Consider the following 55,308-nt stretch of genomic DNA (forward strand, 5'->3'; position numbering starts at 1 on the left):
TTCGTCGGACTGGCAGGTCGGCATGCAGGGTGCGATCCTGATCGTGGTTTTGTCGTTGCGCGTGCTGCTGCAACGCGGAGAGCGCCGATGAACACCATCGCAGACAATAACGGGAGCGCGTGGTCGCGCATCAAGGCCATTCAGGCGCCGTGGGCGTGGTCCTTCGTCGGCGCAGTGCTCGTGTGGTTCGCCATCGTCGCGATTTTCGGCTTCGGAATCGCGAGCAATGTCGCGCAAACGGCGCTGACATACGGCGTATTCATGGTGCTGGTCGGGCTCGGGCAGATGCTCGTCATCACCTCGGGCGTGGGCAACATCGACTTGTCGGTGCCCTCGACGATTGCGCTCGCCGGCGTCGTCGGCATGCACGTGATGGGCGGCGTGAACGGGAACATCGTGCTCGGCGTGGCTGCGGCGCTCGGCGTGGGCATCGCGATCGGGCTCGCGAATTACGCGCTGATTCGCATGCTGCGCATTCCGCCGATCATCGCGACGCTGTCATCGAGCTTCATCATTCAGTCGATCGCTATTACGCAAGGCAGGCAGCTTCCGCCGCCGCCGCCCGGGCTCGGCGCGTTCGCCACCGGGCGCTTCCTCGACGTGCCGTATATCGCGCTGGTGGCGCTGGCGTTGTCGATTGCGCTGGCTGTGCTGCTGCATCGCGCGGTGTATGGGCGCAGGCTTTCGGCGATCGGACAGAACGCGCGGGCCGCGTGGCTCGCGGGCGTGGACGTGCATCGCACGCGCTGCCTCGCCTATGTGATGTCCTCGATGATCGCGTCGCTGACGGCGCTGCTGATCGCGGCGACATCGGGCGGGGCGTCGCTCGATATGGGCGTCGAGTACATGCTGATTTCGATTGCCGTGGTCGTGATCGGCGGCACGCTGGTTGCCGGCGGCAAGGCGACGATTGCGGGCGTGTGGGGCGCATCAATGTTCCTGTTTCTGACCAACGCCGTCCTCAATGCAGTCGGTGCGGATGCGGGCGTGCGTTCGATCGTCTATGGCGTGCTCATCATCGCGGTGACGGTGGCGGCGGGCGGCAAGGCGGCGCGCTGAAGATGCGTGAAAGAGCCGTTGAATCAACCCATAAGAAGGACAAGGAGACATGAAATCCCAAGACTACGAAGTGCATGATCCGCGCTTTCGGCTGCTGCTTCAGCCCAACGCATTCCTCGAGAAGCTGACCGGCGATTGCCTGTGGGCCGAAGGCCCCGTTTATTTTCCGGCGACGGACTTGCTCATCTGGAGCGACATTCCGAACAACCGCATGCTGCGCTGGGCGCCGGGGATGGGCGTCGGCGTGTATCGCGCGCCATCGAATTTCAGCAACGGCAACACGCGCGATCGCGAGGGACGTCTCGTGAGTTGCGAGCACGGCGCGCGGCGCGTGACGCGCACGGAGCACGACGGCAGCGTGACCGTGATCGCATCGCACTTCGACGGCAAGAAGCTCAATTCGCCGAACGATGTGATCGTCGATTCCCAAGGTGCGATCTGGTTTACTGATCCGGACTACGGAATAATCAGCGATTACGAGGGATATCGCGCGGAGAGCGAGATCGGCCGATGCAACGTGTATCGCGTCGCGCCCGGCGAAACGCAAGTGCGCCTCGTCTGCGATGACTTCGTGAAGCCCAACGGCCTCGCGTTCTCGCCGGATGAATCGAAGCTCTATATCGCGGATTCCGCTGCCTCGCACGATGACGATGCGCCGCGTCACATTCGTGTATTCGATGTCGAGAAGGATGGCGCGTTGCGCAATGGCCGCGTGTTCATCGCGATGCGAAGCGGCGTGCCCGACGGCTTACGCAGCGACGAGCAAGGCAACGTGTGGACGAGCGCGGAAGACGGCGTGCACTGTTATGCGCCGGATGGCGCGCTGCTCGGCAAGATACTCATTCCCGAAGTCGTCGCGAACCTGACGTTTGGCGGGCTGCGGCGCAACCGGCTGTTCATCACCGCGACTTCATCGGTGTATGCGGTTCATGTAGGCGTGCGCGGCGCGGCGCGCTGATCGATAACAAAAGGAGACAGAGAGTGCAGATGCTTAAGATGATGGCGGCCGCATGCGTCGCGCTGGCGAGCGTGCCGGCGATGGCGCAGGTGGCGAACGGCGATACGTCGTCGATGAAGATCGCGTTGTCGAACAACTACGCGGGCAATAGCTGGCGTCAGCAGATGCTCAAGAGTTGGTCCAATGTCGCCGATGCCGCGGTGAAGCAGAAGATCGTGGCGTCCGCGCCGAGCTTCACGACCGCGGAGAGCCAGGCGACGGAGCAGGTCCAGCAGATACAGAACCTCATTTTGCAGGGCTACAAGGCGATCGCCGTCGACGCCGTCTCGCCGACAGCGCTCAATGGCGTGATCAAGCAGGCGTGCGGTGCGGGCGTGACGGTCGTATCGTTCGATGGCATCGCGACCGAGCCGTGCGCGTATCGCATCGCCGTGGACTTCCAGGGCATGGGCCGAATGCAGGTGGATTATCTGGCGAAGCGTCTCAATGGCAAGGGCAACCTGCTGGAGATTCGCGGGCTCGCGGGCGTGTCGGTGGATGACGAGATTCATCAAGGTATCGTCGATCAGATCAAGAAGTATCCGGGGCTTAAGATCGTCGGGTCGGTGCATGGCGACTGGACGCAGACCGTGGCGCAGAAACAGGTCGCGGGCATTTTGCCGACGCTGCCGAAGATCGACGGCGTCGTTACGCAGGGCGGCGATGGGTTCGGCGCGGCGCAGGCGATCAAGGCGGCGGGGCGGCCGACGCCGATCATCATTCTCGGCAATCGTCAGGAAGAGCTTGCGTGGTGGGCGGAACAGCGCAAGAGCGGCTATGAAACGATGTCGGTGACGATTCCGCCGGGGGCTTCGTCGTTTGCGTTCTGGGTGACGCAGCAGGTGCTGGCGGGCAAGAAGGTGCCGCATGACATCCGGATGCCGGTGCTCGAAGTGAAGCCCGAGGAACTGGATGCGGTGCTGGCCAAGACGCCGACGGGCGCGCTCGCGAACAAGGAGTACTCGCGAGACGAGGTCGTGGCTGTGGTGGATGGGAAGAAGTAGGCTCTTTCCCTGTCGGGAAGTTTTTTGCGCGCCGTTCTGCTAGCTCGCCCCTCGCCGGGGCGAGTTTTTTAAGCCAGTTTCGAAACTGCAAGCCACGCGTAGGCAGCAAGTGACACCGGCACCGCCTCCCGACAGGAACAATCCACCGCTTCGATTAAAAACAGCAAGTAACCCCTCACGCATACAGAATCTTCGTCCCGTTGCCATCGAGCCATCGCACGAACTCTTCGCCGAGCCCGTCGTCGGTGACGAGGTAATCGATACGATCCATCGCGCCGAACGCCGCGAACTCGCGCTTGCCGAACTTCTTGGAATCCGCCAGCAAATAGACGGTCTTCGCCGCGTCGATCATCGCGCGCTTCACGTGCAGGTCGATAAAGTCCGGATACGAAATGCCCGATTCCATCGACACCCCGCCCGCCGCCAAAAAGAGCTTGTCGACGAACATGCCTTCGAAGAACGCCGACGCCTTCTCGCCCGACACCGCAATCGTCTCCGGCTTGAAGATGCCGCCGGTCAGCATCACGCGATTCGTCGGTTCCGCGCCGAGCAGAATCGCAATGTTCAGCGCGTTCGTCACGATACGCAGGTTCTGCCGATCCAGCAGGTTTTTCGCAAGCTCGGTCGCGGTCGCGCCGCAGTCCAGAATGATCGAATCCCCGTTCTCGATCAGACTCGCCGCCTTCGCCCCGATCAGCGCCTTCTCCTCGCTCGTCGGCAACACCGGCGTCTCATAGCTTCGCCTCGCCGGCTCTAGCCGCTCGGCTCGCAGCCGCACGTTGCCATGCACGCGCTCGACTCGCCCGAGCCGCTGCAGTTCGTCGATGTCCTTTCGAATCGTCGGCATCGACACGCCAAACTCACTCGACAATTCCGAGAGCTTCACGAGCTTGGCCGCACGCACACGTTCGAAAATCTTCTCTGTTCTGGTTCGTTGATCCATTCCGCCCTTCCTGCGCTTGCGCTGTACCGCGCCGCCCCAAGCCGTATTCTGCCTGATCAGAAACGCCGCCGCGTTCGTTTTAGGGGTTTTCCCTCTTTCGATTCATTTGCCTTTGACTTTCGAAAGAAAGTAAAAGAAACTCTGTCTCAAGCAAACGGGAAGTCTGGGAGCAGGGAATGGAAAACCCCTTCAAGCAGTCGGGCGACGCGCTGCATCGCCGGGCGCAAGAGATCCGCAAGAAAATCTGCGTGATGAACGCCACGGCCAAGAGCGGTCACACAGGCGGCGACATGTCGGAGGCGGACATCCTCGCGGCGCTCTATTTTCATGTGCTCCGCTATGAGACCGACGCCGCCAGCAGCGTGCGCTGGCACGACGAGTTCATCCTGAGCAAGGGTCACGGCGTCGGCGGCCTGTATGCCTGTTTCGCGGAACTCGGCTGGCTGGAGGACGACGAACTGCTCACCTATCTGAAGGACGATTCACGTCTACCGGGCCATCCTGTGCGTCAAAAGCTGCCGACCTGGGTCACGGTGAACACCGGCGGCCTCGGTCACGGCCTGCCGATCGCCGCCGGTCTCGCGATGGCCAAGCAGCGTCACGCCGCGCAACACGAAGGCCCGACCGGGCGCGTGTTCGTGCTGACCGGCGACGGCGAACTCGAAGAGGGTTCCAACTGGGAAGCCGCGATGGCTGCGGCGCATTTCGAGCTCTCGAACCTCGTCGTTATCGTGGACCGCAATCGCCTGCAACTCGCAGACTTCACGCACAACATCATGGATCTCGATCCGCTCGACGAGAAGTTCCGCGCTTTCGGTTTCGAAGTTCACGACGTGAACGGAAACCAGGCGGACTCCATTTGGAAACTATTGGAAAGTCTCGACTACTCAAACGGAAAGCCCAAGGTCGTGATCGCGCACACCATCAAGGGGCGCGGCGTGTCGTTCATGGAGAACGTGCCGGCCTGGCATCACAAGTTCCCGGATGAAGATCAACTCAAGCAGGCGCTGAAGGAGCTGGACCATGCGTGACTACGCTGACTTGCGGGACGGCGCGGTAAGCGCACTCGGCCGGCTGACCGCCTCGGGGCAAGACATCATCGTGATGGTGGCGGATTCCACGTCCACCTCAAAGATCGGCCCGTTCATGAAGGACTATCCCGAGCGCGTGATCAACGTCGGCATCGCGGAGCAGAACATGGTCGGCATGGCGGCGGGCCTCGCGCTCGGCGGACATATCGTGTTCACGGCGAATGCCGCGCCGTTTCTCGTCGGACGCGCGAACGAGCAGGTCAAGAACGACGTCTGTTATAGCGGCACCAACGTGAAGATGCTCGGCCTGAATGCGGGCGTCGCGTATGGGCCGCTTGCATCGACGCATCATGCAATCGACGACCTCTCGATCATGAGCGGCTTCGGCAACGTGCAGATTTTTGCGCCGTGCGACGAAGTCGAAGTCGTGCAGATGATCGACTATGCCGCTTCGTTCGATGGCCCCGTCTACATCCGTCTCGACAATGCGAAGTTTCCGGTCGTGCACGACGCGTCGTATCGCTTCGTGCCGGGCCGTCCCGATGTATTGATCGAAGGCTCGCGCGTCGCGGTCGTCGCGATGGGCTCGGTCGTCGGCGAGGCGCTCGATGCGTGCGAGACGATGCAGAAAGAGAGCGGCATGTCGCCGACGCTCGTGAACCTCTCGTCGCTGCGCCCGCTCGATCAGGACGCGCTCGCCGCGATCATCGAACGGCACGACGCGATCGTCACCGTCGAAGAGCATTCGCTGCATGGCGGCGTCGGCGCGACGGTGGCCGTGTTGATGGCCCGGCGTCAGATCAATCGGCCGCTCACGATGCTCGGCATCACCGAGGGCGAGTTCGCGAAGTACGGCACGCGTAAGGGCATCCGCCGCCATTACGGTATCGATGCAGCCGGCATCGCCGATGCGATCCGCGCGCAGCGCGCCAACTGAAACACGCGCCAAAGAACGAATCAGGAGACACAGATGGGCATTCAGTACGACATGTCGCTGCGCCACGGCGTCGATTTCGATTTCCGTCTGGACGGCAAGGTTGCCGTCGTGACCGGCGGTCTCGGCGGCATCGCGATGGCGACGAACGCCGCGTTGATCGCAAAGGGCGCTCGCGTCGCAATTCTTTATCCGAGCTTCGAAGAGCCGCGCGTGCAAGCCGCCATCGACGAACTGGGCGCGGACAACGCCCAAGCCTTTGCGTGCGATGTCGCCAACGAAGCCGATGTCGAGCGCGCCATCAAGGCCGCGCATGCGCACTTCGGCGATCTGCATCTGCTCGTGAACGCGGCAGGCTGCATCACGCTGACGCCCGCTGAAGAGATCGGCTACGACGAATGGCAGCGTCAGATCGGCGTCAATCTCACGGGGCCGTTTCTCTGCTCCAAGCATTTCGCGCGCATCGTGCTGGCAAGCGGGCATGGCGGCAAGATCGTCAACATCGCATCGCAGGCGGCGACCGTCGCGATCGACCAGCATTGCGCCTATACCTCCGCGAAGGCCGGCCTCATCGGCATGACGAAAGTGCTCGCGAAGGAATGGGCCGGGCGCGGCATCACCGTCAACACGGTATCGCCGACCGTCGTGCTCACGCCGATGGGCGCGGCCGCATGGGAAGGCGAGAAGGGCGAGAACATGAAGAAGCTGATTCCCGTCGGCCGCTTCGCCTATACCGATGAAATCGCCGCCGCGATTCTGTTCCTGCTGTCGAACGGCGCGGACATGATCACCGGCGCCGACATCATGATCGATGGCGGCTACACGATCGCCTGATGCGTCATTGCTCTACGAACACAAATCAACCGGAGACAACACCATGTGGAAGAAGCTAGCAGTCGCTGCGGCGGTGGCCGTTTCGTTCGGCGCCGCCGTGCCGGGCGTCGCCAATGCGGCGGGCAAGGGCACCATCGCGATTCTCGTGAACGCGCTCGACAATCCGTACTATGCCGCCGAAGCCAAGGGCGCGGAAAGCGAAGCGAAGAAGCTCGGCTACGACACCATCGTTCTTTCGCATGGCGAAGACGTCAACAAGCAGAACGAGCTCGTCAATCTGGTGATCGGCAAGGGCGTGAAGGGCATCATTCTCGATAACGCCGATTCGAACGCGAGCGTCGCCACGGTGCGCACCGCCGTCGACAAGAAAGTGCCCGTCGTGCTGATCAATCGCGAGATTCCGAAGGACGGTATCGCGATCGCGCAGTTGAGCCATAACAACCTGCAAGCGGGTACTGAAGTCGCGCAACGCTTCGTCGAAACCATCGGCGAAAAGGGCGAATACGTGGAGCTTACCTGCAATCTTGCGGACAAGAACTGCGTGACGCGTTCGCAAGCGTTCCATCAGGTACTGGATCAATACCCCGAACTGAAGATGGTCGCGCGGCAAGACGCAAAGGGCGCGCTCTTGCCCGGCAAGCAGGCGATGGATTCGATCCTGCAGGAGCATTCGAAGATCAAGGGCGTCATCAGCGGCAATGGTCCGGTTGCGCTCGGCGCGATCGCATCGCTCGAATCGGCGGGACGCAAGGATGTGGTCGTGATGGGCATCGACGGCAGCAACGACGAGCGCGATTCCATTCTCGCGGGCAAGCTGAAGGCCACGGTCATGCTGCAGGCGCAGGGCATTGCGATTCACGGCGTCGATCTGCTCGACAAGTACATCGCTACCGGCAAGACCGGCGAGCAGGAGCGTCAACTGTTTCGCGGCATCCTGATCACGAAGGACAACGCGTCGAAGGTCAAGGACTTCTACTACACGAAGTAACGCACTGCGATGTTGGACGGGCGCGGTCATCGCCGCGCCCGTGCAAGGCTTGTCATGTGAGGTCGTCATGGTTCATCCAATCTGCGCAGCCCGGCGCGCGCTCACCGTGTTCTTCGTGCTCGGTGCGGCAAGTCTCGGCGCGTGCCACGTCGTTACCGATACCGAACTCGCGGCGATCCGCAACCAGGGCCAGCACAAGGGCCCGGACGCCGGCAAGATGCTGAGCGAGCAACTCATCCCTTATGCCGACAAGAACGCGAAGCCGGCTTCGCAGGTGATCGCCGCGCTCAATTCGAACTTCGACGATGCGTGCAAGCAATACGGCTTTCGTCAGAGCACTGCGTTCCCGTGCAACTTCTGGTTGCGCGTGCAGGGCAAGGTAACGCGCATCGACGGATCGTCGCGGGTCGGCAAGGCTTATGTGGACGTGGCTCCCGCGTCGGGCGGCGAACCCGTTCATGTCGTGTTGCAGACCGGTCCGGTCGTGGTCGGCACCGGCGTGCGGGATGGATTTCCCGGCGTGAAATACAGCGACTTCGATGACCAGACGCGCTTCGCCGCGTTCGGTCAGGAACTCAACAAGCTCGTCGTGAACCGCGTGCAATCGATGAAGCTGAAGGTCGGCGAGACGGTAGACGTCGCCGCCGTCTACAGCACATGGAGCGAGCCGACAGGCGAGATTCGCGCGATACCGGTGGCCTGGAAATGAACGAAACCCCGAGCGAACCGCGCAATATGAACACGGCGAACGTGATCGAGACGCGCGCCCTGTCGAAGCAATATCCCGGCACTGCCGCGCTCGTCGACGTGAACTACAAGGTGCGTCGCGGCAAGGTGAACGTGCTGATCGGCGAGAACGGCGCGGGCAAGTCCACGTTGATGAAACTGCTCGCGGGCGCGGAGACGGCCACCTCCGGCGAGATTTGGGTCGATGGCCAGATCGCGCATATCACCGATGTGCGCAGTGCGGAGCATCAGGGCATCGGCATCATATTTCAGGAGCTGAATCTCTTTCCCGACATGACAGTCGCGGAGAACATCTTCGCGGGCAACGAGCTAACGAGTTCGGGCGTGATCCGCGCGAAGATGGAGAATCATCAGGCGAAGGTGCTGCTCGACCGCCTGCGCATTCCGATCAGTCCGCGCACGCGGCTCGGCGATCTTTACGTCGGCCAGCAGCAGCTCGTGGAGATTGCGAAGGCGCTGTCGAAGCACATCAAGGTGCTGATCATGGACGAGCCGACGTCCGCGCTCTCGAAGACCGAAGTGGAGATTCTCTTCAAGATCATCGGCCAGTTGAAGGAAGAGGGCGTGACGGTGATCTATATCTCGCACCGCCTGGAAGAGATCATGGCGATCGGCGATTGCATCACGGTGCTGCGCAACGGGCGTCTCGTTGCCGAAGACGATATCGCCAACATCGACATTCCGTGGATCATCGAAGCGATGGTCGGTTCGTCGAAGAAGCGCTTCGCGTTCGAGCAGCACGCCATCGGCGATGAAGTGCTGAACGTGAAGGACCTCGCGCTCAAGCGTTCGAACGGCATCTATGCGGTCGATCACGTGTCGTTCTCGGTGAAGGCGGGCGAAGTCATCGGCATCTACGGGCTGATGGGCGCGGGCCGCACGGAACTGCTCGAATCGCTGCTCGGCGCGCAGCCGCTCGCGCTCGGCGAAATCGAACTGGCGGGCAAGGCTATCGAAGATTTGCCGATACCGAAGCGCATCGAAGCGGGCATCGCGCTCGTGCCGGAAGACCGGCAGAAGCAGGGCATGGTGCAACTGATGACCATCCTCGAGAACATGACCTTGTCGAGCCTCGGGAAGTTCACGCGCCGCTTCGTCGGGTCGCTCGCACGCGACAAACAGGTGGAAGCCGCGAGCGATATCGTCAAGCGGCTCGCGATCAAGGCGTCGTCCGTCGATGCGCCCATCATGTCGCTATCGGGCGGCAACATGCAGAAGGTGGTGATCGGCAAGGCGCTGCTCACGAAGCCGAAAGTGCTGCTGATGGACGAGCCGACGCGCGGCATCGACGTCGGCGCGAAAGAGGACGTCTACAAGACGATCAGCCTGCTCGCGCAATCGGGCATCGCGGTGATCTACGCGACGTCCGAACTCGACGAAGCGATGGCCGTCTCCAATCGCGTGTTCGTGATGGCGAGCGGCAAGCTCACCGCCGACATCAGGCGCGAAGAATTCGACAGCGAACGAATCGTGCGCGCATCGACGCCCGCGACCGCCGTGGTCTGAGAGAAGCAAACCGAGATCGAAACCATGAACACTCCCAACAGCAGCAACCCGCCAGTGCATCCGGTGCATGCGAAGCACAGCCGGCATACCGCGTATGTCGCATCGCGGATCGCGGTGAACCTGCTCAAGCTGCGGATTTTCATCGCGCTCTTTGCGATCATCATCGTCTTCTCGCTGGCGACGGAGAACTTCCTCTCGACCAGCAACATGCTGATCATGGCGAAGCACGTGACCGTGGTCGCGATCCTTTCCATCGGCATGACGCTCGTGATCCTGACCGGCGGAATCGACTTGTCCGTGGGATCCATCGTCGGCATAAGCGGGATGGCCGCGGGCTATCTGCTGCTCGAAGGCGTGAAGATCGGGCATCACGTCGTGTTCTTCAGTCCGCTCGGCGTCACGATCATTGCGTGCGTGCTCGGAGCGCTGATCGGGGCGGTGAACGGCTATCTGATCACGATGCTGAATGTCGCACCGTTCATCGCGACGCTCGGCATGTTGTACGTGGTGCGCGGCGCCGCGCTGCTCGTCAACAACGGCAGCACGTATGCAGACCTCGAAGGCAATCCGGCGCTCGGCAACACGGGCTTCGAATTCATCGGCAACGGCACGATACTCGGCCTCTCGATGCCTGTCTGGATCATGCTCGTGCTCGCAGTCGTGACCATCTTCATCGCACGCAAGACGCCGCTCGGACGCCGCATCTATGCGATCGGCGGCAACGAACAGGCCGCGCGCTTCTCGGGCATCCGCACGAATCGCGTGAAGCTGTTCGTCTACATGTTCTCGGGCTTCTGCGCGGCGCTCGTCGGGCTCGTCATCACCGCGCAGTTGCAAACCGCTCACCCGCTCACCGGGCAAACCTACGAACTGAACGCGATCGCAGCGGTCGTGCTGGGCGGCACCGCATTGATGGGCGGACGCGGCACCGTGTTCGGGTCGGTGATCGGCGCGTGCGTGATCAGCATTCTGGGCGACGGCATGGTGATGTGCGGCATCAGCGACTTCTGGCAGATGGTGATCAAGGGACTCGTGATCATCTTCGCAGTAGTGGTCGATCAGTTGCAGCAGCGCCTGCAGTCGCGCATGGTGTCGCTCACCGCCTGATGCGCGCCACGAAAGAGAGACAAGGACCGTCCAATGAAATACGTTCTGGCGATCGATCAGGGCACGAGCGGCACCAAGGCGCTGATCTTCGATAGCGAAGGGCAGGTACATGCGCGCGGCTTCGCGGCAGTGGCCTGCACCCATCCGCGCACGGGTTTCGTCGAACAGGACGCCACTGCGCTGTATGAGTCGGTACTGCGTGCGGTGACCGAGTGTATCGGCAAGTTCGAAGGATCGCGTGACGACATCGCAGGCGTGGGCATTTCTAATCAGCGCGAGACTGTCGTGTTGTGGAATGCGCAAGGCGAGCCGATCGTGCCTGCGGTGTCGTGGCAGTGTCAGCGATCGCTCGGCGTCTGCGAGCGCTTGAAGGCCGATGGACTCGGGCCTGTCATCGCACAGAAGACGGGTTTGCTGATCGACCCGTATTTTTCAGGCTCCAAACTCATCTGGCTGAACGAGAACGACGAACGCGTGCGCGATGCCATCGCCAAGGGCGATGCTTACTTCGGCACCGTCGATAGCTGGCTGCTGTATCGGCTGACGAAGGGCGCGGCGTATCGCACCGACTATACGAACGCGTCGCGCACGATGCTCTTCAACCTTGCGACGCTGCAATGGGATCGCGAACTGGTGGAGACGTTCGGTCTTCGAGGTCTGCGTCTGCCCGAGCCGATGCCTTCCGCCTCTGACTTCGGCGCAACCGACTTCGACGGCCTGCTCGACCGTGCGATACCCGTGCTTTCGATGATCGGCGATTCGCACGCGGCGGCCGTCGGGGAAGGATGCCTGCATCCGGGCGTGGCGAAAGCGACGATGGGCACCGGCTCGTCGATCATGATGAACGTCGGCGCGCATCCGCAAGAACCGGCGCATGGCCTCGTGTCCACACTATGCTTCGCAAGCGATGAGCGCGTGGATTATGCGCTGGAGGGCATCGTCATCAGTGCGGGGTCCACGCCGGCGTTCCTCAAGGACAAGCTGCGTCTCTTCGACGATTTCGCGCAAGCGGAGCAGGCCTTCATCGACTACGACAACGGCGGCGTGTTCGTGCTTCCCGCGTTCTCTGGCATCGGCTGTCCGCACTGGAAGTATCCGGGCGGCGCGCAGATCGTCGGGCTCGATTTCTCGAAGTCCTGGCAGCACGTCGCGCGTGCGGCGTATGAATCCATCGTCTATCAGATCAAGGACGTCATCACGGTGATGGAGCAGGCAGCCAACGTGCGCCTGCGCGAACTGTATCTCGATGGCGGCCTCGTGCAGCGTCCGTTCTTGCTGCAGTACCTGTCCGATACGCTCGATCGCCCTGTCAGCACGCTCGCGTTGAGCGAGATATCGGCGGCGGGTGCGGCTGCGCTTGCGGCATGGAAGGGCGGGCTGATCGCATCGCTCGAAACGTATCAGAGCAAGCGCGTGATTGCGCGGCGTGTCGAGCCGGGCAGCGGCGTCGATGCGGCGGCGGCGAATCATGCGCAATGGTTGCGCTGGATCGAACGTCTATAACCTTGGCTTTCAGGAGAAGGCAACGTGGCTTACGAAGCAAAGCGGTTCGAGAACAAGGTCGCCGTCGTGACGGGCGGCAGTCGCGGCATCGGATTGGCGATCGCGGAGCGCTTCGCGCAGGAAGGCGCGAAGGTCTGCGTGACCGCGAACGAGAAGAGCGTTCACGATGCGGCCTCGGGTTTGCGCGATGCGGGCTTCGATGCGCTCGCCGTCGAGATGGACGTCACCGACAAGAGCCAGGTCGTCGCGTTGTATGAAGAAGTCGCGGCGAAGCTCGGGGAGGTGGATGTATCGGTGCAGAACGCGGGCGTCATCACCATCGCGAAGCTGCCGGATCTCACGGAAAGCGAATGGGACAAGGTGATGGCAGTGAACACCAAAGGCGTGTTCCTGTGCTGTCAGGAGGCTGCGACGCGCATGCTGCGCGCGGGCAAGGGCGGCCGCCTGATCAACACGGCGTCGGGTCAGGCGCGTCAGGGCTTCGTCTATACGCCGCACTATGCGGCGAGCAAGTTCGGTGTGCTCGGAATTACGCAGAGCCTCGCGAAAGAGCTTGCGCCGACGGGCATCACGGTCAATGCGTTCTGCCCGGGCATCATCACGACGGACATGTGGTCGTATAACGACGAGGCGTGGGGCAAGCTGCTGGGCGATTACAAACCCGGCGAGTTGATGGCGGAGTGGGCGGCCAACATTCCGATGAAGCGCGCGGGCAATGGCGGCGATGTGGCCGGCCTCGTGACGTTTCTCGCATCGGATGATGCGGCTTATATCACTGGACAAACCGTCAATGTGGATGGCGGGATGTTCATGTCGTAGCGGTTGGATGGACCTACGCGAGCACCATGCGTAAATGTCCGGCTCACGGGCGCAATGCCCGTGAGCTTCGTACTGCCGTTTAGGCGACCGGCAATGCGCTCAACTTGCTGACCGTATTGGCACACGCATGCGCAGCTTCGCGGCCCTTCACGAGGAAATGCTCGCGGAAGAAGCCCACGTGTTCCTCGCCGTGATGGAAATGATGCGGCGTGAGCACCGCCGAGAATACCGGCGTGCCGGTTTCGAGCTGAACCTGCATCAAGCCATTGATGACAGCCTGCGCGACGAACTCATGCCGATAAATACCGCCGTCGACGACCAGCCCCGCCGCAACGATCCCCGCATACCGTCCGCTCGATGCGAGGCGCTTCGCATGCAGCGGGATTTCGAATGCGCCGGCGACTTCGAAGAGATCGATATTGTCGTTACCGTAGCCGTATTGCTGCATGGCTTCGAGAAAGGACGTCTTGCACTGATCGACGATATCGCGATGCCAGCAAGCCTGGACGAACGCGATGCGAGGACGATTGGAACGTGTAGCGGATACCGCTTGTGATTCGATGATGTTGGGTGCGTTCATGGACTTCAGCCTGTTTTGTGTGAACAGGGCGAAGGACAGCCGCGCCTGCGCACGCGAAAAATGCGCGCACGTCGGGCGTAGAAATACCGGCTGTCCTGTTCTCTTTCATCCGGACTATACCGTCGGCCCCGGAATCCAACCGGGTCTGCTGACCTCGCTCGATGCAACCTTGCAGGATGCATCGATGAGCGCTCGCGGGCTACGTCGCATGAAGGTTCATATCGACGATTACCGCCGGTGGGGAATCGCACCCCGCCCCGAGAACGTGTTCTTCATGTGTCGAAGAACGGAGGTACGGTATCACGAAAGAGGCAGTGTCCGAATAAATACCGCGTTTTTTACGGGGATTTTGCGGTGATTCTAAGAGTTCAATACTCGTCCATCCGACGCTGCTCCGCTCTGGGGCTGATGACCTTTTCGAAGCACCGCGCATCGGGCTGGTGCACGTAGATGCCATACGGGTTCGTCGCGCGGAAGCCGTTGCGCTGATAGAACGCGATGGCGCGTCGATTAAACGCTCGGGTTTCGAGCAACAGCTTGTGATAGCCCACCGCCGCCGCTTCAGCTTCGAGTTGTGCGAGAAGCGCGCTTCCAACGCCGCAAGTATTCGGGCGGCTATAGAGCCGCTTGACTTCGGCGACGCCATAGTCGAAGCGGCGGAATGCACCGCATCCGAGCGAGAAGCCCTGTTCGTTCCGCGCGACGAGGAATGCACCTCGCGCCGAGCAAACGTCCTGCAAGCAGAACCGGGACTGACCGCTATCCCCGGAATAGACGGCCAGCATGGCGCTGAGTTCGTCGAGAAGCGCCTGCGCGTCCTTCGACCACGGGTCTTCGCGTTGGACAAGGATTGCTGTTCCTGATGGCGTCACGGCGATCACTCCTTATCTGCGGTGTTTTCTGACTCGACCGAACGCGAGCAAACCGCAGACCAGGACGGAGTTTAGCCAGTTGGCGGCGCACGAGTGCGATTGTCAGCGCCTACCGCGCAACTAACTGTCCATCCCGCGTCGCGACTGCAAACAGGAGACGTGAGGTCACTCACCAAGACAACCAGCTTGCAAGAAAGCACCGCTACAACGAGCCAATTGAACTCATCGCTGATTTGCTTACGCCAAAGCATTCGTTTGCGCAGCGCGTATCGGTCACTAGCATGATGCATTCGGGGCGATGACGCCCACATGCAAGGAAAGCCGACATGCAATACAAGGGATACGAGGTAGCACCGTCCGCACACGCGCTGCCGAGCGGCCTCTATGCGGCCAATCTGATCATCGACAACACGATGTCCGCGCCCAGCGCATCGTTCACGTTCGATGCGCTCGACTACTTCTTCGAAGCCGATCACGCGATCGCCTATGCGGTTCGCTGGGCCCGTCTATGGATCGATCAGCGCAGTCAGCGCATGCGCCGCGACTCGTGACGCGGCGCGCGCTGCACTAGGTTCAGGCGAGGCCGGGCGGCGCGGCCCTCGCCACGTCGACATGCTTCGGCAATAGGCCGAGATCGAGAAACGTATCGGCGATCTGCTGTTGCTCGCCGATGATCTCTCGCGTAATCGCCACCGTGCCGAACACCTGCCGGCTCACCGCAAGATCGACGACGGGCTTCGGCAAGCCCCATAGCCGTGCGAGTTCGCTCGCGAGCGCATCGGGATTTTGCTTGCCCCATTGATCGACCGCCTTGATCTCCTCGATGACGATGCGGATCACATCGGGATTCTTCGCCACATAGCTCTGCGACGAGAAGTAATAAGCGCGATTGCCGACGACGCCGCTCGCATCCGCGACGATGCGCGCATTCAGCGTCTGTTGCGCGGCGGCGAAGAACGGGTCCCATATGACCCATGCATCGATCGATCCGCGCTCGAACGCGGCGCGCGCATCGGCAGGCGGCAGGAAGGCAAGCTCGATGTCCTTGTATTGCAAGCCGTGCTGTTGCAGCAGCTTCACGAGAAAGTAGTGGACGTTGCTGCCCTTGTTCAACGCGACGCGCTTGCCTTTGAGATCCGCAACCGTCCTGATCGACGATTGGGCCGGAACGAGCACGGCTTCAGACCGGGGCCGCGTCGGCGTGGCCGCGACATAAGTGAGCGGTGCGCCGGCGGCCTGCGCGAAAATCGGCGGTGCTTCGCCTACATCGCCGAAGTCGATCGAGCCTACGTTGAGCGCTTCGAGCTGCACAGGCCCGGCGGAAAACTCGGTCCAGCTCACGGATACACCGAGCGGAGCAAGCCGCTTCTCGAGCGTTCCTCGTCCCTTCAACAGATTCAGATAACCCTTCTGGTTCCCGACTCGCAGCACGCGCGACTGTCCTTGCGCTGCTTGCTGCGCGAAGGAAGCAGGCACGGCGGCCAGCATTGCGGTGGCGAGCGCGGTGCGAGTGGAGAGAGACAAAAACGCGCGACGGTCGGTAGACTTCTTCGGTTCGGACATGAGGGAATCGGCGCTTTGGCATTTGAAAGATTCCAGATGCTAAAGCGCGCGGGCTTGCGGGCAAACGTAGGAATATGCATAACGCTATGGTCCAGGGCGTCATATGCATTTCGTTTGCGCGGGCTTGGCGCCCGGTCTTGCACGCCGACGCAGTCGCGAAACGGCGCGATGGAGATCAGGGGTACGTCCGCATCACGGCCTGCTCTGACTCCAGTTGCTCGGTGCTCGTCTCCCACACTTCGCCGCGCTTCATGCTCACGTCAAGCGCCTTCAGCGCATTGTCCCAGCTAAAGCGCGCTGCATCCCTGAGGGCTGCCGCATGAAGGCTTTCCCAGGCCTCGCGCGTGCTCGCGCGCTCGATCTGTTCGATGAAATTGTCGGCTGTGTAGTAGATCGAACTATCATCGAGCGCCGCATCCTGTCGCCAGGCGGGCGTAAGTACCGGCAGGCCATACGAGATGTATTCCAGATGCTTGGACGAGAAGCTATGCTGCCGCAACTCGTCGTCACTGATGGTGATAAGCCCGAACTGGTATTCGGCGATGACGTCGGTGGAGGGCGCGTATCCCTTGTAGTTGATGCCGAGCGACGCCGCGGGCTCGGGGCCGCCGTAGACATCCAAATTCGGGTAGAGCTTGCATAACCGCGACAGCAGTGGAAGATTGACCCAGTAGCCCCCAAGATAGCCCAGGAAAATGATTCTGGGCTGCGCGCTATAACGGGCCTGCATGGTCTTCTTGTGCGTGCCGTACGTGATGGGCAGAAAGTTGTTGCCGTTGTATTTCTTCTGGCGCACATAGTCCGCGTAGGTATGCCAGTGAAACGAAAGATAATCGGCGGCAGTGTAAGACGCGACCTCCACCTCGCGTAGCTTTTCGTACCCCGCTTGAGTGAGTTCACCGCCGAACATCATTTCTTCCGCGAAAGGCGAAGGCAGATCGAGGATTTGCACGTCGGCCACCCGCTTGCCGAGCGTCACGGTCTGATCCATATTGCTTTCGCAGATGAGCAGATCGAAATGGCCGCTTTCGCGCAAGGTCGTCTGCAGCACTCTGCCGCGCAACACCATGATGCGCCAAAGCAGATTCGACGTCGCGGAATGGCACGCGGCGCCGCCCATTTTCACCGCAACAGCGAGCACCGCCTCGTGCAGATAAAGGGCCATCTTCAACGGATGCAAAGCGGGCACAAGCCGGCGCACGCCGGTTTTCGCAAGCCGCGATAGCTTGCCGGAATCGAACCGGAGTACGGACGTGAATCCGTTGCGCTTGAGGTAGGTTTCGAGTTCTTTTGGCTTCACGCCGTTTGCGAAAGCATCTTGCGAACAGATGATGACCGCCCGTTTCTCTTGCGTCATGGAACTCTCCTTTATTCGCTAACGGCGTGGCGCATCCCGGCCCGGCATGGCCTACTCGAACTGTCGTGAACCCTTTCAGCCGGCCAGATCTTCGCGGATCATCAGGCAGTCCGTCTCCACCAGGCGGGGGAAGTGGCCTGCGTTGTTCGGTACGAACGCACTGAGAATAAAGCCGCATCGCTCGTATTCGGTCAGTGCATCGCGGAAATCCACCGAGTCGGCATAGAGCTTGTTAATGGCCAGCTCGCTCTGAAGTCCGACGAAGCTGCGCATTACATTCGGCGACGCCTTGACGATTTTGACGTCGAACCCTTGCGTGTCCATCTTGAGGAAGGGGCGCTGAAATCCGTACCCTTCCGTCAGCCGCCGATAGACGGTTTCGAGTCTTTCCGTTTTGACCGTGACGACAAGAGCCACCGCATTCATCTCGCGAAACAGGGAGACTTCGTCGTGCTTCGGGAGGCTCAGTGAACTGAATTCGCTCGACCGCATGACGTTGAATTCGGCATCGCCCTCGCTTTCGGAGATCGCCAGTTCGATCACTTTGCGCTTGTCATCGCCCTTGGCGTGCTCGCGAGCGACGGCGGCGTCTACAGGGTTCGGTTCGAAGGAGAAGATCCAACCGTCATAGCCGACTTTGCGACGTAGCATCGTCGCGTATTGGCCCTGGTTCGCGCCGATGTCGAACACGCAGTCCACTTTCAGATAGGCGAAGAGCTTTTCGAGGTGAGACGTCTCCCATTGCTGATAAAGCTTCCTCCTGTCGATCAACGTCAGGTTCTTGACGTAGGAGAGCGCTCGAATCGGGTCGGACAAGGCTCGCTGAACTGCATCGGCATGCATGAAACGATACCTCTTGTTATTGAGGAGAACCGGATGACGCTGCATTACGCCGTAGCATAATCGCGATCCGTGCTGGCCGCATCATAAAAATATCCCGTGAGCCTCTTCTAAACGTTCGTTCGTAAGGTCGCTGCGCATTGATGTTCATGTAAATAAACAGACGAGTCGGTTTATTCCGCGAAACGATGCATTCCCGCTCCGGAATGGGGCATGCACAGAAATGAGGACTACCACGGATGGGCGAGTGAGGTGACGAGCGGAGACAGCCGGGGTTTCGATTCGAACACTAAGCGGCCTCCCGGACACGGAGACCGGAAACTTCCCACGGCTTGCGTGCCATGCCGAAGCACGACACTCAGCCAGTGCGATGGCAGCGGCAACTCTGCCGCTCGCTCTCGTCTCGTCTAACGCATGGACGGTTGCATGCGCTGGTGCAAGCTCAGACCAACGTCAACTTGACGTCGATGTTATTGCGCGTCGCATTCGAATACGGACAGACGACGTGCGCCTTTTCGATCAACTGCTGCGCCTCAGCGCGATCCATGCCAGGCAAGGAAATCTTCAGTTCCACTTCGATACCGAAGCCATTCGGAATCTGACCGATGCCGACGCTGCCGTCGATGGCGACATCCTTCGGCAGATCGATCTTGTCTCGTGCGCTGACGAACTTGATCGCGCCGATGAAGCATGCGCTATAGCCTGCCGCAAACAGTTGTTCGGGGTTCGTGCCGTCGCCGCCTCCGCCGCCCAGTTCTTTCGGCGTCGTCAGCCGCAGATCGATATTGCTTTCGGGGATGGTGGCGCGTCCATCGCGTCCGCCGGTGACATGCGCGTGGGCACGGTACAGGACTTTTTCGATCGTCATTCCAGCTCCTTTATTGTGTCAACGTTAATAGACCGCTTTCCGGGGCATGGGCTGCGGCCGGAAGCGTCCGGCACAAGAATACTAAAGAGCAGGCGGCGGCGCTCGTCGCTGTCCCTTCGGTCGTTGTAAGGGACTTATCTACAGGCTTGTCCACTAAAATTGTGGATAAGTCAGGGCGGAGGCATCGTGTCCCATCGGAACTTTTCGCCGACGGAGCAGCCGCTTCTCTATCGGTAGATCAATAGGCCGCGCACGTCGCATGACCTTTCGCCTGACGGTTAGATACTACGATGGCATCGACTACCCGCCGCCTTTCACCAGGTCACAGCGATCCATCGAAAAGCGCTTCGCCACGAACGCAATCGTGGCGAAGCAAAATATAAGTACGACGAACGAATCAAACCGACACGCCAGCCGCCGCCAGCACGATGCGCAGGCCGAATAGACATACGGACGAGCACAGCGGTAGCGCAAACAGTCCGGAGCCATAGCGGATGCGAATCATGCAGGCCGACCACCATGCATGCCATACACATTCGGGGAGGGCAGCAAGCCCGCGTCTCAAGATGTTCACGATCGCTCCACGACGATTTCGAGGTATTCGCTCGGCAGCACGAGAGTCGCGTCGCCCGAACGGTTGCGGCTCTCGATCAGCGTCATCAGGTCGCGGATGAAACCCGCCTGCCGCTCGCCTTCGAGCGCGGCGAAAGCCTTATTGATCGGCCCATAATAGGTGCGGAAGACGTCCATGAAATGCGCGGGCGACGTGTAGCGGAACGTGAACTTGCGGCTCGTCGCGCTGATGCTGCGCGCACGGCCATCGAAGAGTTCTTCCAGCCGCGCCTTCGTGCCCCACAGCGCCGGCGATTTCATTCCGGGCGCTGGCGGAATGTACTGGCCTATCGTCTTGAAGACCTGACCGATGAAGCTCTCCGGCGTCCAGTTCGCGAGGCCGATCTTGCCGCCTGGCCTGCAGACACGCGCGAGTTCGTGGGCCGCTCGCTGCTGGTCCGGCGTGAACATCACGCCGAAGGTCGACACCACCACATCGAACGATGCGTCCGCGAAGGGCAGCGCTTCCGCGTCCGCTTCCTGGAACTGAACGGTGAGACCTTCCGCTTCGGCGCGGGCCCGCCCGGCTTCGAGGAGCGAAGGCACGTAATCGGTCGAGGTGACATCGCACCAGCGTCGCGCGGCGGCGAGCGTCGCGTTGCCGTTGCCCGCTGCGACATCGAGCACGCGGCTGCCGGCGCGCACATCGAGCGCTTCGCAAAGGCTTTCGCCAACGATCTGTAGCGTCGTGCCGACGACGGCATAGTTTCCCGTCGACCACGCGGCCTGCTGGCGGACCTTGACGGCGGCTAGATCGATGGCGGGAGAGACAGCGGATTCGACAGCGGACATAAACGACTCCTGATAGGCGGACAGTATTCGAACGGCACGATGCGCGATGCATGCGTTGTGTGTTCGTTGGCGCCGCGGCGCTGCGATACGAATGGCCCGCGCGGCAGACGGGCGCATCGCGATCGAATCTATGAAGAGCGATAGCCGATGCGCATATCGTTCATGAGCCGCGCAGCTTCTTCGCAACGCGCGTCGCCGAGAATGGACGCATCGACATCGACGAGTCCGAGCCTCGGATGCTCCGTGAACAGATAAGCGCCGCACGACTTGCACCAATGCCGTGATTCACGCGGGTCCGTTCTGTAAGCGCCGATGTCATTCACGCCGCGCGTCACGCGCAACGCTTCTTGCGTCCACAGAACGAATGCGTCGACGGGAATGATGTGCCCTCCGTAGCCCACGCCTGCCGGCTCGCCGCTCAGCGTGAAGCGCACGCAACCGCAGATGCATCGAGCGCGATAAACGTCTGGATGGTTCACATGGCCTCCGGTGGCGGTGTGCCGCGCGGGTTCGTTGTTGCGGGTTCGTGTGAGTGCTAGTATCGGCACGCAAGCTGAATGAATGAATGACTGTGCGTCCAGAAGTTTTGTGAAAGACGCCAGATTTCACGAGCGAGCATCATGGATGCGCTATCGAACGTTCTGCGTCTCGTGCGTCTTAGCGGGGCGGTTTATCTAAACGGCGACTTCACAGCGCCGTGGTGCGTGGTCGGTCAGGCTTCGCAGGAATTGAGCGCGACGTTCCTGCCTCGCGCCGAGCGCATCGTGTCGTATCACCTCGTCACGGAAGGAAGCTGCTGGGCGTGTCTCGTCGATGATCCTTCGTCCGCGATACATGTCGATGCGGGCGAATTGCTCGTGGTGCCGCAGGGTGAGCCGCATTTGATGGGCAGTTCGCTCTCGATCACGCCTGCGCGTTCGGAAGAGATGATGGCGCATTATCTGAAGACGACGCCTGGCGAAGTGATGAAGCTGACTTACGGTGGCGGTGGCGAGCCTCGCACGCGAGTCATATGCGGTTTTCTTGCGAGCGACGATACGTTGACGAACCCGGTGTTGTCGGTATTGCCGCGACTTTTCAAGGTAGACATGCGAAACGATCCGCGTTCGGCGTGGCTTGAATCGTCGCTGAGTCTTGCGACGCTCGAGGCGGCTGAATGGCGCGTGGGCAGCGCGATCGTGCTTGCGCGGCTGTCGGAGTTGTTGTTTGTCGAGGCGGTGCGGCGTTGCATCGATGCGTTGCCGGCGGACCGCAAAGGCTGGCTTGCAGGCGTTGGCGATCGTTTCGTGGGTCGCGCGCTTGCGATGCTCCATGCGCGGCCGGAGCATAGCTGGACGGTCGATGAACTGGCGCGCAAGGCGGGCTTATCGCGTTCGGCGCTTGCACAGCGCTTTACGCAGTTGCTGGGTCAACCGCCGATGCAATATCTTGCACGCTGGCGGTTGCAGATTGCCGCGCAGGAGTTGCGCAATGGAACGCGGTCGATTGCGGGGATTGCGGAGCATGTCGGATATGAATCCGAGGCGGCATTCAATCGTGCGTTCAAGCGAGAATTTGGAATGCCGCCGGCGGGGTGGCGGCGTTGCCGCCGGGGCGAAGATGAGCGGCCTGTTGCGCTGGACGGTGATGCTTCTGGCGTCGGGCTGGAAATGGCGGGGGTGCTGGATCGGCGATCACAACAGGTTCTTCGGCGATAGGGGTGTTTGTTTTGTGTTGGCTTGTTAGTGCGTTACACGCTAGCGCTTTGGTCCGGTTATTTGCATGGGATCGGAGTAAGGCGCTAAAGCGCTAATTCTGGTCGACAGCCAAGAACGTGACCCCGCCCCTTCTGCGGGCCATCATGCGCATCGTCCTTCAGCGCGATCCAATAACGATTTGCGATATGCAATTCTGCCAGCGCGAGGACTCGAACAGCGCATTCACCGCTTAGCTTATGAGAAATGAGTCGTACCGGTGACCGCGATCGTGCGCTAACGTGAAGCTCTTCTACATGCGCCAGGAGAGTTAGACGATGTCCACGCTCGCGCCAGAACAAGACTCGCTCGCCGATGCCAACGTGAGTCGCGAGCCGATCTCACGGTTCGTCGTGCCCGACGAAACACGCCTGCCGACGCATGTTGCGTCGATTCATGCGCAGTTTCGCCGGCAGTATGGCTTCGTGCCGAACTGGCTCGCGGCGTTATCGGTGAATCCGGATACCGCTTACCGGCTCGTGACCTTCTACGAGCATCTCTTCGATCCGCATCGCAGTCATCTGACAGCGGCGGAGCGCGAGTTGATCGCGGTCGTCACATCGGCGGCGAACGGATGCAGCTATTGCGTGTTCAATCATACGCAGGCGCTTGCAAGCGTCACGGGCGATACGGTGCGTGCGCAGCGGATTGCGCAGGGTTTTCATAACGTGCGGCTCTCGCCGAAGGAAACCGCGCTCGCGGAAGTGTCGGAACGGCTGACGCGCGATCCGTCGGGCATCGGCGAAGACGATTTGCAGCGGCTCAAAGAAATAGGTTTCACGCAGCAAGCGGTGACGGAAGTGCTGGAAATAGCGGCGTTCTTCAATTACGCGAACCGGCTGACGATTGCGCTGAATGTCGTGCCGGACGATCAATTCTTTGCGGGGCGCGATTTAAAGGTCGCGTGATTGCGATGCACTCTATTCTAAGCACCTTGTCCGAGCGCGCGAAACGTGCGCGCGAGCGCCGCTTCTTGCGCGAGGCCAAACGCGCGATGAGTGAATGCGCCTGCAACGCTTCATACGATGGCGAGGCATCGCGCGCCGAACGGCTTCGATACATTGCGCTCTTCGCGCAGGCGGGGTACTTCAACGGTTCTTCCGTCGAGCAGTTCGAATTGCTGATCGAATGAAGGGCGTTGAGATCATCGTGTGATGCGTAGTTTCAGTACGTATTGCGAAACGTTGGTGCGCAAACGCTAGGCGCGGTTCAACGGATCGCCAGGAAGGAAGGCATCAAGCAGGCCGCGTGAGCAAACCGACCCGCATATGCTGCAGCCTTCATCAGCATCGACGCCTTCGCCGCACTCACCGCCCCAGCCCGCTCGCCGCGATCTGCGCCTGCACGTATTGCGCAAACAGCGCGTGCATGCGCGTCGTCGGATGCAGTTCATCGGCGAACATATACGTCTGGTCGGCGTTCGACGTCGTGTAAGTCGCTGGCGAGCACAGCAGCGACGTATCGCGCGGCGTCTTGGACGGATCGCAGGCCTGCCCCGTGTTCGATACTGCAAAGCCGTTGGCCTGATAGTTCGCGATGGTCTGCGTCGTCCACGTGTACGCATCCAAGAGAATGACCTTGCCTTGCACGCCATTGGTCTGTAACGCGGCGTTCAGCGTCGCGTTGAACAGTTGTGAGAGCTGCGTATAGTTCGCGCCGCCATCGGCGGACTTGATGCCCTGCGGCGACATGCCGATGTTCGGCACATTCACAACGACCACATGTGCCGCCCCGCGCTGAACGATCTGTGCGACGAGTTGCGCGAGCGTGGTTGCCGCCGTCTCGACGGTCGCGTTCGCCGCAGGCGGACTGCCCGCGCGAAGGACATCGTTCGAGCCTCCCCAGACCAGCACGAGCTGGTTCGCGTTGAAGCTGCCGTGCGTGCCGACATAGCTCGATAACTGTTGCGTGACCGGCATCTGAATGTCGCCGATCACATCGGTCAGGAATTGATATTGATCGGCTGGCGTCGCAACCGTCGAGCCGCCCTGCGCGTAATCAAGCCCGCTTTGCGCACGCAACTGATGGCCGAGGTCGATCGTGTAGGCGGGCGTCAGCGTATCGCCGTAATGCTGCGCGACGTCCTGAGCCCATACCTGGCCCGGATTCGTGGTGAAGCGCCCGCCGCCTACTACGCTGGCGATCGGCGCGTAGGTGCCGGCGTCCGAAAGACTGTCGCCGAACGCCACGACTTGCAACTGGACGCCGCCTGCGGGCGAGGACGGAGTGGTGTTGTTCGAGTCGCCTCCGCTGCCGCACGCAGTAAGCAGTGCAATCGTCGCGGCAAGAATTGCAGAACAAATAGAGGATTTGATTGCGGCGCGATGCATCGCTTCTCCGTGCCGGGCCATTGGCCGGGCGAATGTGGCGGGATCATGCGTCGTTAGGATCAGCGACGCGATGCATCGGAAAGCAAGAACAGTGCAATACGGCGATCGAGCGTTCTATTGAGTGTCAGTTTATGGAAAACATCACGCGGCCCGCCTTTAAAGCCCGCGCTTACTCACTACGTCTTTGAACACCGGCATCGCTGAAAATACGTTGGGCCAGCCCGCGTAGAAAGCAAGTTGAGTCAGCACTTCAGAGGCTTCGGTCTTTGTCAAACCGTTGTCCATCGCGCGATTGAGGTGATAGGGAATCTGCGCGACCTGTCCATTCGCGACGAGCGCGCTCACCGTGACGAGACTCCTGTCGCGCGGTGCAAGTGCGGGGCGAAGCCATAGATCGCGAAAGAGGACGTCGGTCGTGTATTGAACGACGCCCGGCGATACTGCGCCAAAGTTGGCATCGACCGTTTGCGCGCGTTGCTTCTCCGCTCCTTCATCGAGCGGAAGCAAGGCCGCGTCCGCTGCAGGAATCCGACTGGCGTCGATGCCACGCTCTTCGAACACATGGCTTGCGATTGCCGAAGCTGCCGTCGCGTTGGCCCACCCGCTATAGAACGCAAGATGCGTGATGATCTCCGAAAGCTCGGCAGGCTTGACACCGTTGTCCAGCGCGAAGCGGAAGTGAAACGGCATCTCGCCAGACTGATTACGCGCGATGAGGACGGACACTGTCGCGATGCTCCGGTCGCGTGCCGACAAGCCGGGGCGCTTCCAGACGCCATCGAAAAGCGTGTGCGTCGTGTAACGGGCAAGGGCCGGCGTTGCCGATTTCATGTCCGCGAGTGTTTCTGGCGATTGCATACGGTCTGTCCTTTCCATGTGATTGCATGCCGACGACATCGCGCTCGCCGCAACGACGGCGAGTACTCGAAGACGCCGCCATGACGGGCTACGGCTTGCGGTATTGTTCATCGGCCACCTGTTCCAGCCATTCGACGTTCTTTCCATCGAGCGCCTCCTGAAGCGCGATGTGTGTCATTCCGGTCGTTGCCGTCGCACCGTGCCAGTGTTTGACGCGTGCGGGAATCGAGACGATGTCGCCCGCGACGATCTCCCGTTTTTCACCATCCCATGGCTGGACCCATCCCTTGCCAGCGGTGACGATCAACGTTTGCCCCAACGGATGCGTATGCCACGCGGTGCGCGCGCCGGGTTCGAACGTCACCATGCCGCCCGAAAGACGCGAGGGCGGCTCCGCCTGAAAGAGCACGTCGATGCGCACATCGCCGCTAAAACGCTGCGTGCTTCCCTTGACCGATGCCACGGACCCCGGATGCGTAATCGCGATGTCCGCGTGCGGTGCAGCGTCCGCCGACGCCGCAATCGATACGACCGACAAGACAGCGGCAACGAGACGCTTCATTCCGTCACCCCGCTCTGGACGTCGCCCGACAGATATTGCTCATCACTTACTTTCTCGAGCCATTCGACGTTCTTGCCGTCGAGCGCCTCCTGTATCGCGATATGCGTCATCGCGGTCGTCGTCGTCGCGCCATGCCAGTGCTTATGTCCGGGCGGGCACCAGATCACATCGCCCGCGCGAATCTCCACACGCGGCTCGCCTTCGCATTGCGTCCAGCCGCATCCGGCAGTCACGAGCAAAGTCTGTCCCAGCGGATGCGTATGCCACGCCGTGCGCGCGCCAGGCTCGAATGTCACGTTCGCGCACGAGACGCGCGATGGCGGCGGCGGCGCATTGAGTGGATCGATGCGGACCGCGCCCGTGAACCATTCGTCCGGACCTTTGATCGAGGGCTGAGAACCAGCGCGTTTCAGTTGCACAAGACACTCCCGGAGCGTGATGATCTGCCGACCACTATAGGCACTCGTCACGCGTGCGACTAGGTGGCACAATCGGCATGCCCTTATGCACAGGAGCATGAATCGATGCACGACTTCAACGACCTTGCCGCCTTCATGGCGGTCGCGCGTGCGCGCAACTTCACCCGCGCCGCTGCTCAACTGGGCGTGTCGCAATCCGCGCTGAGCCGCACCGTCCGCGCGCTCGAGGAGCGGATGGGGCTGCCGCTTCTCACGCGCACGACACGCAGCGTGTCGGTGACGCAGGCCGGCGAAAAGCTGCTTGCGGCGGTTGCGCCGCGGCTCGAAGAGATCGCCGCAGAGCTGGATTCGTTGAAGTCGTCGACGGACCGGCCAGCGGGAACCGTTCGAATCACGACGACCGATTACGCAGCGAATACGTACGTTTGGCCTCGTGTGCAGACCGTGCTGCGGCAGTATCCCGAAGTAAAGCTCGAAATCATCAACGACTACGGGCTGACGGATATCGTCGCGGGCCGCTATGACATCGGTGTCAGGCTGGGCGATCAGGTCGAAAAGGACATGGTGGCGGTGCGGATCGCACCGGATATGACGATGGCGATCGTCGGGGCGCCGGCGTATCTTCGATCGCACCCGCCGATCAAGACGCCGCAAGACCTGACGCTGCACAACTGCATCAACCTGCGTCTTCCCACTCGGGATTCGCTGTTGGCGTGGGAACTGAAGAAGGGGCGGCGGGAACTGCAAGTGAGGGTAAGCGGCCAGCTCGTCTTCAACAACACCTACCAAATGCTCGACGCGGCGCTCGCGGGCTTCGGCCTTGCGTATATCCCTCAGGACCTCGCGGCCCCGTACGTCGCGCGCCGCCGGCTTCGATGGGTTCTCGAAGACTGGCATCCGACCTTCGTCGGCCATCACGTTTTTTATCCGAGCCGCCGGCGCTCGTCGCGCGCAGTCAGTCTCGTGCTTGACGCACTGAAGGCCGGCTATCGCACGACGAACGCATGAGCCGCGTATCGGTCACTTCGCTTCGTTCGCGAGCAGGCTGCGGATCTTCTCCTCGGTCTGCGCGTATTGCCCTTCGCCGAAGTGGCTATAAACGAGCTTGCCGTTCTGATCGATCAGATACAGCGCGGGCCAGTACTGATTGCCGTACGCGCGCCATGTCGCAAATCCGTTGTCCTGCGCGACCGGATAAGTAATGCCATTGCGCTCGATGGCTTTCTTCAGATTGCCGGTATCGCGTTCGAATGCGTATTCCGGCGAGTGCACGCCTACGACGACGAGCCCCTTGTCGCGATAACGCGCATCCCACGCCTTGATGTACGGCAGCGTATGCGCGCAATTGATGCAATCGAAGGTCCAGAAATCGACGAGCACCACCTTGCCGCGCAGCTTCGCGAGGTCCAGCGGCGCGCTGTTGAACCAGTTGTCGATGCCCTGGAAATTGGGCGCATCCGCACCGGTTGCGATGGCGGCGGGCGCGAGCGCCGAGACATTGCCGGATGCGAAGGCCGCAATACCAGCGGTCGCGGCGAGACTCACGGCAACGGCCGCAATCCTGAGACGATTCAACATGACGACTCTCCAAGATGATTGACGATGGAATGCATTGAAGCGCCTCGGTGTATCCGCACTGTGTCGGCTATCGGAAGAGATCGCATTGCCGTGTATCCGCGCGTCGCGCAGATACATTGCGATACACAACCGCCGCGCTTCGGACACTCACGCGATACATGCGAGCCTTCAAATACGGGTCATCGCTCAATTTCGTGGAGACCCTCGTGCTACTCATCGTCATCGCGTTTCTCGGCGGCGCATTCACCGTGCTCAGTCCGTGCATACTTCCGGTCGTGCCGTTCGTCTTCGCACGCACGGACCGGCCTTTTCTGACCGACCGTCTGCCGCTTCTTGCAGGGCTCGCGGGCACATTCACGCTCGTCACCGGCCTCGGTGCCGCGGGCCTCGCCAGCGCCGCGCAATTCAACCAGTATGGCCGATGGATCGCTCTCGCGCTGTTCGCGCTCTTCGGTGCATCGCTCGTGCTTCCTTCGATTGCGGCACGCGTCACGCGTCCGCTGTCATCGCTTGCCGACCGGATCATCACGCGTTCGCAATCGCAGATGGCGTCGCGCCGCGTGCTCTCCGCTACGTTGCTTGGCGCGGCGACGGGCCTGCTGTGGGCGCCGTGTGCAGGACCGATTCTCGGTGCCATCCTCTCGGGCGCGGCGCTCGATGGCGCAACGTGGAAGACCGCTGCTGCGCTCGCGGCTTACGCGACGGGCGCGGCAGTCGCGCTCGCGGTGGCGTCGTCGCTCGGCAAGCGCGCGCTCGATGCGCTCAAGCGTTCGTTCGGTATCGGCGAACACGTGCGCCGCGCGATGGGTGCGCTCGTGCTGCTGACCGTCGCGGCGATCGCATCCGGCGCCGATACGCGCGTGCTTGCAAGCGTGAAGGGCGTATCGACGGATCGCATCGAAAGCAGGCTCATCGGCTTCGCGTCCGCGATGCCGAAGACGCCGCCATCGACGCCTTCATCGGCGTTGCCCGTGGAAGGCAAACTGCCCGCGCTCGATGGCGCGACCGAATGGCTCAACGGGCCGCCGCTGTCGCGCGATGCGTTGCGCGGCAAGGTGGTCGTCGTCAACTTCTGGACGTATTCGTGCATCAACTGCCTGCGCACGCTGCCGTATCTCAGGACGTGGGCGCAGCGTTACGGCGGCGACGGGCTCGTCGTGCTCGGCGTGCATACACCCGAGTTCGGCTTCGAGCACGACACGCGCAACGTGAAGCGCGCCTTGCAGGATCTGCACGTGTCGTATCCGGTAGCGGTCGATAACGATTACCGCATCTGGCAAGCGTTCGGCAACCGTTATTGGCCGGCGTTCTATATCGTCGATGCAGACGGGCGCGTGCGGTATGACCACTTCGGCGAAGGCGGTTACGACGAGGCCGAAGGCGCGATCCGCCAACTGCTTGGCAAGACGCCGGGCGCAACCGATGGCAATCTTCTGGCGGCGAACGGCACGCAAGTGGCCGCCGATGTCGCGCACGTCGCATCGAACGAAACGTATCTTGGGTATCGTGAGTCGGAAGGCCTCGCGCCGGATCAGCGCATCGTTCGAGATACTTCGTCGACCTACGCATTGTCGCAACAGCTTGCGCTCAACGAGTGGGCCTTCGGCGGACAATGGAACGTCGGCGCAGAGGCGGCCGTGTCTGCGGCCGCGCACGCGCGCGTAGCCTATCGCTTCCACGCACGCGATCTGCACCTCGTGCTCGCGCCTGCTGACGATGGCAAGCCGGTTCGCATCCGCGTCACGCTCGACGGCAAGCCGCCGGGCGCATCACATGGCGCGGACGTCGATGCCGAAGGCAATGGCGTCGTCACCGCTGCGCGCCTGTATCAGCTAGTGCGGCAAAGTGGTTCCGTCGACGATCGCACGTTCGAGATCGAATTTCTCGATGCAGGCGCGCGAGCCTTCGCGTTCACGTTCGGCTGACCGCAACGCGATCACAGCACGAGCCGCGCTTCGAGACCGCCGCCGTGGCGGTTGTGCAGGGTGAGCGTGGCATCCATCGCGCGCGCAAGCTGGCGCGCGATGGCGAGCCCCAGGCCCGTGCCGCCGGTGCTTCGGTTGCGCGATTCCTCGAGCCTCACGAACGGTTCAAACACCGCTTCGAGCGATGCGTCGGGTATGCCCGGACCGCGATCCATCACCGAGACGCGCGTGCGGCCATCGGCCAATGCTTCGACGCGGATTTCCGCTGCATCCGAGAATTTGAGCGCATTGTCGACGAGATTGCCGACGATGCGCCGCAGCGCTTGCGGGCGCGTCACCAGCGGATGCCCGATGCGTCCTTCGAGCGACACGTCCCTGCGCGCGTCGCGATAATCATCGACGATGCTCTCGATGAGCGCATCCGGATCGATGCGCACAGCCGCTTCCTGCGTGCCGTGCAAGGTGCGTGCATAGGTGACGCCTTCCTTCACGAGCGTCTCCATCTCCTGCAGGTCCTGCCGCAGCTTCGCGCCGGTTGTATCGTCGTCCATCACGTCGACGCGCAGTCGCATGCGGGTAATGGGCGTCTGCAAGTCGTGCGTGATGGCGGCGAGGATCTGCATGCGCTGCGCCATGTACATCGCGACGCGGTCCTGCATCGCGTTGAACGCTTTCGCCGCGTGCACGACCTCTTCCGGTCCTTGTTCGGGCAGGCGCTGGCCCTTCAGATCGGGGCCGAGCGTATCGGCGGCGCGGGCGAGTTGTGCGAGCGGGCGCGTCGCGAGCCGCACGGCGAGCCAGCAGCACGCGACGATCACCGCGAGTTGCAGCGCGAGCACGAACGGCAGCCAGCCGGATACGGGCGTGCCCTGCATCGGCCGCATGTCGATGGTGAGCGGCGAGCCGTCGGTGAGACGCAAGTGCACCTGAAAACGCTGGGTATCGCCGGGAATCGCGTTCACGGTCAGCGGATAACGCTTGCCGATGCCATCGGCAATGGACTGCGCGAAGCGCGCCGACAACGCGGCGTCCGGGGCCACGCCGCCCGTGCCGGGGCCGAGGATGAACTCGTAACTGCGCCGCGCGAGCCGTGGCAGCCACGCGGCGCGCTCATCCGGCGGCAGATGATCGAGCAGCGCGACGGAGCTTGCCACTTCGCGTTCGACATAACCGGTCATCACGTTCGTCATGCTCTGGTCGCGCTCGGTCATCGTGAGCCAGAACGCGGCGGTTTGCGCGAGGGCGAGACCGATCAGCAGAATCAACGCGAGCCGTGCGAACAGCGTGCGCGGCCAGTGAAGCCACGAGGACGCGATGACCGGCGCGCTCGTCGATGCTTCCGTGTGCGTGTTCATTGCGCCCCGCCAAGCGGCGTCACGGTGGCGGAGAACACATAGCCTTCGCTGCGCAGCGTCTTGATGTAGCGCGGCTCGCGCGCCTCGTCTCTCAAGCGTTGACGCAGACGGCTCACGAGAAGGTCGATCGAGCGATCGAACGCGTCCGCCTGGCGGCCCTGCGTCAGATTGAGCAGCTGGTCACGCGTGAGCACCCGTTGAGGATGATCGAGAAACACGCGCAGCAAGCGATATTCGGCACCCGAGAGCGCGACCATCGTGCCTTCCGCATCGAGCAGATGACGCGCCGTGGTGTCGAGCCGCCAGTCGCCGAACGCGAGCAACGGCGCGGTCTCCGTGACCTGCATGCCCGGCGGCAGCATGCGCGTGCGCCGCAGCACGGAGCGCATGCGCGCAAGCAGCTCGCGCACGGCGAAGGGCTTCGGCAAGTAGTCGTCCGCGCCCATTTCGAGGCCGAGAATGCGGTCCGCTTCCTCGTTGCGCGCGGTGAGCATCAGCACGGGGACCGCGCGGAACTTGCCCGCCCGCAATTCGCGGCATAGCACGAGGCCATCTTCGCCGGGAAGCATCAGGTCCAGCACGATCAGATCGGGCGCGCCCTGTTCCAGCGCCGCGCGCATCTGACGGCCATTCGCGGCAAGCGACACGCGCATGCCGTTCTTCTCCAGATACGTCGCAAGAAGCTCGCGGATGCCGCGGTCATCGTCGACGATCAGCACATGGTCGGTGTGTTCCATTGCTCGTTCAGGACTTCCTGCGCTTGATTTGCAGCCGGGCGGGATCGATGAGCAGACATTGCACCGGATGCGCCAGTTCGGTCGCGATCTGTCCTGCGACGATGGCGACGATTGCGAGCATACGCTTCACGACATTGCTCCATGATGGACGATGCAAGCTTTATATCGCGAAACGCGCCGCCCTTCGACTGCTGGCCGGGGCGTTTTGTATCGCAGTGTATCCGCTGTCGTACGCGATACATGACGATTCGAGCAGACCCTCTCGCTGAAACATGACGGATACACCGCGGCGCTCTAATACGTCAACGGCAGCAACCGATGCAAGCCGCCAGCCAAAGCAGGCAAAGCAGGCATCGGAAGCGTCGTTTGCCACTTAATCGCCGTACATCCAATCGCAGAGGACATCATGAAGACTTCGATCATCGCTTTCGTACTCGCCGCCAGTGCTTTTGCCGGAGCCGCGCAAGCTGCCGTGACCAGCAGCAGCGCAATGCCGGATTCGTCCGTAGCGCAGGCGCATCGCGAGATGGGCAAGACCCGCGCGGAAGTGCGCAACGAACTCGTGCAGGCGCAGAAGAGCGGGCAGATCGCCGCGCTGTCGAACCTGTATCGCGGAAGCTAAGCCGCCCGATCAATACGCCACTTTGAGGATGACACCATGATCAAGCCCATCGACACTGTTCTCTATACCGGCAGCACGCATGTCACGGGAGGCCGCGAGGGCCACGCGCGCAGCACCGACGGCCGGCTCGACCTGCAACTTTCGCCGCCCGGATCGGCGGGCGCGGGCACCAATCCCGAGCAGCTATTCGCGGCGGGCTGGTCGGCCTGCTTCATCGGCGCGATGACCAAGGCCGCCGCGAAGCTGCAGGTGAAGCTGCCCGCCGATACCGCCGTCGACGCCGAAGTCGATCTCGGCACCAACGCCGACGGCTATCAGTTGCGTGCGCGGCTCGCGGTGACGCTGCCGGGCATCGAACGCGACGTGGCCGCGGCCATCGTGGAGGGCGCGCATGGCACGTGTCCGTATTCGAAGGCGACGCGCGGAAATATCGACGTCACCATTCGCATGGTGTGATGCAATCGTCGGACGGAAGGCGTGCAGCGCTGCACGCCTTGCCCCCGGTTCAGGCCGGAATGATGCGTTCCGCCTTCAGCCGGTCGAACAGCTCGAAGAAGGCATCGGGCGTGCTCTGATAATCGAGGAAGCCGGCCTTGCGGCTCTTCGACATATCGGTCAGCACTTCCATCGGGCGGCCTAGATCGGCATCGGTATGCCACCATGAAACAAGCTTGTCGATGTCCGCTTCGGCCAGCGCATGGCGCGCTGCAATGTCGGCCCATGCCTTGCCCGCATGCTGCATGCGGTTCTCCAGAGGCCGTGTCTCGCCATCGAAGGGCGCGGGCTCGATGCCGAAATATCCGGCGATACGCTCCCACATCCACTTCCAGCGAAACACGTCGCCATTGACCACGTTGAACGCTTCGTCGCGCGCCATCGGCGACGTCGCGGCCCATTCGAGTTGCCGCGCGAGCAGGCGCGCGTCGGTCATGTCGGTGAGGCCGTTCCACTGCGCAGCGGAGCCGGGGAACACGAACGGCTCGCCGGTCGCCTTGCAAAGCGTCGCATAGACGGCGAGCGTCACGCCCATGTTCATCGCATTTCCGACTGCATAGCCGATGATCGTATGCGGACGATGCACGCTCCAGCCGAAGCCGAACTGCCCCGCCGCGTCGAAGAGCCGGTCTTCCTGCTCGTAGTAGAAGTTGTCGACCGGCTGCCGGCCTTGCTCCTCGCGAAACGGCGTTATCGGAACGGTGCCCTTGGCGTACGCTTCGAACGGTCCCAGATAGTGCTTCAGCCCCGTGACGAGCGCGGCGTGCGTGATCGCGCCCGAAGGCCCCAGTGCGTCCAGTACGTTCGACACCATCGCGCCGTTCACGCGGATGTTTTCGGCCTCAGTCGCCTGGCGCGACCATGCGGTGAAGAAGACGTGCGTGAATTCCTGGTCTTTCAGGGCATCCGCGACGGATGACGCCGATGTGAGATCGGCCGTGATCGACTCCATGCCGGCGGGCGCAGGCGTTCGGCCGCGCGATAGCCCCGCGATCGACCAGTCGCCGTGCGTTTGAAGATGCTCGAACAGATTGCGTCCGACGATGCCCGTTGCGCCGATGATGAGTGCTCGTTTATCCATTGTTTTGCGTGCTCGTGCGTGAGTTGAACGATGTCATCGCCCTAGTGTGACGGATTGTGCGAAAGCCTGCTTGAGGGGGCCGCGATCACCTAGACTCATACCACCGCCCATGCATGCACGGCAAAGGGAGCGCGACATGATCGACAAGGACAACGCCGACAAGCGCTTCATCGGTGCAATCCCCGAGATATACGACACCTGCCTCGTGCCGCTGATCTTTGCACGCTATGCCGACGACATCGCGGCCCGCGTCGCGTCGCAACGGCCAACGCGCGTGCTCGAAGTCGCGGCGGGGACGGGCGTCGTCACGCGCGCGCTGGCGAATGCGCTCGCCGAAGCGACGGTCATCGTCGCCACTGATCTCAACCCGGCCATGCTCGAACGCGCGCAAGCGGTCGGCACGGCAAGACCCGTCGAGTGGCGACAGGCCGACGCGATGCACTTGCCTTTCGACGACGCGTCTTTCGATGCCGTCGTCTGCCAGTTCGGCGCGATGTTCTTCCCCGACAAGCCTGAAGCCTTCGCGCAGATGCATCGCGTGTTGCGCGCCGGTGGCGCGTTCATCTTCAACGTATGGGACTGCATCGAAAACAACGCGTTCGCTTTCATCGTCACGGAGACGATGTCGCGCATCTTTCCCGCCGATCCGCCGATGTTCTTCGCACGCACGCCGCATGCTTATTACGAACGTTCGGTCATCGAGTGTGACCTTCGCGCGAGTGGCTTCGACAAAGATGTGTCATTCGAAGTCGTGCGTGACAGCAGCCATGCCGATTCGCCGATGACGGCCGCGATCGGCTTCTGCCAGGGCACGCCGTTGCGCTTCGAACTCGAAGCGCGCGGACCCGATACGTTATCGACTACTACGGATGCATGCGCCGCCGCCATCGCCGATAGCTTCGGGCACGGCCCCGTCGAGGGCGCGATGCAGGCGATAGTCATCACCGCAAGGGCGTGACCTCTCTGGGTCGTCGAAGACTACAGATGCATTACAGTTTCGCGCATGCGGGCCGATAAGCAGAAGCACCCACGTAAGCACCCAAAGACCCGGCGCGAGGATACTGTTCCTTGCGCGCGCATAGGCGAAATAGATGAAGACTCTGACAATCCGGGCGCGGCTTGCGCTCACCATGACTTTTCTGGGCGTTCTGCTTTCTGTCTGCGTAGGCTTCGGTCTGTACGGAATGAACTCGATCGACGCATCGGCGAGAGACCTGGGTCTCAGCACGCTGCCGTCCGTCAATGCGCTAGGGGTCTCCGACATCTATATGAGCCGTGCACGGATGCAACTGGACGCTTATGCACTCGATCCCGATGCGCCGGACGCGAGTCAAATGCGTGCGCGCGCCGAGAGCCTTCTGATTAACTCCGACGACTGGTACAAGAAGTACGACGCGATTCCGCGCGGCGCGGATGAGGAGGCGATCGCGAAGGATGTCATCGCGGCCCGCGCCGACATGCGCAAGGCCATCGAAACGTTCGGTGCGGCTATCGACCGGCACGATCAGGAACAGGTTCGCCGCTCGGCGTTGAAGGAACTGCCCGCGTCGTATGATCGCGTGAGCGCCGCGTTCAGGACGCTGCGAGAGTATCAGCTCACCGATGCGGCCCGTCAGGATGCGGAAAACGACAGCAAGGTGTTGACGCTGCGCATCATTGGCATGCTTTCGCTGCTCGTCGGTATCGCCGCCGCGGTATCGGGCTGGTACTTCCTGCGCCGCGCAATCATGACGCCGCTTGCTCAGGCGCTCGATCACTTCGAACATATCTCGAGCGGCGATCTGACGCGAGAAGTGATCATCAGGAGTCACGACGAAATGGGGCAACTGCTCGCCGGCGTCGCGGCGATGAAGAACAAGCTCGCGGTCACCGTCGGCAGCGTGCGCGGCAGCAGCGAGGCGATCGCGAGCGCCAGCAAGGAGATCGCGGCGGGCAATACCGATCTGTCTTCACGCACCGAAGAACAGGCCGCGTCGTTGCAGGAAACGGCGGCCAGCATGGAGCAGTTGACGTCCACGGTGAAGCAGAATTCCGATAACGCGAAGCAGGCGAGCAGCCTCGCCGATACCGCCAACGCGGTGGCCAGCGAAGGCAGCGCGATCGTCGGTCAGGTGGTCGAGACGATGGCGGGCATCGAGCAAAGCTCGGACAAGATTGCCGAGATCATCGGCATGATCGAGGGCATTGCGTTCCAGACCAACATTCTCGCGCTCAACGCGGCAGTCGAAGCAGCCCGCGCCGGAGAGCAGGGGCGTGGTTTCGCCGTCGTGGCAAGCGAGGTGCGCAGCCTCGCGCAGCGCTCGTCGACTGCCGCGAAGGAGATCAAGGATCTGATCGAAACGTCGGGCAGCCGCGTGCAGGCGGGAACCGAACTCGTAGCCCGCGCGGGCGAGACGATGCAGAACGTCGGCACCGCGATTCAACGCGTGACGGACATCATGGGCGAGATCGCGTCGGCATCGCACGAGCAGAGCCGGGGTATCGAGCAAGTCAATCAGGCCATCGCGCAAATGGACGAGGTGACGCAGCAGAACGCCGCGCTCGTCGAAGAGGCGGCGGCCGCGGCGGGCTCGCTCGAAGATCAGGCCGAGCAGTTGCGCGCGGCGGTCGCGGTGTTCCGCACGGGCGCACCGGCATCGGCCAGGGTTGCGTCGACGGGCAGCGCCGCGCAACCGAAGCGCGCCGCCAAGGCCGTTGCCACGGCGGAAGGCGACTGGGCCACCTTCTGACGTTGTGCCGCTAGTGATCCGTCAGAAAGTCCGGATGATTCGCGCGAATCTGGTCGATCTGTCCGAGCGTGCCCGACAGATGGCTGCGCATCGCGGCTTGCGCGGCGTCGGGCTCCTTCGCTTCGATTGCATCGACGATGGCCGTGTGATCGCGCACGACCGCCGACGTCTTCCCCTCGACGGGTAAGGTCAGCCGCCGCAGCCGGTCGATATGCCCGCTGCGCCGCCGCACCAGTTCCCACAATTGCGGCACGCCCGCAGCCTCCAGCATCTGCCGGTGAAAATCCTGATCGAGCAGCACGAAGCGCTCGTTATCGGCGGGATCGAGCACGCGGCTTTGCGCGTCGATGGTCGCGCGCAGACGGCCGATCAGCGCGGCGTCGCGTTCGATCGCCAGCGTGCGGACCACCTCTATTTCAATTGACCGGCGCAGAAAATGCGCTTGCAGCGCGGCGCTGACGCTAATGCGGCTTACGACCGTGGCGTGCTGCGGGAAGATATCGACGAGTCCTTCCTCGCCGAGCTTGATCAGCGCGTCGCGCACCGGCGTCTGGCTGAGGCCGTATTGCGCGGCGAGATCGGCACGCGACAGCACGCTGCCGGGCGCGAGTTCCAGCGAAACAATCATTGCGCGCAGGCGCTCGAAAACTTGCGGGGCGGCGTGACGGGAGCGGTCGAGGCGATGCGCCCCCGGTGGTGCGTCGTTGAGGTTCATGCTGAAAGCTGAGTGGAAGACGGATTCGGCCCTAGCATACCAATCCGCGCGGCCAGGCCGAACAATTGGCCGCCCTCGGTACTTTCACTGATAAAACACTAATATATTAGTGTTTAAGATGTACGGACTTCTTTGTTTACCGGAATTTCCGATATGACGCGCGACATCACCATCACCCAGGTCAGAATCACGCCGATCGCCTTCCGCGACGGTCCGTTGCTCAACGCGGCGGGCATTCACGAGCCGTGGGCACTGCGCGCGATCGTCGAACTGGAGACGAGCGATGGCCGCATCGGCATCTCAGAGACCTACGGCGACGAACCGATGCTGCGTGTGCTCGACCAGGCAAAGTCGCTGGCTATCGGCCTTTCGCCGTTCGATCTGAACGCGATGGAAGAGCGCGTCCGCGCGACGATCAAGGCGACGCCCGGCGCGGTGGAGTTCGAGCTTGCGCCCGGATCCCACGCGGCCAAGAACGCGCCGAAGGTCATCAGCACGCTCGAAGTGGCGATGCTGGATCTGCAAGGGCAGATGGTCGGTGCGCCGGTCGTCGATCTGCTCGGCGGCAAGGTGCGCGATGCGGTGCCGTATAGCGCGTACCTGTTTTTCAAGTACGCGGAGCATATCGACCGGCCTTACGCGCCGGATGCGTGGGGCGAGGGCATCAGCCCGGAGCAGATCGTCGCGCAGGCGCGGCGCATGATCGATCTTTACGGATTCCAAAGTATCAAGCTGAAGGGCGGCGTGTTCGAGCCATCGCATGAAATCGCGTGCATGAAGGCGCTCGCGAAAGCGTTCCCCGGCATGCCGCTGCGTCTGGACCCGAACGCGAACTGGACACTGAAGACGAGCATCGAGGCCGCCCCCGAACTCGATGAAATTCTCGAATACTACGAAGACCCGTGCCCCGGTCTCGAAGGCATGGCCGAGTTGCAGAAGCATACGAAGCTGCCGCTCGCGACCAACATGGTCATTACGACGATGGACGATTTCCGTCGTGGCTGCGAGATGGGATCGATCAGGGTGCTGCTCTCCGATCATCACTACTGGGGCGGCTTGCGCGCCACGCAGACGCTCGCGCGCATGTGCCGTCTGTGGGGCTTCGGCATGTCGATGCACTCGAATTCGCATCTCGGCATCAGCCTGATGGCGATGACGCATGTCGCCGCGAGCATCCCCAATCTCACCTATGCCTGCGACACGCATTATCCGTGGCAGGAGGAAGAGATCATCAAGGGCGGCCGCGTCAAGTTCGACAACGGCGCAGTCCGCGTGCCGACGACACCGGGTCTCGGCGTCGAACTGGACCGCGAGCAGCTTGCCGTGCTGCACGAGCAATATCTGACCTGCGGCGTGCGCAATCGCGATGACCTCACGCAGATGCGCAAGTATCAGCCGGACTTCAGCGGCAAGAACCCGCGCTTCTGACCGGCTCGACGCTCGACCCCCATAACGAAGGAGACAGATTCATGAGCAATCGAGCCGACGCGCTGCACAGCGCCGTCAGAAAGATCAAGTGGCACGTGTTGCCGCTTTTCGTGGTGATGTTCATCGTCAATTACATCGACCGCGTGAACATCGGCTTCGTGCGGCAGCATTTGAGCGCCGATCTCGGCATCGGCGCGGCGGCGTACGGTCTCGGCGCGGGGCTTTTCTTCGTCAGCTATGCGGTGTTCGAAGTGCCGTCGAACATGCTGTTGCAGCGCTTCGGCGCGAAAGCGTGGCTCACGCGCATCATGGTGACGTGGGGGCTGGCGGCGGTCGGCATGGCGTTCGTGCGAGGCGAGACCTCGTTCTACGTAATGCGTCTCGTGCTTGGCGCGGCCGAAGCAGGCTTCTTTCCCGGCGTGGTGTTCTACTTCACGCAATGGCTGCCGCGCGATCAACGTGGCCGCGCCATGGCGATCTTTCTCTCGGGCTCGGCGCTCGCCTCCGTGTTCTCAGGGCCGATTTCCGGCGCATTGCTGCTGATCGAAGGTCATGGCCTGCACGGCTGGCAGTGGATGTTCATCATCGAAGGCATGGCGTCGGTGGTGCTCGCGGGCTTCGTGTGGTTCTGGCTCGACTCGAAGCCGCACGACGCGAAGTGGCTCACGCGCGCGGAGCAGGATGCGCTCGTCGGCGAAATCGAAGCGGAGCAGCGCGAGCGCGAAGCGACGCATGTCGCGAGGCCATCGGCGCTGAGCCTGCTGCGCGATCCGCAGATCATCATCTTTTGCCTGATTTACTTCTCGGTGTCGCTGACGATCTACGGCGCAACGTTCTGGCTGCCGAGCATCATCCGCAAAATGGGGCATCTGAACGACTTTCAGGTCGGCCTGTTCAACTCGGTTCCGTGGCTTATCTCCATCGTCGCCATGTACGTGTTCGCGGCGCTGGCGGCGCGCTTCAAGTTTCAACAGGCGTGGGTCGCGTGCGTGTTGCTGATCGCGGCGGCGGGCATGTACGCGGCGGGGACGGGCAGCGCGGTGTTCTCGTTCGTCGCGATCTGCTTCGCGGCAATCGGCTTCAAGGCGGCTTCTTCGTTGTTCTGGCCAATTCCGCAAGGCTATCTCGATGCACGTATCGCCGCGCCGGTGATTGCGCTCATCAATTCGATCCGCAATCTCGGCGGCTTTGTCGCGCCGGCGACGTTCGGCTTCCTCGAACAAAAGACCGGCTCCATCCAGGGCGGGCTGACCGCGCTTGCGGTGGTGTCGGTAGTGGCTGCCGTCATCGTCTTCTTCGCGCGCATGACGCCCGCCGTGCGGGGTCATGCGCAGGTCACGCGGCGCGGAACGTGATGCCGGCGCGTGTTATCGCCCCAGTTCCTTCAGATACGCCGCACGCGCCGCATAGCCGGTATTGGCGAAGTCCGTGAACACGCCGTCGACGCCGAGGCGGTAGAACTTCAGATACTCCGCCGCGGGATCGCCGTTGTAGTCTGCAGCAAGGTACTTCTTCTCGTTGCGGAACGTGAAGACGTGCACGAAGAGGCCGGCCTTGTGCGCATCGGCGATGACGCTCGTCGCGGGCTGCGAGGTCGCCTGTGCCGTTGAGCCGACGAAAGGCGAGCCATCCGCGTTCGTCGCGGGAAACGGCGTGATCTTGAGCGGTACGATCTGCGGCTTCCACGGACCGATGCCGTCCGCATACGTCTTGATCTGCGCGAGACCTTGCGGCGTGAGCATCGCATCGAACCAGCGCGGATCGCCGGCGACGGTCCAGTCGAACGGACGGCTATCCGTGATCTCGTTGTAGACGACCGCGCCCGTGCGATAGTCGACGTCATAGCCGTCGATCAACTGCACGGCCTTCGTGTTGAGGCCATGCGCGCGCATGTATTGCAGGCTCGACGGCTCGAAGCTCTGCACGAATACAGCGGCGTCGTGCGTGTTCAGATTGTTGTCGTTGAGAATTTTGATGAGCGCATCTTCGAGCGGATGGCTGCCCGGCGCGCCGCATCCGTTGGCGATGGCCTGTGCGTTGTTCCATGTCGGGTTCTTCGTCTCGGGATAGACGGAGATCGTGCGGCCCGTCGCGGCGCTCTGCGCTTTCGCAATGTCGATGATCTGCTGGAACGTCAGAACGGGATACTTGCCGTTGTATTCCGCCGGGCGCTCGCTGGCGGCATCGTAGGTCGTGCCGCCGATCAACGTGCCGAGTTCGGCGGCCGTGAAGTCCGTGATCGACCAGTCGCCGGTGTGATCCTCGCCATCGACGATCAGCGACTTCAACACCGACTTCGGATCGTTCGGATCGGTCAGGTCCGTCAGATATTGCGAAGGCCCGGTCTGCGGCGTGGTCTGCCACTTCACGTTGACGAGCACGCCGGGCACCGTGCGTTTTCTCGCGGCAACGGATGCGTTGGTCTTCGCGACATCCGCGATGTTCGTATTGTCCGACAGCCACGGATTGTGGCGCGCGACGAGCACGCAGTCCTTCGACAAGTGCAGGTCTTCTTCGAGCGCATCCGCGCCGTTCGTTGCGGCCAGTTCGTACGACGGCTGCGTTTCTTCGGGGCGCAAGCCCGGCAGACCGCGGTGCCCGATGACGAGCGGCATCTTGCCGTCGAGCGTCGAGAAAGCGGCGGGAGCGGGCGCAGCGGGTGTCGTGTTGTTTCCGTCGCCATGACAGGCTGCAAGGGCCAAGGCCAGTGCAGTCAGTGCCAGCGACAACTTCGGTATTGCGGATAGAGAGGGCTTACGATCGCGCTTCATCGGCTTTCCGTGTCCTTATGATGGTCCCCGCGCATATTGCGAGAGCGCGATGACCCTCATATGTCCGGAAGCTCTCAATCGGCTTTCAGTAGCACAAGGGCGTTCGGGACTTGGCTACTCACGCAAGCAGCCGCGCAATGAGATCGGGCGTCGTGCGCACTTCGTACTTTCGCAACAGGCTCGCGCGATGAATGTCGACTGTGCGCGGGCTGATGTTCAACTCCTTGCCAATCTCCTTGCTCGTCATACCGTGCACGAGACAGGCGGCGACATCGCGTTCGCGCTCGGTCAATGTGCTCGCGACGTCGGTCTGCTTCACGTTCTCCGATAGATCGGTGAATGTCCACATCGCCAGTTCGAAGGGACGCTTCGGGTTATAGCCGAAGCCGCGCACCGTCACCCAGAAATGCGTGCCGTCGATGCGGCGCATGATGCGATCGTCGCTGAAAACAGCGCGCTTCGCGATGAGCGGCCCGAGGCGGCGGCCGGTCGTCGCGAAGTCTTTCTGCTGCGGATAAAGGCGGGAGAACGACTGACCGACTATGTCGCTACGTTCCGCCCTGAACAGTTCGAGAGCCCGCATGTTGCAGTCGACCATGATTCGCTCGCGCGCCACGATGACCGCCACGGGCAGATGCCTGAAAAGGTCCTCGTAGTCGAGATTGCGCGTCGTATCGGTCGTGGTCGGCATGGGGTCTTTCGCGTACGTAGGCTCCTATGTAGTGTAGCCGGCCTGCGTTCGAGTCAGCCGTTCCAGACTTCGCCGAACACGCGCAGCCAGTTTTCGCCCATCACCTTCTTGATGCGCGACTCGCTCCAGCCCGCGCGCTGCATCGCGGCGGTGAGATTGGGAAACTCGCCGATCGTTCGAATGCCTTCCGGATTCACGACCTTGCCGAAGTTCGTCAGCCGGCGATAACGTCCCTTGTCGTGCGTGATCCAGTCGAAAAACTCAGTGCTGTAACCTTGAGTGAAGTCCGTGCCGATACCGACCTTGTCTTCGCCGATCACATCGATCACATACTCGATCGCTTCGAGATAGTCATCGACCGTTGCGTCGGCGCCGCGCTTCAGGAACGGTGCGAACATCGTCACGCCGACGAAGCCGTTGGCATCGGCGATTTCCTTCAGCTGCTCGTCGGTCTTGTTGCGCGGATGTTCCTTGAGCCCCGACGGACAGCAATGCGAATAGGTAACGGGCTTCTTCGAACACGCGATTGCATCCGATGACGTCTTCGCGCCGACGTGCGAGAGATCCACCAGGATGCCCACGCGGTTCATCTCCTGGATCACTTCGCGGCCGTAGCCCGAGAGACCGCCGTCGGCCTCATAACAGCCGGTGCCGACGAGATTCTGCGTGTTGTAGCAGAGTTGCACGACATTCACGCCGAGTTCCTTGAACACTTCGATATAGCCGAGGTTGTCCTCGAACGCATATGAGTTCTGGAAGCCGAAAATGATGCCGGTCTTGTTCTCTTTCTTCGCGCGCAGGATATCGTCGGTCGTGCGCACCAGCGTCAGAATCTCACTGTATTCGCGAATCTGCTGCTTCATTTCCGCGATGTTGTCGATGGTCTTCTGGAAGTCGTCCCAGACCGAAACGGTGCAGTTGACGGCGGTCACGCCGCCTTTGCGCATGTCTTCGAAAACTGAACGCTCGAATTTCGAAATATTCAGTCCGTCGATGATGATGCTCGAGTCGTGAAGGGTGGTCATTGTTCGATGTTCTCCATGAAGGCCGCTCAGACGGTGCGCTTGTATGCGCGCTTGACGCTGGCGGCTTTGTTTCGGCTATCCGTCGCCGCTCCGGCATCTTCCAGCGCGGTTTTCGACGTTTCGAGCAATGACAGGCCGCCGATCATCGCAAAGATCGATACCGCGATCAGATAGTACGCAGGCGACAGATTCGTCCCGGTGGAAGAGATGAGCCATGTGGCGACGAGCGGCGCGGTGCCGCCGAAGATCGTGTACGCAAGGTTGTAGGTGATGGCGGACGCGGTGTAGCGCGTCTTCGTCGCAAACACTTCCGACATGAGCGGCGCAGTCACGACGCCGGAAAGCACCGCGCCGATGGCCAGCAGCGCGACGCCCAACAAGGACTGCGACAGCACACCGGAGCCGCCCAGCGAGAATGCCGGATACACCGACGCGATGATGAAGATGCACGTAGTCGCGATCGTCGCGCGGCGGCCGACCAGATCGGAGAACAAGCCGGCGAGCGGGCACAGGGCCGCGGCGAAGAAGAGAGCGAGCACGGTCACGAGCAGCGACGTGCCGCGAGAGAGATGCCCGGCCACTTGCAGATAAGTCGCGAAGTACGTCGTGAACGTATAGAACGACAGCGCCGTCACGGACACGAACGCGCCGAGCTTCAGGATATTCCACGACTGCGAATGCAGGGTTTCCATCAGCGGCGCATGCGCGACTTCATGCTTCCCTTCGAGCGCCTTGAACGCGGGCGTTTCGTTGAGATTCACACGCAGATAGACGCCGATGAGACCGACCGGCGCGGCGATCAGGAACGGCACGCGCCAGCCCCAGTCGATCATCGCTTGCGACGACAGCGACGACTCCAGCAGATACGCGACCACGGCGGCACAGGCAAAAGACGAGAACGTCGATACCGGGACGAAACTGCCGAAGAACGCGCGGCGACGGCGCGGCGCATGTTCCATCACGTAAGCGCAAGCGCCCGCATATTCGCCCCCTGCGGAAAACCCTTGCACGCAGCGGATCACCGTCAGCAGCAGCGGCGCCCAGTAGCCGATAGTCGCGTATGTCGGAAGCAGGCCGATGAGCGTCGTCGATCCGGCCATTAGGAGAATCGTGAAAGCGAGGGTTCGCTTGCGGCCAATTCGATCGCCTACGATGCCGAAGAACAATCCGCCGAGCGGCCGGAATGCGAATGCGACTGCGAAGACCGCAAATGTCTTCAGCAATCCGACCGTGGGGTCGCCGCTCGGAAAGAACTCGCGCGTCAGCATGGTGGCGAGAAATCCGTATGCGGCGAAGTCGAACCATTCGACGAAGTTGCCAATCGAGGCGGCGGCGATGACGCGTCGCAACGTTCCGGTGTCGACTTCCTGCGTGTGTTGCGCTGGCATGGTGCCTCTCCTCTTCAAGTGTCGGTGCCTTGCGGTGTCCAAACGAGAGTAGAGGCTCAAATTACCTAGGTCCATACGTGCCAATTACCTAGGTAATCGGCGCGGCGCCGGATGAATGAGCGGCGACGAAGGTGCGTCAATGGACGGCCTTCGGCCACTGCCGATTTCTTGTGTCGAATCGAATGGATTTCATCTCACTCAGAAATCACCCTACAACTCTTTTCATTTCTGTGAGAAATCGGTTCGAAAATCATCGAAGCGATAAAAAGTTGCGATTTAAACGATCCATGTTCGCGACTTATTCGCTCAGCGTGCCCTCTATATGGCATAGTCGCGACATCGTCATTAAATGGGAGAAAGACAATGGCAACGATTGATAGCCTGAACGCAAGGATTGCGAAGCTGCAGGCACAGGCTGAAGCGCTTAGAAAAAAGCAGTCGGCGGGCGTCATTTCGCGAATTCAGCGACTAATGAAGGAACACGGTTTAACCGTCGATGATCTCGGTCAAGGCATTCGAAACGAAACTCGAAGCGCTGAACCTAAAACCGAATCGACTGCTTCCGCGAAATATCGCGACCCGAAAAGCGGTGCTGAATGGAGCGGCCGCGGTCGCGCGCCGGGCTGGATTGCGAACGCAAAGAATCGGAATCGGTTTCTGATCGACGGTAATGCGGCGAGCGCAACGGTAACGACCAAGAAGGCGTCTGCTGCGGGCGGCAATTACGTGAGAGGCCCGCAGCCGGCGAAGTATCGCGATCCGAAGTCGGGCGCGACGTGGAGCGGCCGAGGCAAGGCGCCGGCGTGGCTGGCCAATGCGAGAGACAGAACCCGCTTTCTGATCGATGCGGCTCAAGCCGGCTCGGACGAGAAGTCCTCGAGCGATAAAGCCGCTACCGGAGGCGCTCGCAAGAATGCAACGGTGAAGGCTGCTTCGAAAAAGGCATCGAAGAAAGCGTCTGCTTCGGTGAATAAGCCTGTAAGCAAGAAGGCCGCTTCGAAAAAGGCCGCTTCGAAAAAGGCCGCTTCGAAAAAGGCCGCTTCGAAAAAGGCCGCGCCTGCCGCCGCGAAGAATAACGCGGGAGCATCCGGTGCCGACACGTCGGCGCTCGCAGCGTCGAATCAGGCTGTCTGATTTTGCCGGAGTAGCGCGCTGCGCCTGACGAGATCTTCGGCCGATCATTGATCCGGGTTGCCACTACGGATATCCTTGAATCGTTCGTCGTCGTTGAATGCGGGTCAACCCGGAGACAACCGTTTGATGAAGCGCGCTTTGGCTTTCTCCTGCATGATCGCCGTGAGCGCGATCATTTGCGGATGCAATAAGGATGGGTCCCGGAACGCGACTCAGGAATCCGGCGCTTCGGCGACTCAGGCGGCGCAGGCGGCGAGCGCGGCATCTGCCGCTGCCGCATCGAGCGTGCAGGAACGAGGTGCGTTGTCTGCCGTCGCCAAGGCGCAATTGCCGGCCGAAGCAGTGGAAACACTGCGTCTGATCAAGGCGGGCGGCCCCTTTCCTTTTGGCGAGGACGGCGTCCTGTTTCGCAACAGCTCGACATTGTTGCCGCAGCATCCTCGCGGCTACTACCATGCCTACACGGTGCGGACGCCCGGTTCGACAGATCGCGGGCAACGGCGCATTGTGTGTGGCGGGCCGCGCAAGCAGACGAGCGACTGCTATTACACCGACGATTATTACGTGACCTTCAAACGAATCGCGGAATGAGTTCGGGCGCTGAAACCGATTCGCTTGTCTGTAAGAGCGCGACTGACAAATCGCATTGCTTCGTCGCTGTGCGTTCTGTTCAGCGAAGTGTCATTTCTCCAACGTTCTGACGAGGCCGCCAGACTATCGCTTCTCATCAGCCATGAAACAACGTCTGCGGATGAAACTCGTGCAGAGAAAACAGCGACTGCGGCGCGCGGGCTGCAATCACGCTGTGAAAGATGGGCTGGGCGTGGCGGACGACTACAGGTCGAAACTCGTGGCGCTCTACTCGCAGCATGAAGCGTTGTTCAAGCGACTGGAGAACGCGAGCGTGGAGCGTCAGTAGCGGTCTGCTCACGCGTTCCGTCGACACGCCCTGAACGACGCCACGTCTCTCGTTTACGGCATCTTCGCGTCGAACTTGATGCGCCGGGACTGCCAGTTCTCATCGCCTCGACGCCGCCATCGCGTCCACACTCAACTTTCCTCTTCATCCGCCGATATTTCATCCAGTGGCCGAAAGGCCGACGAAAGATCGAGACGCACGCGTAATGCGAAGAGGACGGAGCAAATGAGAAGACTGAGTTTCAAGGCGACATTGTGGAGCACCGTCGGGTTCATCTGGGTGAGCCTGATCGTGCTGTCGCTATTGAGCGCGACGATGACCCGCACGATGATGATGCACGACCGCGAACGCGGCCTGGCCGAGCAAGTGCAATCGGCGGTGAGCGTCGTGAATCACTACGTCAAGCAGGCGCAAAGCGGCGCGATGTCGGAAGCCGATGCGAAACAGGCGGCCATCGCCCATTTGCGGCCCATTCGCTACGGTCAAAGCGGCTACATGCTGGTCGTCGATTCGAACATGCTGCAATTGCTGAACCCGATTCGCCCCGAGACCGAAAACAAGATCAACGATCTCGTCGACAAGACAGGCAAGCATTTCACCGCCGAAATCGTCAAGCACGGACTCGACGGCACGCACCTCACGAGCTATCTCTACCCGAAGCCGGGCGAAACCGAAGCGCTTCCGAAAAGCGCCTACGGTGAATACGTCCGCGCATGGGACTGGCATGTCTATACCGGCGCTTATGTCGATGACATCGATCGCGAGTTCGGCGTGCGGCTCATCGAGATGCTTGGAATCGTCGGCGTCGTCGGTGTATTGCTGACCGTGGCGATCGGCTGGATCATCCGTAACGTGCTCAGAAAACTGGGCGGCGATCCGCAAGACGTCGCCGAGGCATGCGAACGTATCGCAGCGGGCAACCTGACCGAATCGGTTCATGTTCCCGCCGGTTACGAGAAGAGCCTGATGGCGTCCGTGCGGGCGATGCAGGATCGCCTGCTCGACGCGATCGGCGCGGTCACGGCATCGGCGAAGGCCATTGCGAACGCGACCAATGAAATCGCCGCCGGAAACACGGACCTGTCCGCGCGCACGGAAGAGCAGGCCGCTTCGCTGCAAGAGACGGCGGCGAGCATGGAAGAACTGACTGGCACCGTGAAGCAGAACGCCGACAACGCGCGTCAGGCAAGCGGCCTCGCCGATAACGCGAGTGCGGTGGCGAACGAGGGCGCAGCCATCGTCGGCCAGGTGGTGGATACGATGGCCGGCATCCAGGAAAGCTCCGGCAGGATCGCGGATATCATCGGCATCATCGAAGGCATTGCTTTCCAGACCAACATTCTCGCCCTCAATGCAGCGGTGGAAGCCGCGCGGGCAGGCGAACAGGGCCGCGGCTTCGCCGTCGTGGCAAGCGAAGTGCGCAGCCTCGCGCAGCGCTCGTCGAGCGCGGCGAAAGAGATCAAGGCGCTGATCGACACATCGGGCGATCGCGTCGGCGCGGGCACGGAACTGGTCGCAAAGGCCGGCGATACGATGCGCGGCGTGCAGTCCGCGATCCAGCGCGTGACCGATATCATGGGTGAGATCGCGTCGGCATCGCATGAGCAGAGCCGGGGCATCGAGCAGGTGAATCAGGCCATCACGCAAATGGACGAGGTGACGCAGCAGAACGCCGCGCTCGTCGAACAGGCCGCAGCAGCAGCCGGCTCACTCGACGATCAGGCGAAACAGCTTCGTCAGGCGGTCGCGATTTTCCGAACGAACCGGGACAGTGCAGGCGTTGCGTCTGCCATCGAAAGCCAGCCCCGGCCGGCGACGATCAAACGCACGCAAAGCCGCACCGCGCCCGCAGCGCCGAAACGCGAGCCGGTGAAAGCCGCTGCCACGGCGATGGCAACCGCGTCGTCGGACAAGGACTGGGAGACTTTCTAAAGGCCGCCCGCGTCCGCGAGCGAGTGACTGCTGTGATAGTCTGGTCTGCCGCGCTGCATAGCCAGCGAGTGAGTTCGATGCAATAGCCCGAGCTGCACTCATTTGCTAACGCCGTGTGTCCTCACGAGGCGAGACATGAAGTATCTATCGCGCATTGCAGTCATGCTTGTGCTTATCGCATCAAGCCTGCGCGCGGACGCGCAGGGCATGCGTCTCACGGATGCGCAAAGGGTCGGCGTCTTCATCGTCGCCAATCAGGCGGAAGTCGCGGCGGGCGAGCTTGCGTTGCGTAGAACGCAGTCGCGAAGCGTGCAGAATTACGCGCGGCGAGTGATTGCCGAACATGACAGCATGAACCGTCAGGTGGCCGCCATGTTGCAGCAGCTTGGCGAACAGGCCCGGCCGAGCGCGATGAGTGAGTCGCTATCGCGGCAGATACGCGATGACCTTGCCGTGCTCGATGATGTGCAAGGCCGTGACTTCGACCTTGCGTATCTGGAACATGAAATCGCGTGGCATCAGCGATCGATCGCGGCGGTGGATGACTTCGTCCGCACGACGACGAGTGCGGACGTCAAGGCGCTGATGGCTGCGTCGCGGCCAGCCTGCATACTGCATCTCGATCAGGCGCAGCGGCTGGAGTGGGCGTTGCGTCGATGAGTCGATGCTTGCCGACGCGCGAGCCGCTTCTATTCCGCCGGCGCCACTGACGCACCTTCAATCCCGTGCCGCTTCAGCGCATCGGCGACGAAGCCCGACGCCTTCACGTCTTCCACGAATGCACGCAGTAAACCCGCTGCTGCTTCGCCACGGCTCTTGGGCGTGCCCATCGCTTGCCGGATGACCATGAAGCGCTCGCCAAGCAGCCGCAATCCCGTTGTGCGCGCGGCATCGGATTCCAGTTGCTGACGCACGCCCGCCGCCACATCCAGCCCTTGCTCGATGAACGTCTGCACGACCGCCTGCGATGTCGGCGCGCGCACGATCTCCGCATGCTTCAGTTCGCGCGTCAGAAAGAGATCGTAGGCGCTGCCTTTACCGACCGTTACGCGCACGCCTTCGCGGTCCACGTCCTCATTGCGCCGGATGCTCGACTCGTCGCGCACGAGATAGCAGCCTTCGATCAGCACATACGGCGCCGTGAACGCGATGCTTGCGCCGCGCGACGGATCGATCGCGAAGAAGCCAATATCCGCCTGTTCGTTCGCGACCGCTTCGACCGATTTGCTGGCGGTATCGAAGACGACGAGTTCGATATCGACGCCGAGCCGCCGTGCGAACTCACGCGCGAGATCGATCGATACGCCGAACGGCTCGCCCGTTTCCGCGTGCTTGTTCGCGAGAATCGGATTGCCGAGATTGATGGACGCCCGCAATTTGCCTTCAGGCGCAATCTTCCGAACGACGTCTTGATCGATATGCATGATGGTGTCGGTAAACGCTCAGGGTTTGGAAATCGGGAATGTCGATGCTGCATCGATCGATAAGACAGCAGCCGGCGTACGCGGTTCACGCGCTTGACTGAATCCACGACAGATCCTCATTCATTCCGATTTGAAAGGACGGCGAGCTTCATTGACGTCGAGAGCAACGGGAAATGTTAGTTTAAGCCCGCGCTTCTCCGTGCGACGACTCGGGGCCGGAACTGTCGCACGTGATGATGTTCGCGGGCGACAAAGCCGCGTTCAAGAAGTCGGGCAACCGAAAGTCAGGAATGAAGGCGCGTCGAACGGCGCGCCTTTTTCACTGATGCCGCCCGATGTTCTATCCTCTGTCATAGGAGCCGTCGAGTCCGAAACACGGAGGTGAGTGATGGCCTGCACTCAGCATGGCGCTGGCGGAGCCCTGCGTACCGTGAAGAATCTTCCGTGCCCGCCCGGTCTGCCCGTTCTTGGCAATCTCTTTCAGCTGGCGCCGCCGAAGCTGCATCTGACGCTCGAGCATTGGGCGAAGCGTTACGGGTCGCCTTATCGCGTGCAGCTCGGCCCGCTGCCGATCACCGTGTGGACGCAGGCAGACCTGTTCCAGACCGTGATGCGCGAGCGGCCTCATGTCTATCGACGCATCGCGCCGATGGAATCCGTGCTCGCGGAACTCGGCGGCAATGGCGTGTTTTCCGCTGAAGGCGCGGCGTGGGCGCCGCAGCGCCGGCTCGTGATGCACGCGCTGTCTCCATCGAACATCAAGTCGTTCTTCCCGGCGCTGGCCGCCATCACCGAGCGCTTTCTCGTCCGGCTGCGAGAGGCCGCGAACGCACACCGAACGCTCGAAATGACCGACGAGCTAAAACGCTACACGGTCGATGTGACGAGCACGCTCGCATTCGGTGAAGACCCGCACACGCTGGAACGGGATCGCGGCGTCATTCAGGAACACCTCGCGCTCATACCGCCTGCACTGATGCGGCGCGTCTCGGCGCTCTTTCCGTATTGGCGTTACTTCAGCCTTCCACAGGACAGGCGTCTTGCGCGTGCCATGGCAAGCGTGCACGAGTATGTCGATACGATGATCGAGCGAGCGCGCAGGCGCTTGTCCGCATGTCCCGGTGCGCCGCCCGGCAACCTGCTGGAAGCGATGTTGCTGTCCCATGACGACGACGGTTCCGCCGTCACCGACGAGCAGATCGCGGCCAACGTCCTGACCTTGCTCGTCGCGGGCGAGGATACGACAGCGAACGCCATCGCGTGGGCGCTGATGTACATCGCCACCGATCCCAACTTGCAGCGTCGCGTGTCCGACGAATCGTTCGATACGCTCGGCCATCGCAGGGTATGCCCGGACTTCGAGGCACTGAAGCGGCTCGATCTGTGCGAAGCGGTGTGCAGCGAAGCGCTGCGTCTGCGCCCCGTCGCCGCGATACAGACATTCGAGCCGCTAACGGACGTGAATGTCGGCGGCGTGCTCTTGCCACGCGGCACGCGCATGTTCTACCTCACGCGGCCTTGCATGCTCGACCCGAAAAACTTCGCGCAACCCGACGAGTTTCTTCCCGACCGTTGGCTGCAACATCGAACAGCAGCAAGCACAGCGCACGAACAAAAGGCTTACCTCTCGTTCGGCGCGGGTCCGCGCGTGTGTCCGGGGCGCTATCTGGCCGCCGTGGAAATGCGCCTCGTCATATCGATGATGACAAGGCACTTCAATATCGAACTCGCCACCGATCCCGCGACCATCAAGGAAGTATCGGCGTTCACGATGGTGCCGGACCGGATGCCGCTCACGCTCGCGGTGCGGTCATAACGCAATGTCGGCATGCGCCTGCAGTCGAGACGTTCATCCGCGCCACGCGGATTCGCGGATCACGGAGCAGAAGTTTCCCGGCCTGATTAGAGGCTCCTTGTCCGCGATGACATCGGCCTTCACGTTGCCGAAAGTCGTATCAGGCTTGTGTTTGATGCCGTCATAAAAAGCCTGAATGATGTCCTCCTTGAAATGCGCCGTGCGAGGGTGAGCGCCGACGACTGCGTTGCGTTCGGCGTCGCTGTATTGCGGGTACGTCAGACCGAGCACATCCATCTCGACACCGGCTGTCACGAGGGCGATCACCGGATGCATATGCTCGGGCACGCCTGGCGTCGTATGCAGAGCGATGGATGTCCACACGAGGTCGATATCCTCAGTGCTGATTCCCCGTTGCTTCAGGAAGTCACGTGCGGCGTTGGCGCCGTCCACTTCGAATCGCTGGTTCGTGCTGCTGTGCGACGGCATGAGGCCGATATCGTGGAACATCGCGCCGGCATAGAGCAATTCGGCGTCGAACGTAAGGCCGCGATGCTGTCCGGCCAGTGCGCCGAAGTAATACACGCGGCTCGAATGATTGAAGAGAAGTTCGGTCTCCGTGTCGCGAATGAATTCCGTGATTTCGCGGGCCAGCTTGCTATCGGGAATGGCAATGCCACTGACGCTTGCGCTCATGACGTTCTCCGGGAAAGGGTGAAAGCTCATTCTCGGACGTGATACGCTTGGCAACGACAGGCGGGAACCGTCGATTCCTGCCATTTCGCGCGACTTTCGGACCTGGAGTGAATCGGCGTGGCTAAAACGATTGCGATGCTGGCGATGCCCGGCGTGCAAATGCTGGACGTGTGCGGACCGCTCGATGTATTCGCGCAGGCGAATGTCGAAGCGGGCCGCATGGAATACGAACTGAAGATCGTAGGAACCAGGGCGGGTCAGTTGAGAAGCTCGTCCGGCGCCCGCCTGCTGCCGGACGAGGTAGCAGGCGACGCCTTCGTTTCCGCTCATACCTTGCTCGTCGCGGGCGCGCCGCATGCATCGACGATGACGCTACCGAGCACGCTGCGCACGTGGCTCAGAACCATGTCGAAGCGCTGCCGGCGCTTCGGCTCGGTATGTACCGGAGCCTTCATTCTCGCGGAGGCCGGCTTGCTGGAAGGACGGCGCATCACGACTCACTGGTCGTGCGTGGAAGAGTTATCGAGCCGGTACCCCGGCATCAGCGTCGAGCCTGACGCGCTGTATGTGCGGGACGGAAAAGTGCGAACGGCGGCCGGCGTGACGGCCGGACTCGATCTTGCGCTGGCGCTCGTCGAAGAAGATCTGGGACGCGAGGTCGCGATGCGTGTCGCCAGCCAGCTCGTCATGTTCTTCAAGCGTCCGGGCGGGCAGATGCAGTTCAGCCGTCAAGGACACGCGCAGCCAGCGGGCCGCTCGGTGTTGCAGGACGTGCAGCGCCTCGTCGCCGCGCGCCCCGATCTGGACCATAGCGTCGCGAGTCTCGCCGCGCGTGCGCGTCTGAGCCCACGGCACTTTGCGCGCCTGTTTCAGGCGGAAGTGGGCGTGACGCCGGCCGCATGGGTCGAATCGGCTCGCGTTGCGGCGGCGCGGGGCTTGATCGAGACGAGGGGCGATACGCCGAAGCAGGTCGCCGCCAAGTGCGGATTCGCTAACGCCGATGTGTTGCGGCGGAGCTTCGTCAAGCATGTCGGGGTGACGCCTTCGGAGTATCGAAAGCGCTTTGCGACGCGTGTCTGAGGCCCTATGAAATCGGCAGCGACGTATCGCGCTTGATTTCGCGCAACGACAGCATCGACTCGACGGCGGTTACACCGGGCAAGGTCCGCAAGACGTCGCGCATGAAGACGCCGTATTCGTCGAGATCGCGCACGACGATCTGCAAAAGGTAATCGGCCGTCCCCGACACGTTATGGCACGACACGATGCGCTCGATGCCCTGTACTTCGCGCTCGAAGCGGTCGGACAGTGCGCGATCGTGGACGCTGAAGCGCACCTGCGCGAAAGCGACGACGCCGAGTTCCAGCCGCCTGCGCGCGAGCACCGCTCGATAACCCTCGATGTAGCCTTCGCTCTCGAGGCGCTTCAGGCGTCGCGCACAGGGCGTCTCGCTGAGACCGACGCGCTCGGCGAGCTTGGCAATCGGGAGCCGTCCGTCCTTCTGAAGCGCTGCCAAAATGGCGCGGTCGATGCGGTCCAGTTCGAGCATCGGTTTCCTCCACACAATCCCGCAACGTTAGCGGAAAGCGCTTCGTTTTGCTCGGCAGGGCCCGCGTTTCGACGGAAAACCGCGCGAAACGAGTGGCACCATGATCGCAAATAATGGAGGAATCGATCATGGTCTCAATTCACGTACTCGGGCTTTTCATCGGCGCGCTCGCCGTCGTATATGCGCTTCCCGGACCCGATATGGCGCTCGTATTACAGGCCAGCGCTGGGCGAGGGTTCAGACAAGGCGTCGCCGTGGCCGGCGGTCTTGCGACGGCCCGCGCCGCGCATGTGACGCTTTCGGCATTGGGCGTGGCGGCGCTGTTGCGCAGCGCGCCCTGGCTCTATAACGGCGTGCGTATCGCGGGCGGTCTCTATCTGGCGTATGTCGCCGTGCAGATTCTTCGCGCGCCCGCTTTCGGCATGAAGGCGCCAGCACGCGAAGGCGCCGGGCCGTCGCTT

Annotated in this window: 59 protein-coding genes, 1 pseudogene and 1 riboswitch (2 of these 61 running past the window's edge); of the genes and pseudogenes, 33 read left to right on the top strand and 27 right to left on the bottom strand. The window is 61.8% G+C overall.

Annotated features, from left to right (window positions below; all coding sequences use genetic code 11):
* The 4 genes in view from AB6804_RS06840 to AB6804_RS06855 are tightly spaced (at most 49 nt apart) and all read left to right on the top strand, a layout consistent with a single transcriptional unit that may run on beyond the window.
* Window positions 1–91: the final stretch of an ABC transporter permease gene (locus AB6804_RS06840; RefSeq protein WP_035962554.1), read on the top strand. It extends 845 nt beyond the left edge of the window; the window shows 91 of its 936 coding nt (coding positions 846–936); its start codon lies off the left edge, out of view; it ends in the stop codon at window positions 89–91.
* The gene (locus AB6804_RS06845) at window positions 88–1,059 is read left to right on the top strand and encodes an ABC transporter permease (protein ID WP_370885808.1); all 972 of its coding nucleotides are present in this window, start codon (window positions 88–90) and stop codon (window positions 1,057–1,059) included. The genes AB6804_RS06840 and AB6804_RS06845 overlap by 4 nt, the downstream gene beginning before the upstream one ends.
* A 49-nt stretch (window positions 1,060–1,108) precedes the next feature.
* Window positions 1,109–2,017: an SMP-30/gluconolactonase/LRE family protein gene (locus tag AB6804_RS06850; protein WP_370885809.1), complete on the top strand. Its 909-nt coding sequence runs from the start codon at window positions 1,109–1,111 to the stop codon at window positions 2,015–2,017.
* 29 nt (window positions 2,018–2,046) lie between these two features.
* Complete coding sequence (locus AB6804_RS06855) at window positions 2,047–3,060, top strand: ABC transporter substrate-binding protein (protein ID WP_370885947.1); 1,014 nt, start codon at window positions 2,047–2,049, stop codon at window positions 3,058–3,060.
* 175 nt (window positions 3,061–3,235) lie between these two features.
* Here the strand turns inward: AB6804_RS06855 and AB6804_RS06860 are convergent, their stop codons facing one another.
* Window positions 3,236–4,003 carry a DeoR/GlpR family DNA-binding transcription regulator gene (locus AB6804_RS06860; RefSeq protein ID WP_370885810.1) on the bottom strand — a complete coding sequence of 256 codons (768 nt, stop codon included), beginning with the start codon at window positions 4,001–4,003 and terminating at the stop codon, window positions 3,236–3,238.
* Between the two features lie 176 nt (window positions 4,004–4,179).
* Here AB6804_RS06860 and AB6804_RS06865 point away from each other — a divergent pair, with 176 nt between their 5' ends.
* The 9 genes from AB6804_RS06865 to AB6804_RS06905 all read left to right on the top strand — a co-directional run bounded on the left by AB6804_RS06865 (window position 4,180) and on the right by AB6804_RS06905 (window position 13,472).
* Complete coding sequence (locus tag AB6804_RS06865; RefSeq protein ID WP_370885811.1) at window positions 4,180–5,034, top strand: transketolase; 855 nt, start codon at window positions 4,180–4,182, stop codon at window positions 5,032–5,034.
* The gene (locus AB6804_RS06870) at window positions 5,027–5,971 is read left to right on the top strand and encodes a transketolase family protein (protein WP_370885812.1); all 945 of its coding nucleotides are present in this window, start codon (window positions 5,027–5,029) and stop codon (window positions 5,969–5,971) included. The genes AB6804_RS06865 and AB6804_RS06870 overlap by 8 nt, the downstream gene beginning before the upstream one ends.
* A gap of 33 nt (window positions 5,972–6,004) precedes the next feature.
* Complete coding sequence (locus AB6804_RS06875; protein WP_370885813.1) at window positions 6,005–6,802, top strand: GolD/DthD family dehydrogenase; 798 nt, start codon at window positions 6,005–6,007, stop codon at window positions 6,800–6,802.
* Window positions 6,803–6,845: 43 nt separating this feature from the next.
* Window positions 6,846–7,790 carry a D-ribose ABC transporter substrate-binding protein gene (locus AB6804_RS06880; protein WP_035962564.1) on the top strand — a complete coding sequence of 315 codons (945 nt, stop codon included), beginning with the start codon at window positions 6,846–6,848 and terminating at the stop codon, window positions 7,788–7,790.
* A 67-nt stretch (window positions 7,791–7,857) separates the two neighbouring features.
* Window positions 7,858–8,499, top strand: coding sequence for a DUF2291 family protein (locus tag AB6804_RS06885; protein WP_370885814.1), 642 nt, complete (start codon window positions 7,858–7,860; stop codon window positions 8,497–8,499).
* Window positions 8,496–10,043 carry a sugar ABC transporter ATP-binding protein gene (locus AB6804_RS06890; protein WP_370885815.1) on the top strand — a complete coding sequence of 516 codons (1,548 nt, stop codon included), beginning with the start codon at window positions 8,496–8,498 and terminating at the stop codon, window positions 10,041–10,043. Before AB6804_RS06885 ends, AB6804_RS06890 begins: the two co-directional genes overlap by 4 nt.
* A 24-nt stretch (window positions 10,044–10,067) precedes the next feature.
* Entirely contained in the window at window positions 10,068–11,150 is a 1,083-nt protein-coding gene (locus AB6804_RS06895; protein ID WP_370885816.1) for an ABC transporter permease, read from the top strand.
* Between the two features lie 33 nt (window positions 11,151–11,183).
* Window positions 11,184–12,653 carry an FGGY family carbohydrate kinase gene (locus tag AB6804_RS06900; RefSeq protein ID WP_370885817.1) on the top strand — a complete coding sequence of 490 codons (1,470 nt, stop codon included), beginning with the start codon at window positions 11,184–11,186 and terminating at the stop codon, window positions 12,651–12,653.
* 24 nt (window positions 12,654–12,677) lie between these two features.
* Entirely contained in the window at window positions 12,678–13,472 is a 795-nt protein-coding gene (locus AB6804_RS06905) for a glucose 1-dehydrogenase (RefSeq protein ID WP_370885818.1), read from the top strand.
* A gap of 79 nt (window positions 13,473–13,551) precedes the next feature.
* On the opposite strand, the gene AB6804_RS06910 is transcribed toward AB6804_RS06905, so the two are convergent.
* Complete coding sequence (locus AB6804_RS06910) at window positions 13,552–14,052, bottom strand: 6,7-dimethyl-8-ribityllumazine synthase (RefSeq protein WP_370885819.1); 501 nt, start codon at window positions 14,050–14,052, stop codon at window positions 13,552–13,554.
* 93 nt (window positions 14,053–14,145) lie between these two features.
* Window positions 14,146–14,321: riboswitch (FMN riboswitch) on the bottom strand.
* A 99-nt stretch (window positions 14,322–14,420) separates the two neighbouring features.
* Window positions 14,421–14,924, bottom strand: coding sequence for a GNAT family N-acetyltransferase (locus tag AB6804_RS06915; RefSeq protein ID WP_370885820.1), 504 nt, complete (start codon window positions 14,922–14,924; stop codon window positions 14,421–14,423).
* 326 nt (window positions 14,925–15,250) lie between these two features.
* Here AB6804_RS06915 and AB6804_RS06920 point away from each other — a divergent pair, with 326 nt between their 5' ends.
* On the top strand, window positions 15,251–15,475 hold the full coding sequence (locus AB6804_RS06920; protein ID WP_370885821.1) for a hypothetical protein: 225 nt from the start codon (window positions 15,251–15,253) through the stop codon (window positions 15,473–15,475).
* A gap of 22 nt (window positions 15,476–15,497) precedes the next feature.
* Here the strand turns inward: AB6804_RS06920 and AB6804_RS06925 are convergent, their stop codons facing one another.
* The 6 genes from AB6804_RS06925 to AB6804_RS06950 form a co-directional block, all read right to left on the bottom strand.
* On the bottom strand, window positions 15,498–16,487 hold the full coding sequence (locus AB6804_RS06925) for a sulfonate ABC transporter substrate-binding protein (protein WP_370885822.1): 990 nt from the start codon (window positions 16,485–16,487) through the stop codon (window positions 15,498–15,500).
* A gap of 175 nt (window positions 16,488–16,662) precedes the next feature.
* Window positions 16,663–17,652 (bottom strand): hypothetical protein, encoded by a 990-nt coding sequence (locus tag AB6804_RS06930; protein WP_370885823.1) that lies wholly within the window; start codon window positions 17,650–17,652, stop codon window positions 16,663–16,665.
* A 267-nt stretch (window positions 17,653–17,919) separates the two neighbouring features.
* Window positions 17,920–18,687 (bottom strand): FkbM family methyltransferase, encoded by a 768-nt coding sequence (locus AB6804_RS06935; protein ID WP_370885824.1) that lies wholly within the window; start codon window positions 18,685–18,687, stop codon window positions 17,920–17,922.
* A gap of 439 nt (window positions 18,688–19,126) precedes the next feature.
* Window positions 19,127–19,552 (bottom strand): organic hydroperoxide resistance protein, encoded by a 426-nt coding sequence (locus tag AB6804_RS06940; protein ID WP_370885825.1) that lies wholly within the window; start codon window positions 19,550–19,552, stop codon window positions 19,127–19,129.
* Between the two features lie 570 nt (window positions 19,553–20,122).
* Window positions 20,123–20,956, bottom strand: a complete 834-nt coding sequence (locus tag AB6804_RS06945; RefSeq protein ID WP_370885826.1) for a class I SAM-dependent methyltransferase — start codon at window positions 20,954–20,956, stop codon at window positions 20,123–20,125.
* Between the two features lie 128 nt (window positions 20,957–21,084).
* The gene (locus AB6804_RS06950) at window positions 21,085–21,435 is read right to left on the bottom strand and encodes a GFA family protein (protein ID WP_370885827.1); all 351 of its coding nucleotides are present in this window, start codon (window positions 21,433–21,435) and stop codon (window positions 21,085–21,087) included.
* Window positions 21,436–21,576: 141 nt separating this feature from the next.
* Here AB6804_RS06950 and AB6804_RS06955 point away from each other — a divergent pair, with 141 nt between their 5' ends.
* The 3 genes from AB6804_RS06955 to AB6804_RS06965 all read left to right on the top strand — a co-directional run bounded on the left by AB6804_RS06955 (window position 21,577) and on the right by AB6804_RS06965 (window position 23,821).
* Window positions 21,577–22,653: an AraC family transcriptional regulator gene (locus AB6804_RS06955; RefSeq protein WP_370885828.1), complete on the top strand. Its 1,077-nt coding sequence runs from the start codon at window positions 21,577–21,579 to the stop codon at window positions 22,651–22,653.
* Window positions 22,654–22,967: 314 nt separating this feature from the next.
* The gene (locus AB6804_RS06960) at window positions 22,968–23,597 is read left to right on the top strand and encodes a peroxidase-related enzyme (RefSeq protein WP_370885829.1); all 630 of its coding nucleotides are present in this window, start codon (window positions 22,968–22,970) and stop codon (window positions 23,595–23,597) included.
* Between the two features lie 5 nt (window positions 23,598–23,602).
* Window positions 23,603–23,821, top strand: coding sequence for a hypothetical protein (locus AB6804_RS06965; protein ID WP_370885830.1), 219 nt, complete (start codon window positions 23,603–23,605; stop codon window positions 23,819–23,821).
* Between the two features lie 175 nt (window positions 23,822–23,996).
* On the opposite strand, the gene AB6804_RS06970 is transcribed toward AB6804_RS06965, so the two are convergent.
* From AB6804_RS06970 to AB6804_RS06985, 4 genes are all read right to left on the bottom strand, one after another.
* Entirely contained in the window at window positions 23,997–25,019 is a 1,023-nt protein-coding gene (locus tag AB6804_RS06970; RefSeq protein ID WP_370885831.1) for an SGNH/GDSL hydrolase family protein, read from the bottom strand.
* 156 nt (window positions 25,020–25,175) lie between these two features.
* Window positions 25,176–25,877, bottom strand: a complete 702-nt coding sequence (locus AB6804_RS06975; protein ID WP_370885832.1) for a carboxymuconolactone decarboxylase family protein — start codon at window positions 25,875–25,877, stop codon at window positions 25,176–25,178.
* 88 nt (window positions 25,878–25,965) lie between these two features.
* On the bottom strand, window positions 25,966–26,439 hold the full coding sequence (locus AB6804_RS06980) for a cupin domain-containing protein (RefSeq protein ID WP_370885833.1): 474 nt from the start codon (window positions 26,437–26,439) through the stop codon (window positions 25,966–25,968).
* Window positions 26,436–26,858 (bottom strand): cupin domain-containing protein, encoded by a 423-nt coding sequence (locus AB6804_RS06985; RefSeq protein ID WP_370885834.1) that lies wholly within the window; start codon window positions 26,856–26,858, stop codon window positions 26,436–26,438. Before AB6804_RS06985 ends, AB6804_RS06980 begins: the two co-directional genes overlap by 4 nt.
* Window positions 26,859–26,963: 105 nt before the next feature.
* Here AB6804_RS06985 and AB6804_RS06990 point away from each other — a divergent pair, with 105 nt between their 5' ends.
* Window positions 26,964–27,866 (top strand): LysR family transcriptional regulator, encoded by a 903-nt coding sequence (locus AB6804_RS06990; protein WP_370885835.1) that lies wholly within the window; start codon window positions 26,964–26,966, stop codon window positions 27,864–27,866.
* 12 nt (window positions 27,867–27,878) lie between these two features.
* Here the strand turns inward: AB6804_RS06990 and AB6804_RS06995 are convergent, their stop codons facing one another.
* Window positions 27,879–28,436: a thioredoxin family protein gene (locus AB6804_RS06995; RefSeq protein WP_370885836.1), complete on the bottom strand. Its 558-nt coding sequence runs from the start codon at window positions 28,434–28,436 to the stop codon at window positions 27,879–27,881.
* 206 nt (window positions 28,437–28,642) lie between these two features.
* Here AB6804_RS06995 and AB6804_RS07000 point away from each other — a divergent pair, with 206 nt between their 5' ends.
* Entirely contained in the window at window positions 28,643–30,361 is a 1,719-nt protein-coding gene (locus AB6804_RS07000; protein WP_370885837.1) for a cytochrome c biogenesis protein DipZ, read from the top strand.
* An 11-nt stretch (window positions 30,362–30,372) separates the two neighbouring features.
* Here AB6804_RS07000 and AB6804_RS07005 read toward each other — a convergent pair whose 3' ends face one another.
* From AB6804_RS07005 to AB6804_RS07015, 3 genes are read right to left on the bottom strand one after another with little or no spacing between them, the layout of a single operon-like run.
* Window positions 30,373–31,716, bottom strand: coding sequence for a sensor histidine kinase (locus AB6804_RS07005; RefSeq protein ID WP_370885838.1), 1,344 nt, complete (start codon window positions 31,714–31,716; stop codon window positions 30,373–30,375).
* Window positions 31,713–32,453 carry a response regulator gene (locus AB6804_RS07010; RefSeq protein ID WP_370885839.1) on the bottom strand — a complete coding sequence of 247 codons (741 nt, stop codon included), beginning with the start codon at window positions 32,451–32,453 and terminating at the stop codon, window positions 31,713–31,715. The genes AB6804_RS07005 and AB6804_RS07010 overlap by 4 nt, the downstream gene beginning before the upstream one ends.
* Before the next feature lie 7 nt (window positions 32,454–32,460).
* Window positions 32,461–32,583, bottom strand: a complete 123-nt coding sequence (locus AB6804_RS07015; protein ID WP_268238048.1) for a hypothetical protein — start codon at window positions 32,581–32,583, stop codon at window positions 32,461–32,463.
* A 276-nt stretch (window positions 32,584–32,859) separates the two neighbouring features.
* On the opposite strand from AB6804_RS07015, the gene AB6804_RS07020 reads away from it, so the two are divergent.
* Both AB6804_RS07020 and AB6804_RS07025 read left to right on the top strand, forming a co-directional pair.
* Window positions 32,860–33,075: a DUF4148 domain-containing protein gene (locus AB6804_RS07020; RefSeq protein WP_370885840.1), complete on the top strand. Its 216-nt coding sequence runs from the start codon at window positions 32,860–32,862 to the stop codon at window positions 33,073–33,075.
* A 36-nt stretch (window positions 33,076–33,111) separates the two neighbouring features.
* Window positions 33,112–33,531 (top strand): organic hydroperoxide resistance protein, encoded by a 420-nt coding sequence (locus AB6804_RS07025; RefSeq protein ID WP_370885841.1) that lies wholly within the window; start codon window positions 33,112–33,114, stop codon window positions 33,529–33,531.
* 49 nt (window positions 33,532–33,580) lie between these two features.
* On the opposite strand, the gene AB6804_RS07030 is transcribed toward AB6804_RS07025, so the two are convergent.
* Window positions 33,581–34,651 (bottom strand): SDR family oxidoreductase, encoded by a 1,071-nt coding sequence (locus AB6804_RS07030; protein ID WP_244797169.1) that lies wholly within the window; start codon window positions 34,649–34,651, stop codon window positions 33,581–33,583.
* 139 nt (window positions 34,652–34,790) lie between these two features.
* Between AB6804_RS07030 and AB6804_RS07035 the strand changes: the two genes are divergently transcribed.
* Window positions 34,791–35,609 carry a class I SAM-dependent methyltransferase gene (locus AB6804_RS07035; protein WP_370885948.1) on the top strand — a complete coding sequence of 273 codons (819 nt, stop codon included), beginning with the start codon at window positions 34,791–34,793 and terminating at the stop codon, window positions 35,607–35,609.
* 133 nt (window positions 35,610–35,742) lie between these two features.
* The gene (locus AB6804_RS07040; protein ID WP_370885842.1) at window positions 35,743–37,380 is read left to right on the top strand and encodes a methyl-accepting chemotaxis protein; all 1,638 of its coding nucleotides are present in this window, start codon (window positions 35,743–35,745) and stop codon (window positions 37,378–37,380) included.
* A 10-nt stretch (window positions 37,381–37,390) separates the two neighbouring features.
* Here the strand turns inward: AB6804_RS07040 and AB6804_RS07045 are convergent, their stop codons facing one another.
* Window positions 37,391–38,095 carry a GntR family transcriptional regulator gene (locus AB6804_RS07045; protein ID WP_370885843.1) on the bottom strand — a complete coding sequence of 235 codons (705 nt, stop codon included), beginning with the start codon at window positions 38,093–38,095 and terminating at the stop codon, window positions 37,391–37,393.
* Window positions 38,096–38,248: 153 nt separating this feature from the next.
* Between AB6804_RS07045 and AB6804_RS07050 the strand changes: the two genes are divergently transcribed.
* Both AB6804_RS07050 and AB6804_RS07055 read left to right on the top strand, forming a co-directional pair.
* Window positions 38,249–39,523 (top strand): glucarate dehydratase family protein, encoded by a 1,275-nt coding sequence (locus AB6804_RS07050; protein WP_370885844.1) that lies wholly within the window; start codon window positions 38,249–38,251, stop codon window positions 39,521–39,523.
* A gap of 41 nt (window positions 39,524–39,564) precedes the next feature.
* The gene (locus AB6804_RS07055) at window positions 39,565–40,878 is read left to right on the top strand and encodes an MFS transporter (RefSeq protein WP_370885845.1); all 1,314 of its coding nucleotides are present in this window, start codon (window positions 39,565–39,567) and stop codon (window positions 40,876–40,878) included.
* Between the two features lie 12 nt (window positions 40,879–40,890).
* Here the strand turns inward: AB6804_RS07055 and AB6804_RS07060 are convergent, their stop codons facing one another.
* The 4 genes from AB6804_RS07060 to AB6804_RS07075 form a co-directional block, all read right to left on the bottom strand.
* The gene (locus AB6804_RS07060) at window positions 40,891–42,294 is read right to left on the bottom strand and encodes a glycerophosphodiester phosphodiesterase family protein (protein WP_370885846.1); all 1,404 of its coding nucleotides are present in this window, start codon (window positions 42,292–42,294) and stop codon (window positions 40,891–40,893) included.
* 118 nt (window positions 42,295–42,412) lie between these two features.
* Window positions 42,413–42,985, bottom strand: a complete 573-nt coding sequence (locus AB6804_RS07065) for a PAS and helix-turn-helix domain-containing protein (protein WP_035962597.1) — start codon at window positions 42,983–42,985, stop codon at window positions 42,413–42,415.
* A 53-nt stretch (window positions 42,986–43,038) separates the two neighbouring features.
* Window positions 43,039–44,010, bottom strand: coding sequence for a dipeptidase (locus AB6804_RS07070; protein ID WP_370885847.1), 972 nt, complete (start codon window positions 44,008–44,010; stop codon window positions 43,039–43,041).
* 26 nt (window positions 44,011–44,036) lie between these two features.
* Window positions 44,037–45,398, bottom strand: coding sequence for an MFS transporter (locus tag AB6804_RS07075; RefSeq protein WP_244797161.1), 1,362 nt, complete (start codon window positions 45,396–45,398; stop codon window positions 44,037–44,039).
* 471 nt (window positions 45,399–45,869) lie between these two features.
* On the opposite strand from AB6804_RS07075, the pseudogene AB6804_RS07080 reads away from it, so the two are divergent.
* Window positions 45,870–46,229: pseudogene (locus tag AB6804_RS07080) on the top strand (H-NS family nucleoid-associated regulatory protein); the annotation flags it as partial.
* A gap of 20 nt (window positions 46,230–46,249) precedes the next feature.
* Here AB6804_RS07080 and AB6804_RS07085 read toward each other — a convergent pair.
* Window positions 46,250–46,498, bottom strand: a complete 249-nt coding sequence (locus AB6804_RS07085) for a hypothetical protein (protein ID WP_370885955.1) — start codon at window positions 46,496–46,498, stop codon at window positions 46,250–46,252.
* 160 nt (window positions 46,499–46,658) lie between these two features.
* Here AB6804_RS07085 and AB6804_RS07090 point away from each other — a divergent pair, with 160 nt between their 5' ends.
* From AB6804_RS07090 to AB6804_RS07105, 4 genes are all read left to right on the top strand, one after another.
* Complete coding sequence (locus tag AB6804_RS07090; RefSeq protein WP_370885848.1) at window positions 46,659–47,123, top strand: ribonuclease; 465 nt, start codon at window positions 46,659–46,661, stop codon at window positions 47,121–47,123.
* A 169-nt stretch (window positions 47,124–47,292) separates the two neighbouring features.
* Window positions 47,293–47,451 (top strand): hypothetical protein, encoded by a 159-nt coding sequence (locus AB6804_RS07095; protein WP_370885849.1) that lies wholly within the window; start codon window positions 47,293–47,295, stop codon window positions 47,449–47,451.
* A gap of 225 nt (window positions 47,452–47,676) precedes the next feature.
* Window positions 47,677–49,383 (top strand): methyl-accepting chemotaxis protein, encoded by a 1,707-nt coding sequence (locus tag AB6804_RS07100; RefSeq protein WP_370885850.1) that lies wholly within the window; start codon window positions 47,677–47,679, stop codon window positions 49,381–49,383.
* A 135-nt stretch (window positions 49,384–49,518) separates the two neighbouring features.
* Window positions 49,519–50,043 (top strand): DUF4142 domain-containing protein, encoded by a 525-nt coding sequence (locus AB6804_RS07105; RefSeq protein WP_370885851.1) that lies wholly within the window; start codon window positions 49,519–49,521, stop codon window positions 50,041–50,043.
* 29 nt (window positions 50,044–50,072) lie between these two features.
* Here AB6804_RS07105 and AB6804_RS07110 read toward each other — a convergent pair whose 3' ends face one another.
* Window positions 50,073–50,807 (bottom strand): ABC transporter substrate-binding protein, encoded by a 735-nt coding sequence (locus AB6804_RS07110; RefSeq protein WP_370885852.1) that lies wholly within the window; start codon window positions 50,805–50,807, stop codon window positions 50,073–50,075.
* Between the two features lie 430 nt (window positions 50,808–51,237).
* On the opposite strand from AB6804_RS07110, the gene AB6804_RS07115 reads away from it, so the two are divergent.
* Window positions 51,238–52,623 carry a cytochrome P450 gene (locus tag AB6804_RS07115; RefSeq protein ID WP_370885853.1) on the top strand — a complete coding sequence of 462 codons (1,386 nt, stop codon included), beginning with the start codon at window positions 51,238–51,240 and terminating at the stop codon, window positions 52,621–52,623.
* Window positions 52,624–52,656: 33 nt separating this feature from the next.
* On the opposite strand, the gene AB6804_RS07120 is transcribed toward AB6804_RS07115, so the two are convergent.
* Window positions 52,657–53,298 carry an HD domain-containing protein gene (locus AB6804_RS07120; protein ID WP_370885854.1) on the bottom strand — a complete coding sequence of 214 codons (642 nt, stop codon included), beginning with the start codon at window positions 53,296–53,298 and terminating at the stop codon, window positions 52,657–52,659.
* Window positions 53,299–53,415: 117 nt separating this feature from the next.
* Between AB6804_RS07120 and AB6804_RS07125 the strand changes: the two genes are divergently transcribed.
* Window positions 53,416–54,378 (top strand): GlxA family transcriptional regulator, encoded by a 963-nt coding sequence (locus AB6804_RS07125; protein WP_370885855.1) that lies wholly within the window; start codon window positions 53,416–53,418, stop codon window positions 54,376–54,378.
* A gap of 4 nt (window positions 54,379–54,382) precedes the next feature.
* On the opposite strand, the gene AB6804_RS07130 is transcribed toward AB6804_RS07125, so the two are convergent.
* Window positions 54,383–54,847, bottom strand: coding sequence for an Lrp/AsnC family transcriptional regulator (locus tag AB6804_RS07130; RefSeq protein ID WP_370885856.1), 465 nt, complete (start codon window positions 54,845–54,847; stop codon window positions 54,383–54,385).
* Between the two features lie 128 nt (window positions 54,848–54,975).
* On the opposite strand from AB6804_RS07130, the gene AB6804_RS07135 reads away from it, so the two are divergent.
* Window positions 54,976–55,308, top strand: the 5' portion of a protein-coding gene (locus tag AB6804_RS07135; protein WP_370885857.1) for a LysE family translocator. Its footprint extends 294 nt past the window's final position; the window shows 333 of its 627 coding nt (coding positions 1–333); it begins with the start codon at window positions 54,976–54,978; its stop codon lies beyond the right edge, outside the window.

This window comes from Caballeronia sp. RCC_10 (genome assembly GCF_041360715.1).
Lineage (GTDB): Bacteria > Pseudomonadota > Gammaproteobacteria > Burkholderiales > Burkholderiaceae > Caballeronia > Caballeronia grimmiae.

Bases quoted from the DNA above. Each gene is read 5' to 3' on its own strand.
- AB6804_RS06885 (WP_370885814.1), top strand. From the start codon at position 7,858: ATGGTTCATCCAATCTGCGCAGCCCGGCGCGCGCTCACCGTGTTCTTC.
- AB6804_RS06925 (WP_370885822.1), bottom strand. From the start codon at position 16,487: ATGTCCGAACCGAAGAAGTCTACCGACCGTCGCGCGTTTTTGTCTCTC.
- AB6804_RS07020 (WP_370885840.1), top strand. From the start codon at position 32,860: ATGAAGACTTCGATCATCGCTTTCGTACTCGCCGCCAGTGCTTTTGCC.
- AB6804_RS06960 (WP_370885829.1), top strand. From the start codon at position 22,968: ATGTCCACGCTCGCGCCAGAACAAGACTCGCTCGCCGATGCCAACGTG.
- AB6804_RS07060 (WP_370885846.1), bottom strand. From the start codon at position 42,294: ATGAAGCGCGATCGTAAGCCCTCTCTATCCGCAATACCGAAGTTGTCG.
- AB6804_RS07070 (WP_370885847.1), bottom strand. From the start codon at position 44,010: ATGACCACCCTTCACGACTCGAGCATCATCATCGACGGACTGAATATT.
- AB6804_RS07065 (WP_035962597.1), bottom strand. From the start codon at position 42,985: ATGCCGACCACGACCGATACGACGCGCAATCTCGACTACGAGGACCTT.
- AB6804_RS07030 (WP_244797169.1), bottom strand. From the start codon at position 34,651: ATGGATAAACGAGCACTCATCATCGGCGCAACGGGCATCGTCGGACGC.
- AB6804_RS06845 (WP_370885808.1), top strand. From the start codon at position 88: ATGAACACCATCGCAGACAATAACGGGAGCGCGTGGTCGCGCATCAAG.
- AB6804_RS06980 (WP_370885833.1), bottom strand. From the start codon at position 26,439: ATGAAGCGTCTCGTTGCCGCTGTCTTGTCGGTCGTATCGATTGCGGCG.
- AB6804_RS06970 (WP_370885831.1), bottom strand. From the start codon at position 25,019: ATGCATCGCGCCGCAATCAAATCCTCTATTTGTTCTGCAATTCTTGCC.
- AB6804_RS07090 (WP_370885848.1), top strand. From the start codon at position 46,659: ATGAAGCGCGCTTTGGCTTTCTCCTGCATGATCGCCGTGAGCGCGATC.
- AB6804_RS06860 (WP_370885810.1), bottom strand. From the start codon at position 4,003: ATGGATCAACGAACCAGAACAGAGAAGATTTTCGAACGTGTGCGTGCG.
- AB6804_RS06900 (WP_370885817.1), top strand. From the start codon at position 11,184: ATGAAATACGTTCTGGCGATCGATCAGGGCACGAGCGGCACCAAGGCG.
- AB6804_RS07040 (WP_370885842.1), top strand. From the start codon at position 35,743: ATGAAGACTCTGACAATCCGGGCGCGGCTTGCGCTCACCATGACTTTT.
- AB6804_RS07075 (WP_244797161.1), bottom strand. From the start codon at position 45,398: ATGCCAGCGCAACACACGCAGGAAGTCGACACCGGAACGTTGCGACGC.
- AB6804_RS06995 (WP_370885836.1), bottom strand. From the start codon at position 28,436: ATGTTGAATCGTCTCAGGATTGCGGCCGTTGCCGTGAGTCTCGCCGCG.
- AB6804_RS07025 (WP_370885841.1), top strand. From the start codon at position 33,112: ATGATCAAGCCCATCGACACTGTTCTCTATACCGGCAGCACGCATGTC.
- AB6804_RS07010 (WP_370885839.1), bottom strand. From the start codon at position 32,453: ATGGAACACACCGACCATGTGCTGATCGTCGACGATGACCGCGGCATC.
- AB6804_RS06910 (WP_370885819.1), bottom strand. From the start codon at position 14,052: ATGAACGCACCCAACATCATCGAATCACAAGCGGTATCCGCTACACGT.
- AB6804_RS06895 (WP_370885816.1), top strand. From the start codon at position 10,068: ATGAACACTCCCAACAGCAGCAACCCGCCAGTGCATCCGGTGCATGCG.
- AB6804_RS07005 (WP_370885838.1), bottom strand. From the start codon at position 31,716: ATGAACACGCACACGGAAGCATCGACGAGCGCGCCGGTCATCGCGTCC.
- AB6804_RS06880 (WP_035962564.1), top strand. From the start codon at position 6,846: ATGTGGAAGAAGCTAGCAGTCGCTGCGGCGGTGGCCGTTTCGTTCGGC.
- AB6804_RS06875 (WP_370885813.1), top strand. From the start codon at position 6,005: ATGGGCATTCAGTACGACATGTCGCTGCGCCACGGCGTCGATTTCGAT.
- AB6804_RS07045 (WP_370885843.1), bottom strand. From the start codon at position 38,095: ATGAACCTCAACGACGCACCACCGGGGGCGCATCGCCTCGACCGCTCC.
- AB6804_RS06945 (WP_370885826.1), bottom strand. From the start codon at position 20,956: ATGTCCGCTGTCGAATCCGCTGTCTCTCCCGCCATCGATCTAGCCGCC.
- AB6804_RS06855 (WP_370885947.1), top strand. From the start codon at position 2,047: ATGCTTAAGATGATGGCGGCCGCATGCGTCGCGCTGGCGAGCGTGCCG.
- AB6804_RS06940 (WP_370885825.1), bottom strand. From the start codon at position 19,552: ATGACGATCGAAAAAGTCCTGTACCGTGCCCACGCGCATGTCACCGGC.
- AB6804_RS06890 (WP_370885815.1), top strand. From the start codon at position 8,496: ATGAACGAAACCCCGAGCGAACCGCGCAATATGAACACGGCGAACGTG.
- AB6804_RS07105 (WP_370885851.1), top strand. From the start codon at position 49,519: ATGAAGTATCTATCGCGCATTGCAGTCATGCTTGTGCTTATCGCATCA.
- AB6804_RS06930 (WP_370885823.1), bottom strand. From the start codon at position 17,652: ATGGCCCTTTATCTGCACGAGGCGGTGCTCGCTGTTGCGGTGAAAATG.
- AB6804_RS06920 (WP_370885821.1), top strand. From the start codon at position 15,251: ATGCAATACAAGGGATACGAGGTAGCACCGTCCGCACACGCGCTGCCG.
- AB6804_RS06865 (WP_370885811.1), top strand. From the start codon at position 4,180: ATGGAAAACCCCTTCAAGCAGTCGGGCGACGCGCTGCATCGCCGGGCG.
- AB6804_RS06965 (WP_370885830.1), top strand. From the start codon at position 23,603: ATGCACTCTATTCTAAGCACCTTGTCCGAGCGCGCGAAACGTGCGCGC.
- AB6804_RS06870 (WP_370885812.1), top strand. From the start codon at position 5,027: ATGCGTGACTACGCTGACTTGCGGGACGGCGCGGTAAGCGCACTCGGC.
- AB6804_RS07050 (WP_370885844.1), top strand. From the start codon at position 38,249: ATGACGCGCGACATCACCATCACCCAGGTCAGAATCACGCCGATCGCC.
- AB6804_RS06935 (WP_370885824.1), bottom strand. From the start codon at position 18,687: ATGCATGCCGATGCAGTTCAGCGAGCCTTGTCCGACCCGATTCGAGCG.
- AB6804_RS06955 (WP_370885828.1), top strand. From the start codon at position 21,577: ATGGATGCGCTATCGAACGTTCTGCGTCTCGTGCGTCTTAGCGGGGCG.
- AB6804_RS07110 (WP_370885852.1), bottom strand. From the start codon at position 50,807: ATGCATATCGATCAAGACGTCGTTCGGAAGATTGCGCCTGAAGGCAAA.
- AB6804_RS07130 (WP_370885856.1), bottom strand. From the start codon at position 54,847: ATGCTCGAACTGGACCGCATCGACCGCGCCATTTTGGCAGCGCTTCAG.
- AB6804_RS07120 (WP_370885854.1), bottom strand. From the start codon at position 53,298: ATGAGCGCAAGCGTCAGTGGCATTGCCATTCCCGATAGCAAGCTGGCC.
- AB6804_RS06975 (WP_370885832.1), bottom strand. From the start codon at position 25,877: ATGCAATCGCCAGAAACACTCGCGGACATGAAATCGGCAACGCCGGCC.
- AB6804_RS07100 (WP_370885850.1), top strand. From the start codon at position 47,677: ATGAGAAGACTGAGTTTCAAGGCGACATTGTGGAGCACCGTCGGGTTC.
- AB6804_RS06850 (WP_370885809.1), top strand. From the start codon at position 1,109: ATGAAATCCCAAGACTACGAAGTGCATGATCCGCGCTTTCGGCTGCTG.
- AB6804_RS06990 (WP_370885835.1), top strand. From the start codon at position 26,964: ATGCACGACTTCAACGACCTTGCCGCCTTCATGGCGGTCGCGCGTGCG.
- AB6804_RS07055 (WP_370885845.1), top strand. From the start codon at position 39,565: ATGAGCAATCGAGCCGACGCGCTGCACAGCGCCGTCAGAAAGATCAAG.